The 57671-nt window shown below is 73.4% G+C and carries 41 protein-coding genes, 1 pseudogene and 2 riboswitches; of the genes and pseudogenes, 30 read left to right on the top strand and 12 right to left on the bottom strand.

Going from position 1 to position 57671, the window contains the following annotated elements; translation table 11 throughout:
• Window positions 1-530 precede the first annotated feature (530 nt).
• The 4 genes from B056_RS0133445 to B056_RS0133425 form a co-directional block, all read right to left on the bottom strand.
• Entirely contained in the window at window positions 531-1094 is a 564-nt protein-coding gene (locus B056_RS0133445) for a GNAT family N-acetyltransferase (protein ID WP_018506195.1), read from the bottom strand.
• Window positions 1087-2193 carry an NAD-dependent epimerase/dehydratase family protein gene (locus B056_RS0133440; RefSeq protein ID WP_026240453.1) on the bottom strand — a complete coding sequence of 369 codons (1107 nt, stop codon included), beginning with the start codon at window positions 2191-2193 and terminating at the stop codon, window positions 1087-1089. Before B056_RS0133440 ends, B056_RS0133445 begins: the two co-directional genes overlap by 8 nt.
• A 348-nt stretch (window positions 2194-2541) precedes the next feature.
• Window positions 2542-3771: a CAP domain-containing protein gene (locus B056_RS0133435; RefSeq protein WP_230203314.1), complete on the bottom strand. Its 1230-nt coding sequence runs from the start codon at window positions 3769-3771 to the stop codon at window positions 2542-2544.
• A gap of 452 nt (window positions 3772-4223) precedes the next feature.
• Window positions 4224-4841, bottom strand: coding sequence for a DedA family protein (locus B056_RS0133425; protein WP_018506191.1), 618 nt, complete (start codon window positions 4839-4841; stop codon window positions 4224-4226).
• A 266-nt stretch (window positions 4842-5107) separates the two neighbouring features.
• Here B056_RS0133425 and fbaA point away from each other — a divergent pair, with 266 nt between their 5' ends.
• The 9 genes from fbaA (at window position 5108) to purB (ending at window position 17652) form a co-directional block, all read left to right on the top strand.
• Complete coding sequence (gene fbaA, locus B056_RS0133420; protein ID WP_018506190.1) at window positions 5108-6142, top strand: class II fructose-bisphosphate aldolase; 1035 nt, start codon at window positions 5108-5110, stop codon at window positions 6140-6142.
• A gap of 1254 nt (window positions 6143-7396) precedes the next feature.
• A riboswitch (cyclic di-AMP (ydaO/yuaA leader) is annotated at window positions 7397-7616 on the top strand.
• A gap of 5 nt (window positions 7617-7621) precedes the next feature.
• Window positions 7622-8305 carry a transglycosylase family protein gene (locus tag B056_RS0133415; RefSeq protein WP_018506189.1) on the top strand — a complete coding sequence of 228 codons (684 nt, stop codon included), beginning with the start codon at window positions 7622-7624 and terminating at the stop codon, window positions 8303-8305.
• 1312 nt (window positions 8306-9617) lie between these two features.
• Complete coding sequence (locus tag B056_RS0133410; RefSeq protein ID WP_018506188.1) at window positions 9618-10361, top strand: transglycosylase family protein; 744 nt, start codon at window positions 9618-9620, stop codon at window positions 10359-10361.
• 717 nt (window positions 10362-11078) lie between these two features.
• Entirely contained in the window at window positions 11079-11507 is a 429-nt protein-coding gene (locus B056_RS0133405; protein WP_026240451.1) for a DUF3151 domain-containing protein, read from the top strand.
• Window positions 11508-11595: 88 nt separating this feature from the next.
• Complete coding sequence (locus B056_RS0133400) at window positions 11596-12879, top strand: adenylosuccinate synthase (RefSeq protein WP_018506186.1); 1284 nt, start codon at window positions 11596-11598, stop codon at window positions 12877-12879.
• A gap of 122 nt (window positions 12880-13001) precedes the next feature.
• Complete coding sequence (locus B056_RS0133395; RefSeq protein ID WP_026240450.1) at window positions 13002-13976, top strand: hypothetical protein; 975 nt, start codon at window positions 13002-13004, stop codon at window positions 13974-13976.
• A gap of 471 nt (window positions 13977-14447) precedes the next feature.
• Window positions 14448-15788, top strand: a complete 1341-nt coding sequence (gene purD / locus B056_RS0133385; RefSeq protein WP_018506183.1) for a phosphoribosylamine--glycine ligase — start codon at window positions 14448-14450, stop codon at window positions 15786-15788.
• Window positions 15785-16348 (top strand): 5-(carboxyamino)imidazole ribonucleotide mutase, encoded by a 564-nt coding sequence (gene purE, locus B056_RS0133380; RefSeq protein ID WP_026240449.1) that lies wholly within the window; start codon window positions 15785-15787, stop codon window positions 16346-16348. The genes purD and purE overlap by 4 nt, the downstream gene beginning before the upstream one ends.
• The gene (purB, locus tag B056_RS0133375) at window positions 16345-17652 is read left to right on the top strand and encodes an adenylosuccinate lyase (protein ID WP_018506181.1); all 1308 of its coding nucleotides are present in this window, start codon (window positions 16345-16347) and stop codon (window positions 17650-17652) included. The genes purE and purB overlap by 4 nt, the downstream gene beginning before the upstream one ends.
• Before the next feature lie 165 nt (window positions 17653-17817).
• Here purB and B056_RS38990 read toward each other — a convergent pair whose 3' ends face one another.
• The gene (locus B056_RS38990; protein WP_018506180.1) at window positions 17818-18294 is read right to left on the bottom strand and encodes a hypothetical protein; all 477 of its coding nucleotides are present in this window, start codon (window positions 18292-18294) and stop codon (window positions 17818-17820) included.
• Window positions 18295-19046: 752 nt separating this feature from the next.
• Window positions 19047-19772 (bottom strand): hypothetical protein, encoded by a 726-nt coding sequence (locus B056_RS43795; protein ID WP_018506179.1) that lies wholly within the window; start codon window positions 19770-19772, stop codon window positions 19047-19049.
• Between the two features lie 159 nt (window positions 19773-19931).
• Here B056_RS43795 and B056_RS0133360 point away from each other — a divergent pair, with 159 nt between their 5' ends.
• From B056_RS0133360 to B056_RS0133325, 8 genes are all read left to right on the top strand, one after another.
• Complete coding sequence (locus tag B056_RS0133360) at window positions 19932-20843, top strand: phosphoribosylaminoimidazolesuccinocarboxamide synthase (protein ID WP_018506178.1); 912 nt, start codon at window positions 19932-19934, stop codon at window positions 20841-20843.
• 144 nt (window positions 20844-20987) lie between these two features.
• Entirely contained in the window at window positions 20988-23546 is a 2559-nt protein-coding gene (locus B056_RS0133355; RefSeq protein ID WP_026240447.1) for an MMPL family transporter, read from the top strand.
• 280 nt (window positions 23547-23826) lie between these two features.
• The gene (panC, locus tag B056_RS0133350) at window positions 23827-24801 is read left to right on the top strand and encodes a pantoate--beta-alanine ligase (protein ID WP_018506176.1); all 975 of its coding nucleotides are present in this window, start codon (window positions 23827-23829) and stop codon (window positions 24799-24801) included.
• Window positions 24802-24804: 3 nt separating this feature from the next.
• The gene (panD, locus tag B056_RS0133345) at window positions 24805-25254 is read left to right on the top strand and encodes an aspartate 1-decarboxylase (protein WP_018506175.1); all 450 of its coding nucleotides are present in this window, start codon (window positions 24805-24807) and stop codon (window positions 25252-25254) included.
• A 4-nt stretch (window positions 25255-25258) separates the two neighbouring features.
• A complete protein-coding gene (locus B056_RS0133340) occupies window positions 25259-26995 on the top strand; it encodes an L-aspartate oxidase (protein ID WP_051105810.1) in 1737 nt (578 codons plus the stop codon).
• Window positions 26992-27999, top strand: coding sequence for a carboxylating nicotinate-nucleotide diphosphorylase (gene nadC / locus B056_RS0133335; RefSeq protein WP_018506173.1), 1008 nt, complete (start codon window positions 26992-26994; stop codon window positions 27997-27999). Before B056_RS0133340 ends, nadC begins: the two co-directional genes overlap by 4 nt.
• 96 nt (window positions 28000-28095) lie before the next feature.
• Window positions 28096-28857 carry a type III pantothenate kinase gene (locus B056_RS0133330; protein WP_018506172.1) on the top strand — a complete coding sequence of 254 codons (762 nt, stop codon included), beginning with the start codon at window positions 28096-28098 and terminating at the stop codon, window positions 28855-28857.
• A gap of 176 nt (window positions 28858-29033) precedes the next feature.
• Window positions 29034-29978, top strand: coding sequence for an SGNH/GDSL hydrolase family protein (locus tag B056_RS0133325; protein ID WP_018506171.1), 945 nt, complete (start codon window positions 29034-29036; stop codon window positions 29976-29978).
• Window positions 29979-30029: 51 nt separating this feature from the next.
• Here B056_RS0133325 and B056_RS0133320 read toward each other — a convergent pair whose 3' ends face one another.
• Window positions 30030-30566: a flavoprotein gene (locus B056_RS0133320; protein WP_026240446.1), complete on the bottom strand. Its 537-nt coding sequence runs from the start codon at window positions 30564-30566 to the stop codon at window positions 30030-30032.
• Window positions 30567-30783: 217 nt separating this feature from the next.
• Between B056_RS0133320 and B056_RS45180 the strand changes: the two genes are divergently transcribed.
• The 6 genes from B056_RS45180 to B056_RS0133290 all read left to right on the top strand — a co-directional run bounded on the left by B056_RS45180 (window position 30784) and on the right by B056_RS0133290 (window position 43554).
• Complete coding sequence (locus B056_RS45180; protein ID WP_051105819.1) at window positions 30784-32421, top strand: ParA family protein; 1638 nt, start codon at window positions 30784-30786, stop codon at window positions 32419-32421.
• A gap of 805 nt (window positions 32422-33226) precedes the next feature.
• Complete coding sequence (locus B056_RS39860; RefSeq protein WP_018506168.1) at window positions 33227-34309, top strand: hypothetical protein; 1083 nt, start codon at window positions 33227-33229, stop codon at window positions 34307-34309.
• A 589-nt stretch (window positions 34310-34898) separates the two neighbouring features.
• A complete protein-coding gene (locus B056_RS0133305; protein ID WP_018506167.1) occupies window positions 34899-37403 on the top strand; it encodes an ATP-dependent Clp protease ATP-binding subunit in 2505 nt (834 codons plus the stop codon).
• Between the two features lie 393 nt (window positions 37404-37796).
• On the top strand, window positions 37797-39332 hold the full coding sequence (locus B056_RS0133300; protein ID WP_018506166.1) for a purple acid phosphatase family protein: 1536 nt from the start codon (window positions 37797-37799) through the stop codon (window positions 39330-39332).
• Window positions 39333-39587: 255 nt separating this feature from the next.
• Complete coding sequence (locus B056_RS0133295) at window positions 39588-41423, top strand: PP2C family protein-serine/threonine phosphatase (RefSeq protein ID WP_154677371.1); 1836 nt, start codon at window positions 39588-39590, stop codon at window positions 41421-41423.
• An 88-nt stretch (window positions 41424-41511) separates the two neighbouring features.
• Window positions 41512-43554, top strand: a complete 2043-nt coding sequence (locus tag B056_RS0133290) for an NAD-binding protein (RefSeq protein ID WP_230203311.1) — start codon at window positions 41512-41514, stop codon at window positions 43552-43554.
• An 82-nt stretch (window positions 43555-43636) separates the two neighbouring features.
• On the opposite strand, the gene B056_RS0133285 is transcribed toward B056_RS0133290, so the two are convergent.
• The gene (locus tag B056_RS0133285; RefSeq protein ID WP_018506163.1) at window positions 43637-45376 is read right to left on the bottom strand and encodes a membrane protein; all 1740 of its coding nucleotides are present in this window, start codon (window positions 45374-45376) and stop codon (window positions 43637-43639) included.
• Between the two features lie 41 nt (window positions 45377-45417).
• On the opposite strand from B056_RS0133285, the gene mptB reads away from it, so the two are divergent.
• The gene (mptB, locus tag B056_RS43790; RefSeq protein ID WP_018506162.1) at window positions 45418-47241 is read left to right on the top strand and encodes a polyprenol phosphomannose-dependent alpha 1,6 mannosyltransferase MptB; all 1824 of its coding nucleotides are present in this window, start codon (window positions 45418-45420) and stop codon (window positions 47239-47241) included.
• Window positions 47242-47596: 355 nt separating this feature from the next.
• On the opposite strand, the pseudogene B056_RS41440 reads toward mptB, so the two are convergent.
• Window positions 47597-48613 (bottom strand): annotated as a pseudogene (locus B056_RS41440) (glycosyltransferase 87 family protein); the annotation flags it as partial.
• Window positions 48614-48783: 170 nt separating this feature from the next.
• Between B056_RS41440 and B056_RS0133270 the strand changes: the two are divergent.
• Window positions 48784-50040 carry a Glu/Leu/Phe/Val family dehydrogenase gene (locus B056_RS0133270; RefSeq protein WP_018506160.1) on the top strand — a complete coding sequence of 419 codons (1257 nt, stop codon included), beginning with the start codon at window positions 48784-48786 and terminating at the stop codon, window positions 50038-50040.
• On the opposite strand, the gene B056_RS39855 is transcribed toward B056_RS0133270, so the two are convergent.
• A complete protein-coding gene (locus B056_RS39855) occupies window positions 49985-50422 on the bottom strand; it encodes an RNHCP domain-containing protein (protein ID WP_018506159.1) in 438 nt (145 codons plus the stop codon). The two genes, B056_RS0133270 and B056_RS39855, sit on opposite strands and share 56 nt — an antisense overlap.
• A gap of 209 nt (window positions 50423-50631) precedes the next feature.
• On the opposite strand from B056_RS39855, the gene B056_RS46295 reads away from it, so the two are divergent.
• Genes B056_RS46295 through otsB form a run of 3 tightly spaced genes read left to right on the top strand, consistent with a single transcriptional unit; the run spans window position 50632 to window position 52843 of the window.
• Window positions 50632-51246 carry a DUF3263 domain-containing protein gene (locus tag B056_RS46295; RefSeq protein WP_018506158.1) on the top strand — a complete coding sequence of 205 codons (615 nt, stop codon included), beginning with the start codon at window positions 50632-50634 and terminating at the stop codon, window positions 51244-51246.
• Window positions 51247-51255: 9 nt separating this feature from the next.
• Entirely contained in the window at window positions 51256-51909 is a 654-nt protein-coding gene (locus tag B056_RS0133255) for a LytR C-terminal domain-containing protein (protein ID WP_020572848.1), read from the top strand.
• Window positions 51910-51955: 46 nt separating this feature from the next.
• Window positions 51956-52843, top strand: coding sequence for a trehalose-phosphatase (gene otsB / locus B056_RS0133250; RefSeq protein ID WP_018506156.1), 888 nt, complete (start codon window positions 51956-51958; stop codon window positions 52841-52843).
• A 30-nt stretch (window positions 52844-52873) separates the two neighbouring features.
• On the opposite strand, the gene B056_RS0133245 is transcribed toward otsB, so the two are convergent.
• Together B056_RS0133245 and B056_RS0133240 are read right to left on the bottom strand one after the other, a co-directional pair.
• Window positions 52874-54397, bottom strand: a complete 1524-nt coding sequence (locus tag B056_RS0133245) for an alpha,alpha-trehalose-phosphate synthase (UDP-forming) (protein WP_018506155.1) — start codon at window positions 54395-54397, stop codon at window positions 52874-52876.
• Window positions 54398-54456: 59 nt separating this feature from the next.
• Window positions 54457-55257, bottom strand: coding sequence for an HAD family hydrolase (locus B056_RS0133240; RefSeq protein ID WP_026240442.1), 801 nt, complete (start codon window positions 55255-55257; stop codon window positions 54457-54459).
• Window positions 55258-55459: 202 nt separating this feature from the next.
• Window positions 55460-55579: riboswitch (SAM riboswitch) on the top strand.
• Between the two features lie 7 nt (window positions 55580-55586).
• Between B056_RS0133240 and thrC the strand changes: the two genes are divergently transcribed.
• Together thrC and B056_RS38970 are read left to right on the top strand one after the other, a co-directional pair.
• Window positions 55587-56864, top strand: a complete 1278-nt coding sequence (thrC, locus tag B056_RS0133235) for a threonine synthase (RefSeq protein ID WP_018506153.1) — start codon at window positions 55587-55589, stop codon at window positions 56862-56864.
• Between the two features lie 517 nt (window positions 56865-57381).
• The coding region (locus tag B056_RS38970; protein WP_026240054.1) for a TCP-1/cpn60 chaperonin family protein at window positions 57382-57671 on the top strand (290 nt) is incomplete at its 3' end.

The raw sequence follows: 57671 nt of genomic DNA, 5'->3' as shown, positions 1-57671 counted from the left end.
CTATGGTGCCCCAGGACGTCACGATCTGAACAGGGGGCCGGAGTGTCGGCGTGTCCGGCCCGGCCGCGCCGTCTCACCGAACCATGAAAAACCCGTGTCGGATAGCCGACACCCCGGCCTCGGGGGGTCCTCAGGAATACCACCCTCAGGCGGTGAGGAGAAGAGGGTGACCTGGGCCGATGGCACATTCGGGCGATCGGCCGCTGGACAGCGGGCGCCTGGAGCGTCCGCGCCCGGGGCCGGGCCACCGGCTCGCGGCGCGGCACGGGCCGACGTTCGGGCCACCCGACACGCCGACGATGTTAACTCTAAGTAACAGTGTCTGCCGGGTCACCCGGCGATCGTCAGACCACTGCCAGGCCATCCAGGCCGCCCTGACCCCGGCTCGGCCATTCTTGACATACCCCCACCGCCAGGTCATCCACGGCATAAAGCCGCTTGACCTGCCATCCGCGACATCCGGGACGGCCGGTCGGCAGGGTCGCCGGCGGGGTCAGCAGGGCGGCGGGCGGATCCACAGCCGACGGCGTTCAGCAGGGCGGCGGGCGGATCCACAGCCGACGGCGTTCAGTGAGCAGCACACCCGTGGGCACGAACGCGGTCGACTGGGCGAGCCGCTTCGCGGCGGTGTCCCCGACGCGAACCCTCGTCCCGACCAGGACCCCGCGGTACTCCAGCCAGCTCGCGACGGCCCGGACGGCCTCCGCGGCGTAACCGTCACGTCGGTGGGCGGCGCTCACCCGGACGCCGACCGCGGCCTGGGCGCCGTGCGCGTCGGCGGCGAGCAGGCCGAGCGCCGTGCCGTCATCCGCGCGCAGCACCCAGGTCAGGATCCCCCGGCCGGCACCGACCCGGCGCCGCAGCTCCCGGCGCACACCCGTGGGATCCGTGGCGACGGCGCCACCGGCGACGGGGTCGGCCGGCGTGGAGTCGACCGCCCCGCCGAACAGCTCGCCGGCCGCCAGCCGGACCGGCGTGCCACGGTTGGCGGCGACCATCGCCTGCGCGAGTTCCTCGGCGACGAACCCGGCGTTCCAGACGGTCAGGGGGAGTGCGCGCAGCCGCGCGGTGGTGAGGGTTGGCCCCTCACCCACGGCGGGCCGGCTCCGGGACCCCCAGCAGGCCCCGGTCGCGCAGCCAGGAACCCGTCCGTCGCATGCCCTCGTCGAGGTCGACCTCGCCCCGCCAGCCGACGAGCGCGGCGATCCGGTCCCCGGAGACCGTGCCGCGCCTGGTGACGTCCTGGATCGTCAACGGGCCGAGGTCGACCCGGACCCGCGGGTCCACGTTGGCCATGAGGGCCGCGCCGATCCCACGCAGCAGGCCCGGACGGCCGCCCGTGGACGCCGGCTGCCGGCTCGGCAGCCGGTCGACGGCGTCGACGACCTCGCACAGCCGGGCCGGGACGGACCGGGGTGCCCGCACCTGCGCCAGCGTGGCGTAACGGCCGAAGAAGTCGGCCCCCGTGGCCGGGCCCGGCCCGGTCACGTGCAGCACCTGGCCGGTCACCGCCTCGGCGGGGGCGGCCGCGACGGCCAGCACCGCGCTCACCACGTCGTCGACGTGGACGGGGTTCAGCAGGCCGCGCCCGCCGTCGACGAGGACGAACCTGCCGGCCCGCATCAGCAGCACGGGCCACAGCGTCCAGCGGCCGGCGCGCGGCCCGTAGGCGTCGGCGATCCGCAGCACGGTGACGGGGGCGCCGTGGGCGGCGGCCGCGCTGACGGTCTGCTCGGCGGCGGCGATCGCGTCGGCTCGCGGCTCGCCGGTGAGACCCACCGGCGCGGACTCGTCGGCCGCGTCCGGCGCGTCGCCACCGAGCGCGCTCACGCAGGACAGGTGGACCACGCGGCGGACACCGGCGCGCTGCGCCGCGTCGAGCACCGTCGCGGTCCCGCCGAGCAGCACCTTGCGCATCTGCGCGGTGGTGATGCCGCTGGGCGGGGTCGCCCGGCCGGCCCGCACCGGCGCCAGCTCCCCGACGCCGCCCATGCCCACGGCGGCGGCGTGCACCAGCAGGTCGGCGCCCTCGAGCGCCTTCTCCCAGCTCCCGGACGTCGTGACGTCGGCCAGGGTGACACCCGGCGCGCGCCGCACATCGAGCGCGACGACCTCGTCACCGCGCCGGCGGAGCTCATGCGCCACGGCACCGCCGAGGAATCCGGCCGCGCCGGTGACCACCGACCGCACCACGCTCGCCCTCCCTCACCCGCTTCCCGGCCAGCCGGCCGGCGCCGACCTACGTGCGCCGGCGGCTGATTACCCGACACCGGCCCGTTCCGGACCAGAGGATACGTGATCTTTTGGTGTCCGCCCGGCCAGCGGAGTCGACCGGCCTGAGCATGATGGCGAGCGATAGTACCGGGCCAGGTCGCGACGCCCGGTTCCGGGCCCGGCCGGGCCGGGCCGGACCGCTCGCCGGCTCACCGTCCGGAACACCCTCCGGAGCGGTTTCGAGCCGGTTTCGAGCCGCCACTCGAAAGCCACGGGAAAGGGGAGACGAAAGACCACCGGCAGGAATGGGCCGCCCGGTTGACGCTGCTATGGCGAGCCGAAATCCTGGACCCAGTAGGTACCGTAGTCACCCCCGGTGGCGAAACCGACACCGATCTGGCTGAGCGAACAGTTCAGGATGTTCGCCCGGTGGCCGGGGCTCGCCATCCAGTCCGCGACCACGGCGGCCGGGGTCCGCTGGCCGGCCGCGATGTTCTCCGCGGCCACCGAGAAGACGTAGCCCGCCGCCGTGATCCGGTCGAAGGGCGACCGGCCGTCCCGGCCGGTGTGGTCGAAGTAGTTCCGGGCCGCCATGTCGGCGCCGTGCTCCGCGGCCGAAGCGGCCAGGCGGGCGTCGACCGTGAGGGCCGGGCAGCCCGCGGCCGCGCGCTGGGTGTTGGTCCGCGTGACGACCTCCGCGATCAGCGCGGCGGTCGCCGCCGATCCGGCACCGCCACCCGTGCCGGTCGGGGTCCCGGCGAGCCGGGCGCCGGAGGCGACGGGGGCCGGAGCCGCCCCGGCCGCCGTGGCGCTGCCCCCCGGCTCGGAGCCGGACGGCGAACCGGCGCCCGTCGGCGAGCTGGCGCCCGACGACGAACCCACGCCCGATGGCGAGCTCGCGCCCGATGGCGAGCTCGCGCCCGATGGCGAGCTCGCGCCCGACAGCGCGCCGGGAGCGCCCGCGGACGCCCCGGCGCGGCCGGCCGGCGCGCCCCCGGCCGCGGCGTCGCCCTGCGCCGCCTGGTCCGCCGCGGACGGGGGCGGGTTCGCGACAGTGATCCGGCCACTGCGTACCAGCGGGGCGTGCGTCGCCCGGAAGATCACTTCGGACAGGGTGTAGTCGCCGTTCGGCAGCGGCCGGGTGTCGACGCTCGCCTCGAACGGCTCGCCCATCGCCCACCGGGTCACGTTCACCGGGCCCGAGAGCAGGTAGAGCACCCAGGGCTCGGCCGGCCCCGAGTCCGCGCCCGCGCCCGCGCCCGGTTGTCCGTCAGCGGCCATGATCGCGAGGAGCGCGGGGTCGGCCCGCAGCACCAGCACACCGCTCACCGACCCCCGATCGGCCGGCCACACCGGGTCGGCGGGCGACCCGCCGTATCCGGCCAGGGTGCTCCGCCCACTGCGCGACGCGCTGCCCGGCGGCGCCTCGGCGGCAACCGTGCCCGTGGTGTGGTCTTCCGTACCGGCGACGGACCCGTCCGCGATGACCCTGGCGGACCCGGAGAGACCACGGCCCGCCGCGCCCGGCGTCGGCGGGACCTCTCCCGAGGCCGCCACGAGCCCAAGCGTGACCAGCGTCAGCGCCACCAGTCCCGCGGCACCGCGGAACCGCCCCCCGGGCCCGGGCGCGGGCCGCCTTCGGTGCCGCCGGCCGCGGACGACGTCCGGCGCCGGACCCGCGGCACCAGGATGATCCATCCCGCGCGATCTGTGGCGCGCCGGCGGAGCGGGACGCGTACGCGGACCCGGTCGGGCATGCCGGTTCGGTCGCGCAAGCAGGCCCGGTCGCGCACGCGAGCCCGGACCGGGCAGCGTGGCCCGGTCACGTTCAGGACGCTCTGAGTGCATTCGGACCCTCTGTGTGATCGGCTTACCGGCCGCTCGCTCACCCGAAGAGACTAGCGATCTGTAGCCGTAGGGGTCCGGCCGGGCCAGGACGAACCCACCGACCAGGCGGCTAAATGGTCAGTCCGAGGTGGTTCCGTCGCTCGGGACGTCCCGGCGATCTCTCAGCGCGGGCTGGCCCCACCGGAGCCGTCCAGGCCCCGCGGCCGCGCGACCCGCCGGCGGAGCAGCTCACCCACCGCCCCGGCCGCCACGGAAACGACGATGACCACCAGCGCGATCCACAGTGCCGCGTCCCGCAGGCCCGGGATCGAGGCGGCTGCGTAGCCCAGCAGGGTCAGGCCGGTCCCCCAGATGACGGCGCCGGTGACCACGGCCACGCCGAACCGGTGCCGCGGCATGGAGACCGCGCCCGCCAGCACCGGGGCGAACGTCCGGGCCCAGGGGACGAACCTGGCCGCGACCAGGGTCACGGCGCCGAACCGGCGGTAGAACTCCTCGGTTCGACCGAGGGCCCGCGCGTGCCGGCGTTCCAGGTAGGGCCGGCCCAGATAGCTACCGGTGGCATAGCCCACCACGGCGCCGGCGCTGGCCACCACCGCCACACCGACCGCGACCACGACGATCGACACGTCCGCGGCTGGATCCGCGGCGACCAGGCCGGCGGCGAACAGGATGGTGTCCCCTGGAAGCCAGAAGCCGACCAGGATCCCGCTCTCCGCAAATATCACCGCGAAGAGGATGACGTAGAGGGTCATCCCGGAGAGGCTCTCGATGTCCACTCGGCCAGTCTGCCGGGCCGAGCGGGCGGGGTGGAGACATCCAGCCGCCTTTCGGCGATGTCGCGTGGAACCACACCCGTCCGAGGCGCGCGACGACATACCCTTCGGCCTACACCTGCCGTCGGCACGCGTCGGGCGCGACCGGACTCATGGGGCTCCAGGGATCCGGTGGCGGGTTCGGCGGCGCGGCCGGCGCCAAGGCCCGCGGGCGGTGTCGTGCCGCCAGCCGGCCGCGGCGCCCCTACACCTTTCGAGGAGTTCCACCGATGCCCATCGCCAGCCCAGACGTCTACGCCGAGATGCTCAGCCGGGCGAAGTCGAACGCCTACGCCTACCCCGCCATCAACGTGACCTCGTCGCAGACCCTCAATGCCGCGCTCCGGGGTTTCGCGGAAGCCGGCAGCGACGGAATCGTCCAGGTGTCGACCGGCGGCGCGGAGTTCCTCTCCGGAACGACCATCAAGAACATGGTGCTGGGCGCGGAAGCACTCGCCGAATACGCGCACCACGTCGCCAAGGCCTACCCGGTGAACATCGCGCTGCACACGGATCACTGCCCCGCCGACAAGCTGGACACCTACATCCGACCGCTGATCGCGATTTCGAGGGACCGGGTGGCGCAGGGCCGCGACCCGCTTTTCCAGTCCCACATGTGGGACGGCTCGGCGGTGGAGCTCGAGGAGAATCTCAAGATTGCCGACGAGCTGCTCGCCGACTGTCGCGCGGCGCGCATCGTGCTGGAAGTCGAAATCGGTGTCGTCGGCGGTGAGGAGGACGGCGTCGTCGGTGCCATCGACGAGAAGCTCTACACCACCCCCGGTGACATGTTCCGCACCGCCGAGGTTCTCGGCACCGGAGAAAAGGGCAGCTACATGCTGGCCGCGACCTTCGGCAACGTGCACGGCGTGTACAAGCCGGGGAACGTGAAGCTCCGGCCCTCGATCCTGCGCGAGGGTCAGCAGCACGTGGCCGAGAAGCTCGGCCTGCCCGCCGACGCGAAGCCGTTCAACCTGGTCTTCCACGGCGGCAGCGGGTCGGACCTCGCCGAGATCCGCGAAACACTCGACTACGGCGTCATCAAGATGAACGTGGACACCGACACCCAGTACGCGTTCACCCGGCCGATCGTCGACCACATGCTCCGCAACTACGACGGTGTCCTCAAGGTGGACGGTGAGGTCGGGAACAAGAAGGCCTACGACCCGCGCACCTACGGCAAGGCCGCCGAAACCGCCATGGCCGCCCGGGTCGCCCAGGCCTGTGACGACCTGCGGTCCGCCGGCCGGTCGATCGGGGTCTGACCCGCTCCGCCCGGTTCGAGGCCCGGCGGTCACCTGATCGGCTCTTCTCCCTCCCGGGGACATCTGTCCCCGGGAGTACTCCCATGTCGTGACTCCCCCGGCCGCCGCGCGCCCGAATGAGATTCCTCCAGGACAGGACGAGATCGCTCCGGGACAAGCAGTACCCGCCGGGCCACACACCGCCGGTCGGGCGGGCCGGCCGTCCCGGCGGGCCGAACCACCCGGGACGGCCGGCGCCCTTCGGACCTCCGACACCACCAGGAACGCGGAGCGACCAGAGGGACACGAGAAGCTATCTGCGACGCAGAGTGCCCAAACAAGCACCTGACGCCGACATGAGGACGGGGTGTGCTTCCTCCCCTCTTCATCCGAGGCGGAACCGCACCCGTCGAGGTGAGGCGTCGCCCGCCCGGCGAGGCCTCCTGAAGATCGTGCGGGCGGTCGGCGCCGTCTCGGCGGCCATATCCGTCCCGGACACCACGAAGCCCACGGTCCCCCCGAGCCTCTCACCGGTGACGGATCAGGTGGCACCTGCTGAGACCACACGTACGGACCCAGCGGCTCTCACCTCTGACACGGCACCCATGTGGGCTCCGACGTGTCTTAACGCGCCGCTCCGCGCACCGATCCGCCCAGGGGCGCGCGCCGGCCCGGATTCCCACCCGAAGAGGGCTACTTCGGGGCACGCGCAGAGGCACCAGACAGCCCACGCGATCGTCCGATCACGGGTGAGAGACACGCACGGACCCGGCTCAAACAAGATCAACCTCGGGGGCGAACGGGACGTACCGACCCGACCCCGCGGGACACCGCGACCCGACAACCGGTCACAGAAGCATCCCTACAAGTTAACTCATAGTTACGGTTAGGTTTCTCACACATCACGGCATCCGAGTCGGGATCGGCACGAGGATATGAATTTTCTAGCCGCTTGATGGCACCCTGGCCGGACGCGGGTAGCCTTCCCGCATATTCGGCTCGATTGCCGACAGCACACCCAACGGTAACGATCTTTCACCAGTGTGATTTGTCGGCACGAACCACCCTCCGCGACACGGTCACCAAGTTAATGAGCGCGCGTGCGCGCGCGCTACCAGCACCGTGATCAAACCTCAAGCAGCCAACGGACGGTGTGCTCTTTTTCACCTGAGGCATTCAGTGCTTGTCGTTCGGCCCGACGGCGTGGTTATGGTCTTCGCCGTGCCCGGAGACAGGCCGGGCACCCGACGGGTGGCACGCCGAATCCCTGCCCCCATCCGTTGGAAACAGAAACCCGATGGCAGGAGCGGGGGAACCAATACCCGGTCGCCGATTCTGGGGACCTTGGGGTGAAGCCGCTAACGCCGACGACACGAGGAGGAAAATTGTCCTCCGTTGCCGAAGGCACAGGATTTCCGGAGTTCCTGACTTGGCGGCCGGGCTTTTCCCTGCCCGAACCCGACAGCTCACCTCGCAGGCGTGGGGAAGGAAAACTCACGCATGTCCGACGCACGTACCAGTGGCCGACAACGCCGCAGCAGTACCCGCAGCCGGGCCCGCACTCTCGTCTCCGTCCCCGTCATCGCCGCGGCGGTCGGCGGTACACTCGCCCTGAGCCAACCGGCCAACGCCGCCACGACCTGGGAAGGTCTGCGGCAATGCGAGTCCGGCGGGAACTACACGACGAACACCGGTAACGGCTACTATGGCGCTTACCAGTTCTCGTCAGGCACCTGGCGCAGCCTCGGCTACTCGGGGCTGCCACACACGGCTCCGCCCGCCGTGCAGGACGCAGCGGCACTGCAACTCGCACTCCGTTCCGGGTTCGGCCAGTGGCCGGTCTGCGGGAGCGGAATGGGCTCCGACCAGCTCCTACCCGGGGCGTCGTCATCAGGCGCCGGCATCCAGGCGTCCAGGGCGGCCGAGCGCACCTCGCTGGTCGCCCAGCCCGTCGCCGCGGGCATCCCGGGCCTTACCCGGGCGTACACCGCGTCCATGGTCAATCAGGTCAGCGCCGAGGTCCGCGCCTGGCAGACCAAGATGAACTCCCTCGGCTACCCCCTCACGGCCGACGGCAGCTACGGACCACTGTCCGCGGCCGCGGCGCGTGACTTCCAGGCCGCACGCGGCCTCCTGGTGGACGGCGTCCTGGGTCCACAGACCTGGGCAGCCACCTTCGGCTGACCGACGCCGACCGGCGCACTCGGTCACCAGCCGGGCCGGCTGACGGCTACCGCCGCACGCGGCGACCGCTCCCCCCGCTGGCTGAACCGAACCACCGCACCCTCCTGACGGCGCCGCCCCGCGCCGCCGTCCGGTCACGGTGGCCTCCACGCCCCGGTCGAGCCCCCTTCGCAGGGCGTCCTTCCCCCGGATGAGGCATCCCACCCGCGCCCGTCGCGGTGAGCCATCCCCTCCATGGACTCAGGCCCTCGAACCGACGCCCGCGAATCATCCGTTCTCCACCTTCGCCCGGCCGGTGTCCGCGGCGATCCCACTCGCGGCTGACCACGTGCTGTCGCATCCGCGAGACCCCCACCAGCACGAGGTCGACATCCCGCCGCGACGGGTCCCCTCCGCGGAGGTTTCCGTCACCCGGTTCGTCGGCAGCGAAGAGCCGCCGTGCCAGGACCGCAGGACCCGCCCGCCCGGCGCGGACCCCGCCGGGCGGGCGGGGCGGTGCGTGGATCGCCCCAACGATCCGCGCGGCACGCGACCCACCGCCGACCCGGCCACGTCGAGCCCGCCGCACGATCTCCTCCGGCCCCGGCCGGAGGAGGAGCCGTCCACGCCGGTGATCCCGGCGGGCGGGCGTGTCCCCGCACAGAGCGGGACACGCCCGCCACGGACGGCCAGCCCGACCCGTCGCCCGCGCAGGACCTCCCTCCGCCGCGCCCCGTGCCCCCGGGCCACAACCCCTCAGCCGCCACTCGGCCATCAATCTCTAACTGGTTACCTTAAATACACAGAATGTAATTCTCTATAGAAAAACTACAAAAAAACTACTAACGTACTTTTGCGGAGCCGGCGGGACCCGACGGCACGCGGCCCGACCCACCCCGGCGGACGGCCGTCCCCGGCCTGGCGGTAGCGTTGTCCGACTCAGTGCTTCTCGTCACGATCGGCTACGTCACTCGGCAAACAGCCCATTCGGGTAGCTCCGATGTGGTCCTTTCGCATCCCCCACCGGCCGCCCGAATTTGCGCCGTCTAGCTAGATCTCGCTACAGTTCCGCCCACTCGCCTCCCCGGGCGAGGTCATGCGGACGGACGCCGAGTCCTGCCCCCGTCCTCATGGCCGGAACGAGCACGGACAACATCGGGCAGGAGCGGGGGACCCACCATCCGGACGCCCCCGGCGTCCTAGGGGTTAAGCCGGCGAGACATCCGGCCGGGAGCACCGATCCGCGAGGACGGGCTCCGGGCCAGCGGCGCCGGCCGGGCAACTTCCAGCCCGAACCCGACAGCTCACCCCGTAGGCGACGGGAAGGATTCTGATGCGATCGCATGATCGTGTTCCCGCCCGTTCCAATGGCCGTGGCGGAAGGCACCGAGCGACCCAGGGACCGTCCACCGCGACTCGGGTCCTGCGCACCACCGGCGCCGTCACGGCGCTGGTCGGCACCGGGCTCGCGGTGACCGCGGCTCCCGCGGGAGCGGCGACCGCCGACGACTTCGCGAAGCTCCGCAAGTGCGAGTCGGGCGGCAACTACGCCATCAACACCGGCAACGGCTTCTACGGTGCCTACCAGTTCGACCAGCGCACCTGGACGGGCCTGGGCTACCCCGGCCGACCCGACCAGGCTCCGCCCGCGATGCAGGACGAGGCCGCGTACAAGCTGTACGACAGCCGCGGCTGGTCACCCTGGCCCGGCTGCACCGGCAAGCTCGGCCTCACCCGGAACGGCCCCGCGCCGGAGTCGTCCGGTGCCGGCGGCGACGTGATCGCCCAGGCCCTGACACCGGCCGAGCCGCCCATGACCCTCGAGCGCGCCCGTTCGGAGGTCGCCGGCCGGTTCGGCGGCGAGGCACTGAACGTCGGTATGAGCGACGACGTGCGCGCGGACGCCTTCGTCTGGCAGGCGGAGATGCGCGACCGCAGGTTCGTCCTGACCGTCGACGGCAAGTTCGGCCCGGAATCGCAGGGGATCGCCGCGCTCTACTCGTACCTCACCCGGGTGAGCGACGGTCAGCCGGGCGTGGTCGGCCAGAACCTGTGGAGCGCCACGGTCAGTGGCTGACAGCGGCCGCCGACGTCGGCGGCCCCGACGGGCGCTGCGGCAACTGCCAACGCCGGTGACTGACGCCGCCGGCGACTGACAACACCGACAGCTGTCGCGCGCCCTGAGACGGCCGCCAGCGTCCTCGCTCCGTCGACACCGCCCCAGCGCGGCTGACAGCGCCGTCAGCCGGCTGGCGGCACGGCCGACGGCGCCCGCGCCCCCGCATCCGCACCTCGCGCCCAGCGGCTGACAGCGCCGTCAGCGGCTGGCGGCCGGGCCGGGCGCCGGGCACGGCATGGCCATACCCGGCGCAGCCTCCTGACACCGCCGTCGCCACCCGCCGAGACCGCGGATGGCGCCGGGCCAGCGGCGGCCGGGCGTCCCCCGTAGGCCGGGCCCCGGATCCTCATGACCGTCTGGCAGGTCGGGCTATGCCTCGTTGGCACGAGGTTGCCCGAGGGCGCCGTGGTCCTGAACTGGTCCCGATCTCGCCTCCATGCCCGCGTCCTGGTCCGCCCGACCCTCGATTGCCAGCAAGCAGAAATCCGACGAACAACAGATCGACTACGGACGAAATCCGCCGACACAGAAGAAGTCGGATCGGTGCCGACGCGGCGCCGGTCGGATGCCGGTCGCGGGGGCGGTGCGGGGGCGGTGCGGGGGCGGTGCGGTATAGCGCCGGCGCGACGCCGACGGGCCGGCCGCCGTCAGGTGATGTTCAGGCAGGATGAGGTCATGACGACACCGCCCGCGAACCAGAACCTCCTGTCGGGCCCGCCGCCCACGCTGCTGCCCTCCGACGCGGTGGCCGCGGACGCGCTGCGCGCCGGCGACACGCCGGACTCGGTCGCCGCCCGGTTCCCGGCCATCAGCCTCGGCTGGGCGGCCCTCGCCGAGGGCGCGCTGAGCGCCGGGCGCCCGGTGGAGGCGTACGCCTACGCGCGGACCGGGTACCACCGGGGTCTGGACCAGCTCCGTCGGTCCGGTTGGAAGGGGCACGGGCCGGTCCCGTGGTCCCACGAGCCGAACCGCGGCTTCCTGCGCGCGCTGGCCGCGCTCTCCCGCGCCGCGGCCGCGATCAACGATGACGAGGAAGCGGCCCGGTGCCGGCAGTTCCTCACCGACAGCGACCCGGCCGCGGCCGCGGAACTCGGTCTCGCATAGCCCCCATCCGGCCACGCAACGCCGCCGCCGGCCCGCGAGGTCTGGCGGACGGACCACGACGGGCCCATATCCCTAGTAACCTCGCCCGGTGCCCGCACTAGTCCTCATCGGCGCCCAGTGGGGCGACGAGGGAAAAGGAAAGGCGACCGACCTCCTGGGCGGCGCCGTCGACTACGTCGTCCGCTACCAGGGTGGCAACAACGCGGGACACACGGTGGTGATCGGTGCGGAGAGTTACGCTCTGCACCTGATTCCGTCCGGTGTACTCCGCACCGACTGCGTTCCCGTGATCGGTAACGGCGTCGTGATCGACCCGGGTGTGCTGCTGGCCGAGATGGACGGCCTGCAGGCCCGCGGAGTCGACGTCTCCCGCCTGCTCATCAGCGCGGACGCCCATCTGATCATGCCGCACCACCGGGCCCTGGACCGGGTCACCGAGCGGTACCTGGGCAAGGCCCGGATCGGCACGACCGGCCGCGGCATCGGCCCCGCCTACGGGGACAAGGTCGCCCGCACCGGCATCCGGGTGCAGGACCTGCTCGACCCCGGCATCTTCCGGCAGAAGCTGGAGCTGGCCCTGCGGGAGAAGAACCAGGTCCTGACCAAGGTCTACAACCGGCGGCGCATCGAGGTCGACGAGGTCGTCGAGGAGTACGCCGCCTACGCCGAGCGGCTGACCCCGCACATCGCCGACACCGGCCTGCTCCTGGACACCGCCCTGCGCGAGGGCAAGGTGGTCCTCCTCGAGGGCTCGCAGGGCACCCTGCTCGACGTCGACCACGGCACGTATCCGTTCGTGACCTCCTCGAACCCGACCGCCGGCTACGCCGCGACCGGCGCCGGCATCGGCCCCACCCGCATCAACCGGGTGATCGGGATCATCAAGGCCTACACCACCCGGGTCGGCGCCGGCCCGTTCCCGACCGAGCTGGACGACAAGGTCGGCGAGGAACTGCGCCGCATCGGCGGAGAATTCGGGGTCACCACCGGTCGGGCCCGGCGCACCGGTTGGTTCGACGCGGTCATCGCGCGTTACGCGGTCCGGGTGAACGGCCTCACCGACCTTTTCCTCACCAAACTCGACGTGCTTTCCGGCTTCGACAAGGTGCCGGTCTGCGTGGGCTACGAGATCAACGGTCAGCGCACCGACGAGATGCCGATGACGCAGACGGAGTTCCACCACGCGAAGCCGGTCTACGTCGAGCTGCCCGGCTGGCACGAGGACATCTCGGGCATCACCCGGTTCGCCGATCTCCCCGAGGCCGCCCGGGCGTACGTGGCGACCATCGAGGAGATGGCGGGCGCCCCGGTGTCGGCGGTCGGGGTGGGCCCCGGCCGCGCCCAGACCCTGGTGATCAACGAACTGATCTGAACCCGGGAGCAGCCCCCTCCGGCACCGCCGCCCAGCGGGCCGGGGCGGGCCGGAGTTGCACTACGGAGCGTTACGGTTGACGCTTGACCGGTCACAGCAAGCGACGACCGGGGGTGGTGGCGATGGCGGGATACCCGTCGCAGGCCTCCTGGGACGACGAGCGCGCCGACGGCGCCGGCGCCGCGGACTCCGAGATCACGAACGAGACACTCGCCACCGCGCGACCCTCGACCGAGCTCGAGACGGCGACCGCGACGGCACCACGCCAGCCCGGCCCGGCGCACTGGTCACCCACCGTCCATCCGGACCATCCACTGCGCCACGGCATCGACCCCGCGACGTGGCCGGTCGGTTTCTCCCCGACCGGCGAGGCACTGCCGGAGACCCTGACCGACGTGCTCCTGCGCGGCAGTCACGCCATCCGCAGCTCGAAGCGCGCCGAGGCGCAGCGGCTCGAGCGGGCCGCGGCGATCGCCGACCACGTCCAGGCCCAGATCGAGGACTTCCTGGGCTTCTGCGCGGTCGAACAGCTCATCCCACCGGTCATCGTCCGCACGAACGGCCGCCGAGCCGAACGATCCCGGGACGACGTCCCCGCCTGGAACGGCACCCCACGGCTCAGGACGTCAACCACCGGACGCGCCGCCGGGCGGTCCGGCGAGGACGACTCCAGACGGGACCCCCACCAGGACGAGGACGACACGGACCCCGACACCACCGACCCGCTGGCCGCGGGCCGGCAGACCACCCACCCGCGGCCCGCCGGCCGGCACGCGCGTCGGTCGGGGACCGCGCCGGCGCGCCGCCGGCTCCTGCGCCGCGAGCGGCTGCACGCCTGGCCACTCCTCTACTGGCGCTGCGAGAGTTTTCCGGCGCCGGGCCGTTCCCTGCACCTGTTCGTCGAACCGGACGGACGCACCTTCGAGGGGCGCGACGACCCCGCCCCGCTGACGGTGCTCGGGCGCGAGGTGCAGGTGTGGCCTGTCGACGCACCGTCGATAGTCGAGGGCATGGCCGAGGTGGACGCCCGCCGCTGCGCCCTGCACCTGGTGCACGGAATGGCTCACATGCTCTGGCAGGCCGGCGTAGGCCTGTAACCACCGTCCCAAAGCCAAGCTCTTACACCCATCTGATCCCATCTCCGCCGCGCGGAGATGGGATCAGATGTGTGGCGATTCAGTGATCCCATCCGCTCAGTGAATCGCCACGCTTCATCGAAACGGAGCGACAGGGGCTTCCGGCGGCGGCCGGTCCGGCTTCCGGGTCCGGACCGCGCCGGCCCGGGGCCGAGGCCGACCGCCCCATGCCGACTCGGGCCGGCCGAAGTCCCGATCCTGCCTCCCGCCGGCGGGGCGACTCCGGGCAGGTGGAGGCGGCCGGGTGGAGGTGGCGGGGTCCCGCCGTGGTCTCTTCTTGCTGATGAGCAAGCGGACATTGCTGGCACCGGTCGATCCCCGGGACACTCGGGACGGCATCGCCGACAGGGCCACAAGGCAAAGGATGATCAACGTGCGCGCTAACCTGGACCCCGTGACTTCCGCGGCCGCCACCCCGGCCTCCCACGAACGGTGAAGGTCCTCGTCGTCGGATCCGGCGGGCGTGAGCACGCGCTGTGCCGCGCGCTGGCCCGGGATCCCAACGTCGGCTCACTCGTGTGCGCCCCGGGCAACGCGGGGACGGCGGAGCTGGCCGAGCCGCGGCCACTGCGCGTCGACGATCCGGACGCCGTGGCCGCCCTCGCCGAGTCGGTGGGCGCCGACCTGACGGTGATCGGCCCCGAGGTCCCGCTGGTCGCCGGGGCGGCCGACGAGATCAGGGCGCGCGGGCTGCGGGCGTTCGGCCCGTCCGCCGCGGCCGCGCGGCTGGAGGGCAGCAAGGCGTTCGCGAAGGAGATCATGCGGGCCGCGGGCGTCCCGACGGCCGATTCGCGGGATCACACCGAGATCTCCTCGGCGCTGGCCGATCTGGATGCCTTCGGCCCGCCGTACGTCGTGAAGTACGACGGTCTCGCCGCGGGCAAGGGCGTCACCGTGACCACCGACCGGGACACGGCCGTCGAGGCCGTCCGGGCGAGCCTGCGGGGCCCGGACGACCGGGTGGTGCTCGAGGAGTACCTCGACGGGCCGGAGGTCTCGCTGTTCGCGATCGTCACCGAGTCGGGCTCGGTGGTGCCGCTGCTGCCCGCCCAGGACCACAAGCGGGTCGGCGACGGCGACACCGGCCCGAACACCGGCGGGATGGGGGCCTACACCCCGCTGCCGTGGGCGCCGCGGAACCTGACCGCCGAGGTGGTCCGCACGGTGATCCAACCGACGGTGGACGAGATGGCCCGCCGGGGGACCCCGTTCTCCGGCCTGTTGTACGCCGGCCTGGCGCTGACGTCCCGTGGCCTTCGCGTGGTCGAGTTCAACGTTCGGTTCGGTGACCCCGAGGTGCAGGCGATCCTGGCCCTGCTGAACACGCCGCTGACCGACGTGCTTTCCGGCCGGCGGGCGCCGGTGTGGCGGTCGGGGGCCGCGATCACCGTGGTCGTCGCCGCCGCCGGCTACCCGACCAGCCCGCGGCTGGGTGATCCGATCCGTGGTCTGGCCGCGGCCGGCGCGCTGGCGGGTGTGGACGTGCTCCACGCCGGGACCCGCCGGGACGAGCAGGGGCAGGTCGTCGCGTCGGGTGGCAGGGTGCTGTCCGTCACGGCCATCGGCTCGAACCTCGAGTCCGCGCGAGGATCGGCGTACGAGGCCATCAGCCGCATCTCGCTGGACGGTGCCCACTACCGCACCGACATCGGGGACCCGTCCCGGATGCGCGGCGCGGTGGGCGTCCCCCTGGCCGGTTCGGGGACGGGTGACCTTCACGAGTCGCGGGACCAGCAGGACAGATCGCGTGACCAGCAGGACAAAAAGGAGTGAGCGTGTCGCAGGGCAAGTCGTCACAGGGCAATGGAGCAACGAGCGGCTCGGCGGATCCGCGGGTGGCGATCGTCTACGGATCCCCGTCGGACACCCAGACCATGAGCAAGGCCGGCGCCACCCTGGAGCGCTTCGGGGTCGCCTACGAGGAGGTCTCCCTCTCCGCGCACCGCGCCCCGCGCACCCTCGCGGAGTACGTCGGGAAGCTGCGCGCGCGGGAGATCCAGGTGGTGATCGCCGGCGCCGGGCTCGCCGCCGCGCTGCCGGGCGCCGTCGCGGCCCTGACGACCCTGCCGGTCATCGGCGTGCCGATCTCCGGCGGCGCGCTGGACGGCATGGACTCCATGCTCGCCATCGCGCAGATGCCGCCCGGGGTGCCGGTGGCGACCGTCGGGCTGAACAACTCGACGAACGCCGCGATCCTCGCGATCCAGATCCTGGCGCTGGCCGACCCGGATCTCGGCCTGAAGCTCGCCACGTTCAAGGACGAGTTCGAGCAGGCCGCGGCCGACTCCCTCGCCGACGTCGCGGCGGCGGCGACCGCGGCGGCACGCCCATGATCGGTCGCTACACGCTGCCCGACATGGGTCGAGTGTGGTCCGAGGCGAACAAGTACGAGCTGTGGTGCAAGGTCGAGGTCCTGGTCATGGAGGCGCACGCGGCGGCCGGGCGCGTCCCGGCCGACGCGGTGGGCCCGGTGCGCGCCGCGCCGGCCCCGACGCCGGAGGCCGTCGCCGAGATCGAGGCCGTCACCCAGCACGACGTGATCGCCTTCCTGAGTGCCTGGGCCGACCAGACCGAGCCGCGTTCGGCCGCCGCCTACGTGCACTTCGGCATGACCTCGTCGGACCTGCTCGACACCGCGCTCGCCTGCCAGCTCGTCGAGGCCACCGACCTGCTGCTCGCCCGTGCCGACCGGCTGGTCGCCGCGCTGCGCGACCTCGGGTTGGCGCACCGCGCGACCCTGCGGGTCGGTCGCACGCACGGCATCCACGGCGAGCCGACGGTCTTCGGCCACCGCGTCGCCGACCTGGCGTTCGGGATGGCCCGCTGCCGGGACCGGCTGCGCGCGGCACGGGCGGACGTCGGCGTCGCGAAGATCTCGGGCGCCGTCGGCACCTACTCGAACATCGACACCGACGTGGAGGGCTACGTCGCGGACAAGCTCGGCCTAATCCCCGCGCCGGTCGCGACACAGGTCGTCCTGCGGGACGGGATCGCCTCCTGGGTCGCGGCCCTCGCCGGCCTGGCGACGGTCTGCGAGGCGGTCGCCCTCGAGGTGCGGCACGGTCAGCGCACGGAGGTCCGGGAGCTCTCCGAGCCGTTCGGATCGGGCCAGAAGGGCTCGTCCGCGATGCCACACAAGAAGAACCCGATCATGTCGGAGCGCATCGCCGGGATCGCCCGGATCGTCCGGGCACAGTACGTGCCCGTCCTCGAGGGTGTCCCGCTGTGGCATGAGCGGGACATCTCGCACTCCTCCACCGAGCGGATCGCCCTGCCGGACGCCGCCTGCGGCGTGGACTACCTGCTGCACCTCACCACCCGGCTCGTCGACGGTCTCGTCGTCGACCGGGAACGGATGCGGGCGAACCTCGACGCCACCGGTGGGCTCGTCTACACCTCGGCGGTACTGCTGGAACTGGTGGAAACCGGGCTGTCACGCGAGGACGCCTACGCCGTCACCCAGGCCGCGGCCATGGAGACGTGGCAGACGGGCGTCCCCTTCCGCGAGACGCTGCGCAAGCACGCGGGCGACCGTGGCCTGCCGCTCGACGAGGCCCGCCTGGACGAGGTCAGCCGACCGGAACGCTACGTCGAGCGGCTCACCCCGGTCTTCGACCGGCTGGCCGCGCTGAGCTAGCTGTAGCTGGCTGAGCAAGACGAAGCAGCTGGACGGCCACCGGGCCGGACCGGGCGGAAGGGCCTGATCCGGCCTGGTCAGGTCCGGCCCTGGTCCGGTCCGGCCAGGTCCGGTCAGGTCCGGCCCTGGTCTGGTCCGGTCCGGAGCGACGGGTGAAAGCCGGGGTCAGGTGTCGGGCCGGACGGGGTCCGGGCCGGTCGCCTCGGGCTGGGTGTCAAGGGCGCCGCGCAGCTCGTCGAGCGCCTCGGGCGCGACGAGGCCGCCCTCGGTCGCATGGTCGAGCAGGCTGACCGCGGTGTCACGTGACCCCGACGCCAGCAGGTCGACGAGCGTGCGGGCCACGCTCGTCGCCCGCAGGCCGTGCACCTGCTCCTGCTGCTCGGCGGACATCGCGTCGTACCACAGCACGACCCCCTTGTTCCGCCGCCGCGAGGAGCCGGGTGGCAGGAGCAGGTGGATCGGCTCGTCGTCCGAGCACGGCGGCAGGGTCGGGAACTCGTGCAGGCGCGCCGCCGTCAGGCCGCAGAGGGTCGCGCACGGCAGGACGAGCAGCGCCGCCTGACAGCGCCCAAGATAAGTGTCGCAGGTCGGGACGACATATCCACCCTGGACGGGATTGAGCCAGTCCTCGTTCTGGACCAACTGGTGTAGGCGATGGTCGGTAAGGCCGGCACAACGCGCCTGTACGCGCGTGAGCGCACCCTTCTGGCGGCACGCGACCGCCAGGGCCCGAGCAAGCGCGGGGTCGTGGCGACTCATGCCTTCCACGGTGCCAGGAGCAAATCCAGTCGTGCGCCGATATCCAGCTCTCGATCGATGACCTGACCCAAAATTCTTCGACAGCCGACCGTCGGGCACGCCAAAGATATAAGCACGAATACGATTTCCCAATATTTTTGTCTTTTGAGTTCAGAGGTGGGGATCCCGGCCAGGCACCGGCGGGACGAAGCGCCGGGGGCGGCCCCCGGCGGTCTCGCCCCAGGAGTCGTAAGCCCTGGCGGCCTCTGGGCCCGGAAGCCGGGGCCTCTGGGCCCGGGGGCCCGGGGGCCCGGAGTCCGCACCTCTGAGATCGGACCTCGGCATCAGATCTCCGGGATCAGAGATCGGGGGCCGGAGATCATAGATCACGGGTCGACCCCGCACACCCGGGTATCCCGCTCGCCCTTTGACATCCTTCTCGCCCTTTCAGGCAGGGTTCCACCAAAAAATGCCCCCGAAACGGCGAGAAAGAAATGAAAAGGCGAGTAGCCGAGCGCCAGAACCGGTCCGGACCGCCGGGGTCGGGTCCGGCCACCTGCCCCACCCCGCCTCCGCCCCGGTCACCCCTTCGCGGAGGTCCGAACACCCGCCGCGTTTGGCGGTTTCCGGCTACTTCTGCGCAACGGTGGCAACGGTCAGTGGATGGCGACTTCCAGACCGATCAGGATGATGCCGAGCAGGGCGATTCCCGCGGTGTAGCCGGCGAGTCGCCAGCGGCGTAGGCCTCCCGCGTGCCCGGAGAACAGGCCCCACCCGCAGAGCAGCAGCAACGAGGTCCACAGTGCCGCCTCCTGCGCGTCGCTGACGCTCGCCCCGGCCGCCCGGGCGACCGCCAGCACGGCGAGCGGCAGGAACGAGGCCCGGACCATCGGCCAGTTCTCGGCCAGCGCGCGCCAGGCGCCGGGCCAGTCGGAGCCGGCCTCGCCCGACCGTCCGACGTCGACGTCGACGTCGGCGGCAGCGGCAGCGGCAGCGGCAGCGGTGCCAGGACCGGGGTGGACGCCGGAGACGGTGTCGGAGCCGGAGACGGTGTCAGCGACGGCGGCGGTGTCAGCGACGGCGGCCCGGTGATCGGCTACGCGCCCGCGGCCGTCGCCGGTGTCGCGCCGGACGCGGTGGCCGACGGCATGGGCGTAGCCGTGTGCCAGCCAGAAGACGACCATCGTCGTGGCGACCGCGGCGATGATCTCGGCGGCCGAGTCCTGATCAGGGTCCTGGGCGGCGATCAGGCCGGCGGCCAGCACCGTCCCGTAGACGGCGTGCCGGGGATGACCGGTTGGTGAGAGGAGGACAGCCCGGGCCGCGGCGCGGAAGACGCCGTCGGCCGTTGAACCGCCCGCGGTGTCCCCGGCGTTCGCCACAGGGCGACATGCTGCCGACGGCCGGCGGCATCCGCATCCCGACCAGGACCCGGCCAGTCGCCCCGGCCCGGGTCCGCCGCCGGGCGACCGAGCCGGGGCATCACGAAGAGGCACGTTGAGCGGGCGTCCCGGGCAGGGGGCTACCGGTACGGTCGGACCATGCCGCTGACACATGAGGAGTTTGCCGGGCTGACACATCTCGGCTCGGGGAAGGTGCGTGAGCTGTTCGCGGTCGGGGATGACGCGGTGCTGCTCGTGGCGAGCGACCGGATCTCGGCCTTCGACGTCGTGCTGCCCACGGAGATCCCCGACAAGGGCGCGGTGCTCACCGGGCTCAGCCTGTGGTGGTTCGACCAGCTCGGTGATCTCGTCCCGAGCCATGTGATCAGTTCGAGTGTGGACGAGTACCCGGCGGAGCTCGCGCCCTACGCCGAGCAGCTGCGCGGGCGTTCGATGCTGTGCCGCCGACTGGACATGGTGCAGATCGAGTGTGTCGCCCGCGGCTACCTGACCGGCAGCGGGCTGAAGGACTACCGGCGCTCCGGCACCGTCAGCGGCCATCCACTCCCCGCCGGTCTGGAGGACGGCAGCAGGCTGCCGAACCCGATCTACACGCCGTCGACGAAGGCGCCGATCGGGGAGCACGACGAGAACATCAGCCGGGACGACGCGGCCGGGCGGGTCGGTGCGGAGCTGGCGGCCGAGCTCGAGCGGCTCACCCTGCAGATCTTCGGGCGGGCCAGCGACCTGGCCGCCGAGCGCGGGATCCTGCTGGCCGACACCAAGTTCGAGTTCGGCCACGACACCGACGGCGTGCTGCGGCTCGCCGACGAGGTGCTCACCCCCGACTCGTCCCGGTTCTGGCCGGCGGACGCCTGGACGCCGGGCGGCACCCAGCCGTCCTACGACAAGCAGTTCATCCGCGACTACCTGGTCAGCACGGGATGGGATCGCAATCCGCCGGCGCCGGAGCTGCCCGACGACATCGTCGAGTCGACGCGCGCCCGCTATGTCGAGGCCTACGAGCGGCTGACCGGGATCTCGTTCAAGGATTACCTGTCGACCGCGTGAGCACCCCCGTGGCCGGAGGCTGACCGGGGGTTAGCCCCACCGGCGGCCGCGAGCGAACCCCACCGGGCGCCGGAGGGTTTCGGCACCTCGAATCTGGTAGCTCTCCGCAGTGACCAGGAACGGCTGGAACGAGATCGTCGTTCCATGCGCACGAGACCTCCGACAGCATCAACGCCGCGCCGCTCACCCGCCCCGTCGGGGTCCGGCGCCTCGGACGGGCCGGCCGACCGCGGCCCACGCCACACCCGCCGGGCCGCGCCGACCGGCCCGTCCCCCGATGACCCCCCGCACACCCGCACGCACGCCACCCACCTGGCCGCCCGCGCGGCCAGGTGGAGCGTGCGGCACCGCCGCCTCGCCATCGGCGGCTGGATCCTCGGCGTCGTGCTCGTCACGCTGCTGGGGAGCCTGATCGGAACCAGCACCCTCGATGACGACGACTACAGCGTCGGTGAGGACGGGCGGGCCCAGCGCACCCTGGACGCGCACGGGTTCACCTCCCCCGCCAACGAGAACGTGCTGATCCAGCGGCCGGCGGCGGCGGCGGGCCCCGAGGAGCTGCTGACCGATCCCGAGCTGCGGGCCACCCTCGCGGATGTCACCGCGCGGCTCGACGGCACCGGTGAGGTGACCAACCTGCGGGCGCCGATCGCGCTGCCCGGGGTGGAGGCGAACCCCGGCCTGGTGTCCACCGACCGTCGCTCGGTCATGGTGACCTTCGAGATGCGCGGTGACGAGGAGACCGCCACCGACCGGATCGACCCGGTGCTGGCCGCCGTCTCGGCCGCGGCCGACGCGCATCCGGGGCTGCTGGTCGAGGAGGTCGGCGAGGCGAGTGCCGACAAGGCGCTCGGCGACACGATCGGCAAGGACTTCCAGCGGGCCGAGCTGCTCGCCATCCCGCTCACCCTGGGCATCCTGCTCGCCGTCTTCGGCGCGGTCGTCGCCGCGCTGGTGCCGGTCGCGCTCGCGCTGACCGCGTTCGTCGGAGCGCTGGGCGTGGTCGCCTTCTCCAGCCGGCTGCTGCCCACGGACGAGACCGCGACCTCGGTCATGCTGCTCATCGGCCTGGCGGTCGGCGTCGACTACGCCCTGTTCTACATCCGTCGGGAGCGCGAGGAGCGGGCCGCCGGGCACAGCCCGCGCCGCGCGCTGGAGATCGCCGCGGACACCTCGGGCCACGCCGTCCTGGTGTCCGGGCTGACGGTCGCCGTCTCGATGGCCGGTCTGCTGCTGACCGGGCTGAGCGTGTTCAGCGGGATCGCCGGCGGCACGGTCATCGTGGTGCTGATCGCGGTCCTCGGCTCGCTCACGGTGCTGCCGGCGGTGCTGTCCTGGCTGGGTGACCGGGTCGAACTGCTGCGGCTGCCCTGGCACCGCCGTGCCGCCACCCGCGCCGACGCCGCGGCGGTGGCCGCGACCACCGCCTCGACCACGGCCGAAGCGAACACGACGGGCACCACGACCCCCGCGGGCGCCGATCTGACCCGGCCCGGCCTGATGGGACGGCTGCTGCGCCGCCCCGGCATCGTCGCGGTGGTCACCGGTGGGCTGCTGATCCTGCTGGCCGTGCCCGCCCTGGGGCTGCGGACCGTCGAACCGGGGATGGACGACATCCCCGACGATCTTCCGATCATGCAGACCTACGACCGGGTGCAGGCGGCCTTCCCCGGCGAGCAGACGGCCGCGGTCATCGTGGTCTCGGCCGCCGACGTGCGGGCGCCGCGGGCGGCGGGAGCCATCGACGCGCTGCGTGAGCGGGCGCTGGCCAGCGGGGTGATGTACGAGCCGATCACCACCGAGATCAGCCGGGACGGGCAGGTCGCCAAGATCTCGATCCCGATCGCCGGCAGCGGCACCGACGACGCGTCGCTGCGGGTGCTCGACGCGCTGCGCGACGAGATCATCCCCGGCACGATCGACCCGGTCGCCGGCATGTCGGCGGACGTCACCGGGTGGACTGCCGGTTCGGCGGACTTCAACGCCCAGCTCAACGGGCGCACCCCGCTGGTGATCGGGTTCGTCCTGGTCCTGGCCTTCCTCCTGCTGCTGGCCGCGTTCCGCAGCGCCGTCGTCGCCGCGGCGGCCGTCGCGCTGAACCTGCTGTCGGTGGCGGCGGCGTACGGCCTGCTCGTGGTGGTGTTCCAGCATCACTGGGCGGACGGCCTGCTCGGCTACACCTCGACCGGGGCCATCACCAACTGGCTGCCGCTGATGCTGTTCGTGATCCTGTTCGGCCTGTCGATGGACTACCAGGTGTTCGTGCTCAGCCGGGTCCGGGAGGCCTACGACTCGGGCCTGCCGATGCGCGACGCGGTGCTGGTCGGGGTCCGGCGCAGCGCCGGGGTGGTGACCAGCGCCGCTGTGATCATGGTGGCGGTGTTCAGCATCTTCGCCACCCTGTCGCAGGTGAGCATGAAGCAGCTCGGCGTGGGACTCGGCGCGGCGATCCTGCTGGACGCGACCGTGATCCGGGTGATCCTGATGCCCGCCGTCCTGACGCTGATCGGCGAGCGGGCGTGGCGCCGCCGGCCCGTCGCCGCCGTCACCGACGCCGCCGACGAGGACGACGAGGACGAGGGCGGCCGGGGGACGGCGGTCCCGGTACCGGTGCTGCCGGCGCAGGCCCCCGTGCCCTCGGCGCCGTCCGGGCGCGGCCCGTTCTCCGGAGCGGGGGACTACCCCCGCCACCGCCAGGACTGACCGCGCGGGACCGGTCACCGATCACCGGTTCCGTCCAGTCACCGCCCCCGGTCGCGCCGTCGCGGCCGGGGGCGGTGGTCTTTCCGGGCCGCTGGAGGCGGGGTGTCCTTTCGGGTCTCCGGCCGCGGCGCGGGGCGGTCCGGTGCCGTCCCGGCCAGGCTCGGACGGCGAAAGAAAGCCAGCTCACAGACCGGTCCGGAGAAGGTTGCAGGCGGGTTACAGTGTCCGGCGACGTCCGGTACCCCATCCGAGGACTGGAACGGACCAGATGCCTGTAGACATGCCTGCCCAGTCATTCGCCCGCTCGGTTCCCGGGCCGGCCGGCCCGGTTCCCAGCCCGCCCCGAGCGACCCGAGCGGGCCGACCCGCCGTCGCCCGCACCCGTGCCGAGCTCGCCGCGTCCCTGAACGAACCCGCCGCCTCCCCGGCCGGAGGCGACGGACCGCGGGGGGTGCGCGCCGTCGTGATGACGATGGGCGCCCTGCACCGCGGGCACGCCGAGCTGATCAGAACGGCCCGGCTCCGGGCCGACCAGGTGGTGGTCACGATCTTCGTGAACCCGCTGCAGTTCGGGCCGGGTGAGGACCTCGACCGCTACCCCCGTACCTTCGAGGCCGACCTCGACCTCTGCGCGCGCGAGGGCGTCGACGTCGTCTACGCGCCGACCCGGGTGCACGATCCCGCACCGCTGGTCACGCTGAGTGCCGGCCCGCTCGGCGACGTCCTCGAGGGGGCGTCCCGGCCGGGCCACTTCGACGGGATGCTCACCCTGGTCGGGACGATGCTGCACCTCGTCCGGCCGGAGGTGGCCTTCTTCGGCCGCAAGGACGCCCAGCAGCTCGTCTGCATCCGCCGGATGGTCGCCGACCTGGCCTTCCCGGTGGAGATCGTCGGGGTACCGACGGTGCGTGACCCCGACGGTCTGGCCCTGTCCAGCCGGAACGCCTACCTTGGGGCGGAGCAGCGGCGCAGCGCGCTGGCGCTCTCCCGGGCGCTGTCCGCCGGCGCCGCGCGGGCCGGCGCGGGCGCCGGCACGGCCGCGGTGCTGGCCGCGGCCCGGTCCGTACTGGCCGCCGAGCCCGGCGTGGACGTCGACTATCTGACGCTGGCCAGCCCGTCCGATCTCGGGCCGGTCGAGGACGGGCCCGCCCTGCTGCTGGTCGCCGCCCGGGTCGGGAGCACCCGGCTGATCGACAACGTCGAACTCGTCCTGACGGGGGCGGCCGGCCCGGCCCCCGCGGGCAAGGAGGTCTGACCGGTGTTCCGGACCATGCTCACCTCGAAGATCCACCGGGCGACGGTCACCCAGGCCGACCTGCACTACGTGGGCTCGGTGACGATCGACGCCGACCTGATGGCGGCCGCCGACCTGCTGCCCGGCGAGCAGGTGACGATCGTCGACATCAACAACGGCGCCCGCCTGGAGACCTACGCGATCAGCGGCCCGGCCGGCAGCGGCGTCATCGGGATCAACGGGGCTGCCGCCCGGCTGGTGCACCCCGGCGACCTCGTCATCATCATCTCCTACGGGATGATGGACGACGCCGAGGCGCGCACCCACGTCCCGAAGGTGCTGTTCGTCGACGCGGAGAACCGGATCATCGGGCAGGGCGGCGACCCGGCGGCGGCGCTGCCGGGCGATCCGGCCAGTCTGCGCGGCGACGTCCTGGACGCGGCCGGTGCCCGGGGCCTGGGCAGGGGGGCGTAGCGCGGTGCCTGTTCTCCCACACCGGCTCGGCGCGCCCCGTCCGGGCTGGACCCGGCACGCCGACATCGTGGTGATCGGATCCGGGGTCGCCGGGCTCACCACCGTGCTGCGCGCGCGGGCGGCGAGCCCCGGCAGCCGCGTCCTGCTGGTCACCAAGGCCCTGCTGGACGCCGGATCGACCCGCTGGGCCCAGGGTGGCATCGCCGCGGCCCTGGGCCTCGGGGACTCGCCGGCCGAACACCACCGCGACACGCTCGTGGCCGGGGTGGGCCTGTGCGACCCGGCGGCGGTCGAGATCCTGGTCAGCGAAGGTCCCGCCCGGGTGCGGGAGCTCGCGGCGCTCGGCGCCCGGTTCGACCGGGAGCCCGACGGGGCGTTCTCGCTGACCCGCGAGGGCGGCCACCTGCGCGACCGCGTCGCGCACGCCGGTGGCGACGCCACCGGGCTGGAGGTGGAGCGCGCCCTGATCGCCGCCGTGCGCGCCGACCCGGCCATCGAGGTGCTCGAACACGCCCTCGTCCTGGATCTGCTCACGGACCGTAACGGCCGGGCGGTCGGAGCGACGCTGCACGTCCTCGGCGAGGGCAGCCGGGACGGCGTCGGCGCCGTGACGGCCCGCGCGATCGTCCTGGCCACCGGCGGTATGGGGCAGATCTTCGCCTCGACCACCAACCCGGCCGTCTCCACCGGCGACGGGGTGGCGCTCGCCCTGCGGGCCGGGGCGGTCGTGACCGACCTGGAGTTCGTCCAGTTCCACCCGACGGCGCTGTGGCTGCCCGAGCACGAGTCGGGCCAGCAGCCCCTGGTCAGCGAGGCGATGCGCGGCGAGGGCGCGCTGCTGGTGGACGCGGCCGGCCGGCGGGTGATGGCCGGCGTCCACCCGCTGGCCGACCTGGCGCCCCGCGACGTCGTCGCGAAGCAGATGTCGCGGGTGATGGCCGAGCAGGGGGTGCGCCACCTGTTCCTGGACGCCCGCCACCTGGGCGCCGAGACGCTGCTGCGCCGGTTCCCGACCATCACCGCCCGGTGCCGGGCCGCGGGCATCGACCCGGTGACCATGCCGATCCCGGTGGCCCCGGCGGCGCACTACGCCAGCGGCGGGGTCCGCACCGACGTGTGGGGGCGCACGAGTGTCCCCGGGCTGTACGCGTGCGGGGAGGTCGCCTGCACGGGGGTGCACGGGGCGAACCGGCTGGCGTCCAACAGCCTGCTGGAGGGGCTGGTGTTCGCGGCCCGGATCGCCGACCACATCGCCGGGCTGCCCGGGGTCCGCTCGGTGGACGGCCCGGATGGCACGCCGTCCACCGCGGAGCCGACGGGGGCCCGGGGTTCGGGCCTGACCGATCCGACCGAGCGCGGTGACCTGGCTCGGGCGATGACCGACGGGGCGGGCGTCCTGCGCAGCGCCGAGAGCCTGCGAGCGACGTCCAAGATGCTCGCCGGCCTCGGTGACCTGCGGGTCAGCGGGGCGACGGTGCAGGCCGGACCGGCGGCCTGGGAGATGACGAACCTGCGCACGGTGGCGACCGCGCTGGTCGCGGCGGCGGCGCTGCGCACCGAGACCCGCGGCTGCCACTGGCGCGAGGATTTCGGTGCCCGCGACGACGAGCACTGGCGCGGGCACGTGCTGACCAGGCTGGACCAGGAGGGGAAGCTGATCGTGACCTACGAGGCACCGTCGGCCGAGGACCGGTCGAACGGCGCGCGGGCGGCCCAGGACCAGCCGGCGCGGTCGGCGTGAGTGGCGGGCGGCCCGGGGCGCCGCTGGGCCCCGACCAGCTGTCGGCCGCCGTCCTCGCGGGGCTGAAGTCCGCCGGGCTGGACGCGGCGGCGGTCCTCGACGTGATCGGCCGGGCCCTCGCCGAGGATCTTCCGCTGGGCACGTCTCCCCAGGTCGGTGGGGTGGCCGGCCCGGCGGGTGAGACGGCCGGGGCAGCGGGCGAGGCGGCCTGGGCGGTGGACGCGACCTCCGCGGCGACCGTGGACGCGGCGCTGACCAGTACCGGTTCCGTGGTCTCCCGGGCGGACGGCGTGGTGGCGGGCGTGCCGGTCGCCGCGGCCGTGTTCGAGGTGCTGCTCGGCGCGGCGGTGACCGTGACGCCGACCAGCGCCGACGGTGACCGGGTCGTCCCGGGCACGGAGGTGCTCCGGGTGCGTGGTCCCGTCCGCGGGCTGCTCACCGCCGAGCGGACCGCGCTCAACCTGCTCTGCCACCTGTCCGGGGTGGCCACCGTGACCCGGTTGTGGGCCGACGCGGTCGCCGGTACCGGCGCGGCCGTCCGCGACACCCGCAAGACCCTGCCCGGCCTGCGCGCGCTGGAGAAGTACGCGGTGCGCTGCGGCGGCGGGCGCAACCACCGGATGTCGCTGACCGACGCCGCGCTGGTCAAGGACAACCACGTGATCGCGGCCGGCGGCGTGGCGGCGGCGTTCACCGCGGTGCGCGCCCGCTACCCGGACCTGCCCGTCGAGGTCGAGTGCGACACCGTCGAGCAGGTCGTCGAGGCGGTCGGCGCCGGGGCCGACCTGATTCTCTGTGACAACATGTCCCTGGACGAGCTGCGCGCGTCGGTCGCCGTCGCCCGGCCGGCCGGGGTCCTGCTGGAGGCCAGTGGCGGGCTCACCCTCGACGTGGCCGCCGCGGTGGCCGCCACCGGGGTCGACTTCCTCGCCGTCGGCGGGCTCACCCACTCGGCGCCCGCGCTCGACCTCGGCTTCGACCTCGCGGTGCCGGCTCCGCGCTGACGCCGGCGCGCCCGACGCCCGCGCGGTCGACGCCAGCGCGCCCCCACCCCCCGAAGCCGACACGCCCCGAAGTCGACAACCCTGGACGGCCGAAAGATGCTGCTGACGATCGACGTAGGCAACACGAACACCGTGCTGGGTGTTTTCGACGGCGATCAGCTCGCCAACTCGTGGCGGGTCCGCACCGATTCGCGAGCGACCGCCGACGAGCTGGGCTGGCTCTACCGTGGTCTCCTCGGTGACCACCCGATCGACGGTGTCTCGGTGTGTTCCACCGTGCCGGCCGCCCTGCGGGAGATCCGCCGGATGGTCAGCCGGACGTTCCCGGCGATGCCGACCGTCGTCGTCGAGCCGGGCACCCGGACGGGGGTGCCGATCCTCATCGACAACCCGAAGGAGGCCGGCGCCGACCGGATCATGAACACGCTGGCCGCCCACCACCTCTACGGCGGCCCGGTGATCGTGGTCGACTTCGGCACCGCCACGAACATCGACGTGGTGTCCGCCCGGGGCGAGTTCCTCGGCGGGGCGTTCGCGCCGGGCATCGAGGTCGCGCTGGACGCACTGGCCTCCCGTGCCGCCCAGCTGCGCAACGTCGAGCTGACCACCCCCCGCTCGGTGATCGGCAAGAGCACCGTCGAGGCCCTGCAGTCCGGGATGATCTACGGCGTCGTCGGCCAGGTGGACGCGCTGGTCCGCCGCATCCGGGCCGAGCTGGGCACACCGGCCACCACGATCGCCACCGGCGGCCTCGCCCCACTGGTGATCAAGGAGAGCGAGACCCTCGACAATCACGAGCCGCACCTGACCCTGATCGGGCTGCGTCTTGTCTTCGAGAAGAACGTCGAACCGCGCTGAGGTGAAGTCCGGGAAGACCCGGCCCGCGCCGCCCTATCGGATGTCCGACAACCACCCGGCCGCCGCCGGTGAAACAGCCGGACGCCGCGGCAAATCCTTTGCCAGGTCGTCAGCTACATCCCCGTTCCGGGCAGGAAACCGTCCGGCATCGGCGCGCCCGGGTTAGCCTCTCCCTCATGCGGCACAGCACGGGGGCGACCTCACGATTCGGCGGCCCGCACGGCCGGACGGCCCCGTCCACACGAACAGCGACGTTCAACCGAACAGCGCCGTTCACCTGGACGGTGCTTTTCGTCTCGGCCGCCCTGTTCCTTCTCGTCTGCACACCGATGGGGCTGGCCGGCACGGCCACCGCGGCCCCGGGAACGCTGACGGTGGCCGCGCTGGGCGACTCGTACTCCTCCGGCGAGGGATCACCCCCGTTCGAAGCGGCCTTCGCGAGCTGCCGGCGCAGCGCCGGGGCGTGGCCACGGCTGCTGGCCACCCTCGACCCGCCGGCCGCCAACGTCCTGCACGCGGCGTGCGGGGGCGCGACGACGGAGGCCCTGACCGAGCCCCAGCGGGGCTCCCCGCCCCAGCTCGACCAGCTGCGGGCCCTGCCGACCCGGCCGGACGTGGTGACGCTGACCATCGGCGGCAACGACGCCGGGTTCAGCCAGGTCATGTTCAGCTGTGTCGCGTGGAAGTGCTTCTGGGACGGCGACGACCGCCGCCGGCGCGACTACGTCCAGGACGTGCTTCCCGACATCCTGGTCACCACCTACAAAGAGGTGAAGGCGGCGGCTCCGGGCTCCCGGATCGTGGTCGTCGGCTATCCCACCATCGTTCCGCGGTCCCAGCGGGACAACACCTGCCGCTGGCTCGACAGCACCGAGCGCCGCCAGCTCGCCAGCCTCAACAACGCGCTCAACCGGACTATCCGCAATGCGGCGTCCGACGCCGGTGTCGAGTACGTGTCGACCGATCGCTCCCTGCGCGGTCATGAAATGTGCACCAAGGACTCCTGGGTGAACCCGATCGGTCTTTTCGGCGCGAGCCGGAGCCTCAGCGCCCATCCGACCCGGGCCGGGCAGGAAGCCATGGCGAAAACCGTCCACAAGGCTCTCTTCGACGACCGCTGACACCGGCCGGCCGGCGGCCGGCAGACGGCGGCCGGCAGACGGGCGGCAGCCTCAGTTCGCGGCGCGGCGGAGCTCGGTGAGTACCCGGTGGGTGTCGGCGGCCTCCCACCCCCCGCCGGCCAGGCCGGGATCGCGGGCCGTCCAGCGGTCGAGCAGCCGCACGCCGGCGCCGCGCAGCGTGCGACACGACGCCGCGAAGGCCGGGTGCGCCGCCTGCGCCTCCGCCAGGCAGGGCGCCGCGACGACCGGGAGCCCGAGGCCGAGCGCCTCGGTGAGCAGCCCCAGCACGAGGGTGTCCGCGATGCCGGCCGCCCACTTGTTGATCGTGTTGAAGGTCGCCGGGACGACCGCGAAGGCGGCCGGCGGCGGAAGCACGTCCGGCTGGCCCGGGAGCTTGTAGTCGGTGCGCACCGGATGCCCCGTAACCGCGGCGAGGGCGGGCAGGTCCAGCCAGGCGGCGGCCCGCGGTGTCGTCACGACGCACACGTCCCAGCCGTCCTGGCGGGCCTCGGCGGCGAAGTCCGCGGCGGCCAGCGCGGGCAGCGCCGCGCACACGACGTGGTAGAGCACTCGTGGTGAGGTCGTCATGGCTGCCCAGTCTCGGTGGCCGGCAGGCCCCGGTGCGAGACCTCCGCCGCGCGGATCGTCCGCGATCGTCCGCGGATCAATCACGGATCGTCCGCGGAAAGGCCGCGGACTTGCCGAATCGGCACCGCAGGCGCGCCGACTGCGGGAAGAATGTCTCGTCCGTGCCACTATGGACGACCGGGGCCGCGGGATCCTCCGGTCGACGACGGGGAGGCGCATGTCCGCCGCAGTGGTCGCGTTCTTCAACAACAAGGGCGGCGTGGGCAAGACCTCCCTCGTCTACCACCTGGCGAGCATGTACGCCGACCTCGGCCGCCGCGTCCTCGCGGCGGATCTCGACCCACAGGCGAACCTGACCGCCTCCTTCCTGGACGAGGACGCGCTCGAGCGGCTGTGGCACCCCGAGGCCCGGCGGTCCACCGCGCCGGCCCGGACCATCCACGGGATGCTGCGCCCGCTGATCGAGGGCACCGGTGACATCGCGCCCGCCCCCGGCCAGCTGGTCAGCGACAACCTCGTCCTGCTCCCCGGCGACCTGGAGCTCTCCGGCTTCGAGGACGAGCTCTCGCAGGCCTGGCCGCGCTGCCTCGAGGGACCCGGCAACCCCCGGGCCTTCCGCGTGATGAGCGCGCTGGGCCGACTGGTGCGCGCGGTGGCCGACCTGCACGACGTCGAGATCGTGGTGATCGACGTCGGCCCGAACCTCGGCGTGATCAACCGGGCCGCCCTGGTGGCCAGCGACCATGTCGTCGTCCCACTCGCCCCGGACCTGTTCAGCATGCAGGGCCTGCGCAACCTCGGCCCGGCCCTGCGGACGTGGCGCGACGGCTGGGCCGACCGGCTGGCCCGGGCCCCACGCGACGTGGCCGGCCTGCCCGGTGGGGGTATGCGCCCCCTCGGTTACGTCATGCTGACACCGCATGGGCGCTCCGACCGGCCCTCGCGCGCGCACAGCCGCTGGATCGCCCGCATGCCGACGGTCTACGCGCAGGAGGTTCTCGGCGTCGCCCCCCGGGTGCCGGTCGACATCGCCGTCGACCAGCACTGTCTGGCGCAGGTGCAGCACTACCGCAGCCTCATGCCGCTCGCGCAGCTCTCCCGGCGGCCGGTCTTCGCGTTGCGCCCGTCGGACGGCATCGTCGGAAGCCACCTACAGACCACACAGCGCGCCTACCGTGACTTCTCCACGCTGGCCGTCCGGATCGCACGCCGGATGGCCGAGGCCGAACGGCAGCCCACCCCCCGGGCACTCGAGCCCGCCCCGCGGCCGCTCGAGCCCGCCCCGCGGGCAGCGCACCGCCCCCTGGACGGCCGGCCGCCGGTCGCGACCCCGGTGGCCGGGTCCGTGACAGGTTCCGCCGCAGGCTCTATGGCCGGTTCCGCGGCAGGTCCGGCGGCAGGTTCGGCGGTCGGCCCCGTGGCGGGTCCCGCCACGGGGGGCGGTCCGCGCCCGGTCCTCGGCCCCGGCACCGAGGTGGCCCTGAGCAGAGTCCCGGTCACCCGGGCCGAGCCTTCCCCGCACGTGCCGACGGCCGGCTCCCCAGCCACCCGCGTCCCCACGGGCCCGCCCGCAGGCACCCCGACCGGCCCAGGCCCGGGACTGCCAGCCGGACCTTTCGCGGACGTACCCGCCCGGCCCATCGCCGGCATGCCCCGCGGACTCGGTGGGGGGATGGCCGGCGGGCCCGGTCTGGCCGTCGGTGCCCCGGTGACCCCCGAGGCAGGCATCGCCCCCAGCCCGGACTCCGTCAGCCCGGTCTCGATGGCCGCTCCGCTGCCCCCGGGGCTGCCGCCCACCGTCGCCATACCCCGGGCGCGCCCCGACCGCCGCCCCCGCCCCGGCCACCCCGGCTGACCCCACCCCACCCGCCCCGGGCTGCTCGCCGCCGGCCAACCCGCACCCGGCCCACCCGGGCCACCCGCCCCGGCCCGGCCCGGCCCGGCGGAGCCTCGCCGGTGCCGGTGACGGCCCGGGTCGGCGCCACCGGGCCTCTCCTCTTGTGATGAGCCGGGTCGAGGCGGACTCGGGGTATAAGGTCAGGCTCACCTGCTGATCTCGTCGGCGCGGCCCCAGGTCGGGTCAACCCCGAATCGGGCGCGTCACGGTCAGGAGTGTCACAGGTTCGCCGAGTCACCGGCCAGTTGGGTCACCGGCCAGATCGGTCATCGACCCCCGAGTCGCCCAGTCACGCAGATCGTCCGCGACGAACCCGTCCGTGGTCGGTTCAGTGCGCTCGTACGCGGGGCAGGCAGCGAGGAAGAAGGCGGCGCCCGGCGGGCTTGTCCGACGAGCCCACCGAGTCGAGCCTGGTCCACCAGGGCAGATGCGGCGGCACACCGACCATTTCCGGGCGAACCCGGACGTCGCGCACTCAAACCTTCCGTGGACTGTGACGAATCCGTCTTACCGGCCAAGCGGGCCCGCGACCAGCCGCGACGCCCTCGACGCACCGGCGGGTGCGCGACGCCGAGTTGACGGAGAGGGTCAAGTTAGGCTTACCTAACAACATGTCTTCCGCAACGCCTCTCCGGTTGCAGTCCGGGCCGGCGGCGGCCTCCCCGGTGGCAGTCCTCCCGACGAGGACCCTGACCGCGACGCCGCGCTCGGCCCGCCCGCCCGGCGCGACGGTAGCCGCGCGATCGACCGCCGGACCACGCAGATGATTCCGGCCCAGAACTGTGCGAACCGGCCCGCCGGCCTGGCGGGTTTCGGCTCCACGTTCCAAGCGGTGGCCCCGGCCCTCGACCACCGCCACGCGATCGCCGGGTCGCCCGAGCCGGTCGACGGCTGGATCGACGCCACCGACCTGCGCAGCCCCGCGGGGCTGGACGCGGCGCTCAGCGTCATCCGTGACGATCACCAGGCCAGCGCCGAGGTCGCCGTCAGCTACCTCACCGCCTGGTACTCGGCGACCATCGTCGGGCCGGCCGTCACCGCGTTCGTTCTCACCGGCCGGGTCCCTGACCTCGACCCGGCGGGAATCTCGGTGCACTGCCGCGAAGGCGGTTGGTTCGACGCCACCGCGTTCCGAACGCGGCGGATCACGATCATGGATTCGGATCCGGTCCTGACGGCCCCGCCGACGCCGCCCCACGCACGGGAGCGGCCGGTACCGGGGCTAACGGCCCAGGCCGGCGGCTCCGCGGTCACCGAGCGGGTGCTCCCGGCCAGTACGGTCGCCGCGGACACCGCCATCACCGGCACCGCCATCACCGGCACAGCCGTCGCCGACACAGCCGTCGCCGACACGGCGGCGACACTCGTCGGCTACCCGGGCAGTCCCACGGTGGACGACCCGATCGAGGTCGTGGAGGTCGTGGCCGACGTCGAGACGCTGCGCTCGCGGCTCGTGAGCCAGATCGTCGGCCATCTGGAGCCCGTGCTCGCCGATCTACGCCCACGGGCCCGTCTCGGGCAGGCGGCGCTGTGGGGCGCCGTCGCCGCGCAGTGCGGCCGCGCCTTTCTTCTCACCGAACGGGTGAGTGGTGATCCCCACGCCGGCCGGTTGGAGGCGGACGCCTTCTTCGCGAGCGCCTCACCCCCGCTGCGGGCGAGGCCGACCTGGCAGCAGTTCGTCCATCACGGCCGACCGTACACGGGCATGCGGCGCGGCTCGTGCTGTCTGGCACACCGGCTGACCGCCGAGTTCTGCACCGCGTGTCCGTTCGTGGCCGCCGATGAGCGCGAGAGCCGGCTCCGGGAGTGGATCGACAGCCAGGGTCCGGGTGGTCTCGCCGTGTGACCCGACGTCCACGGGGCGAGGACGGGCGGGGCCGGCTCCGGTCCGGTCGGCCGGGCTCGGGTGGAGCTCGGACAAGCTCGGGTGGTACCCGGCCTGGAGGGCCGCGTGCTGGACGGCCTTCCTCCGGAGGAACCTGGTCCAAACGCACGCCACCAGGCCAGACGTGGTCTCAACGTGGCCTGAATCACACTGAAGGGCTACCCGAGCATCAGTTACCGTCGGTAGTGCTGGATTCGGATCCAGCCGGTGGCCAGGGCCCTCAGTACGCCCGTTCCCGCCACCGTCCCGGAGCATCGCGGCTCCGGCCACAAGTTCTGATCATCTGCCCGTCGAGCCCCGTCCCAGGACTGTCGGGGTCACCGTGTCGTTCCGCTCTTGGCGGAACCACGTGACGGAATCATGCCTGGTCGGCCACGGTTGCGATGAACGTCTCCGCTGGTCGGCCGGCAATCCGGCCGCGACGCCGTCCCCCACGAGGAGGACGGTTCCGGCGGGTAGGTTTCTGTTCGATGCGTGAGGACATGCCTCGGCGGAGCTAGCATGCGGATACCGGCTGTCGTGTGGTCGGTCGCAGCTCGAAGGAGCGCACATGTTCGAGAGGTTCACCGACCGGGCACGTCGGGTCGTCGTCCTGGCCCAAGAAGAGGCCAGGATGCTCAACCACAACTACATCGGGACCGAGCACATCCTGCTCGGCCTGATCCACGAGGGCGAGGGCGTAGCTGCTAAGGCCCTCGAGTCGCTCGGGATCTCGCTCGAGGGTGTGCGGTCACAGGTCGAAGAGATCATCGGGCAGGGTCAGCAGGCGCCGAGCGGGCACATCCCGTTCACGCCCCGGGCCAAGAAGGTCCTCGAGCTGTCCCTGCGTGAGGCTCTCCAACTCGGCCACAACTACATCGGCACCGAGCACATCCTGCTCGGCCTGATCCGCGAGGGCGAGGGCGTCGCCGCCCAGGTGCTGGTCAAGCTCGGCGCGGACCTCAACCGGGTCCGCCAGCAGGTCATCCAGCTCCTGTCCGGCTACCAGGGCAAGGGCGACCCGGCGACCGCCGGCGCCCCGGCCGAGGGAACGCCGTCGACCTCGCTGGTCCTCGACCAGTTCGGCCGCAACCTCACCGCGGCCGCTCGTGAGTCCAAGCTCGACCCGGTCATCGGGCGCGAGAAGGAGATCGAGCGTGTCATGCAGGTGCTGTCGCGCCGGACGAAGAACAACCCCGTCCTGATCGGCGAGCCCGGCGTCGGCAAGACCGCCGTCGTCGAGGGGCTCGCGCAGGCGATCGTCAAGGGCGAGGTCCCCGAGACCCTGAAGGACAAGCAGCTCTACACCCTCGACCTCGGCGCGCTCGTCGCCGGGTCCCGCTACCGCGGTGACTTCGAGGAGCGGCTGAAGAAGGTCCTCAAGGAGATCCGCACCCGCGGCGACATCATCCTGTTCATCGACGAGCTGCACACGCTCGTCGGCGCGGGTGCCGCCGAGGGCGCGATCGACGCCGCCTCCATCCTCAAGCCGATGCTGGCGCGCGGCGAGCTGCAGACGATCGGCGCGACCACCCTGGACGAGTACCGCAAGCACCTGGAGAAGGACGCCGCTCTCGAGCGGCGGTTCCAGCCGATCCAGGTAGCGGAGCCGTCGGTGGCGCACACCATCGAGATCCTCAAGGGCCTGCGCGACCGGTACGAGGCGCACCACCGCGTCTCGATCACCGACGCCGCCCTGGTGGCCGCGGCCTCGCTGGCCGACCGCTACATCTCCGACCGGTTCCTGCCGGACAAGGCCATCGACCTGATCGACGAGGCCGGCTCCCGGATGCGCATCCGCCGGATGACCGCTCCGCCGGACCTGCGGGAGTTCGACGAGCGCATCGCGAACGTCCGCCGGGACAAGGAGTCCGCGATCGACGCGCAGGACTTCGAGAAGGCCGCGTCGCTGCGCGACAAGGAGAAGACCCTGCTGGCCGAGAAGGCCAAGCGGGAGAAGGAGTGGAAGGCCGGCGACATGGACGTCGTCGCCGAGGTCGGCGACGAGGAGATCGCGGAGGTCCTCGCGATCTGGACCGGCATCCCGGTCTTCAAGCTCACCGAGGAGGAGACCGCGCGTCTGCTCCGCATGGAGGACGAGCTGCACCGCCGGGTCATCGGCCAGGAGCAGGCCATCAAGGCCGTCTCCCAGGCGATCCGGCGCACCCGCGCCGGTCTGAAGGACCCGAAGCGCCCCGGCGGCTCGTTCATCTTCGCCGGCCCGTCCGGTGTCGGTAAGACGGAGCTGTCGAAGACGCTGGCGGAGTTCCTCTTCGGCGACGAGGACTCGCTCATCCAGCTCGACATGTCCGAGTACATGGAGAAGCACACCGTCTCACGGCTGGTGGGCTCCCCGCCCGGCTACGTCGGGTACGAGGAGGGCGGCCAGCTCACCGAGCGGGTGCGGCGCAAGCCGTTCTCCGTGGTCCTCTTCGACGAGGTCGAGAAGGCCCACCCGGACGTCTTCAACACGCTCCTGCAGATCCTGGAGGACGGTCGCCTGACCGACTCCCAGGGCCGGCTGGTCGACTTCAAGAACACCGTCCTGATCATGACGTCGAACCTGGGCACCCGGGACATCTCCAAGGGCCCCGGCATCGGCTTCGCCACCGGTCAGGGCGCGGTCGACTACGAGCGGATGAAGGCGAAGGTCCAGGACGAGCTCAAGCAGCACTTCCGGCCTGAGTTCCTGAACCGGATCGACGACATCATCGTCTTCCACCAGCTCTCCGAGAACGAGATCATCCAGATCGTGGATCTCATGCTCGCCCGCGTCGACGGCCAGCTGAAGAACAAGGACATGGCGCTGGAGCTCACGCCCGCCGCCAAGGTCCTGCTCGCCAAGCGCGGCTACGACCCGGTGCTCGGCGCCCGGCCGCTGCGCCGGACGATCCAGCGGGAGATCGAGGACGTCCTGTCCGAGAAGATCCTTTACGGGACGCTGCGTCCGGGCGAGATCGTGGTCGGCGACGTCGAGGGCGAGGGCGAGGAGGCGAAGTTCGTCTTCCGCGGTGAGCCGAAGCCGAACTCGGTGCCGGACTCCCCGCCGATCGACCTCGCCAAGTCCAGCGAGTGAGATCGGCCCGCAGGACGCCCCGCGCGTGAGGTGACGGCCGGTTCCGCCATGAAGCGGGCCGTCATCCACTCCGGGCCGGAGACCCATCCGAAGGGCGGTTGCGCGCCAGCGCAGCCGCCCTTCGGCGTCCGCGGCCACGGCGGCGCCCCCGCTTGCCACCGCGGCCACCAGTCGTAGCCACACGTAGCCAGTAGCCAGCCCCGTAGCCGGCCGTAGCCACCGGAAGTCATGCCTCACAGCCTTCGCGGTCCACGACGTTCCCGGGCACGATCCTCCAAGTCGCCGACCTCCGCACCACGAGACGCCGCACCGCTTACCCCCGCGCCACGAGACCCGACATCACGGGACGTCCCGTCGCGGCCCGACGGCCCGTCGTCGCTGGCCGAGCACGGGGTGCACCTCGCCTTCGGTCCGGATCCGGCGACGTCGATGGTGGTCTCCTGGATCACCCCGGCACCAGTGGCCCGGCCACTGGTCCAGGTGATCACGGGTGCCGCCGGGGCCGTCCGCGAGGTCGAGGCCGGCTCCAGGTCGTACACGGACGCGGTCACCGGATGGCGGATCCACGCGCACCACGCGCTGTTGGACGACCTGGAACCGGACACCCGGTACACCTACGAGATCACCTACGAGACCGCACCCGAGACCACTGACGGGACCCCGGACGGGACTCCGGCTGTCGGCACCGTCCGCGCGGTGGGCGGGGCCTCGTTCCGCACGGCCCCCCGCGGCCGGGCCGCCTTCACCTTCACCTGCTTCGGCGATCACGGCACCGATGCGTCCGACGACCCGTTCGGCACACCGGCCTCCGGCGCGCTCGTCGCCGGCGTCGAGCGGGTGGACCCGCTGTTCACCCTGGTCGACGGCGATCTGGCCTATTCGAACGTCAGCGACGCCCCGCCGCGGGCGTGGGCGGACTGGTTCGCGATGATCAGCACCTCGGCCGCGCGCCGCCCGTGGATGCCGAGTGTCGGCAACCACGAGACCGAGCGGGGCAACGGCGCGCTGGGGCTCGCCGCGTACCAGACCTACTTCCAGCTGCCGGACAACGACGAGGAGCCGTACCTGACCGGCCTCTGGTACGCCTTCACCGTCGGCGGCGTGCGGTTCGTCGTGCTCAGCGGCGACGACGTCTGCTACCAGGACGCCGGCCGTGTGTATCTGCGCGGCTACAGCTCGGGCCGGCAGACCGCCTGGCTCGAGCGGCAGCTGGCCGAGGCCCGGGCGGACCGGACGGTCGACTGGATCGTCGTCGCCCTGCACCAGGCCGCCGTCTCCACGGCTGAGTACCACAACGGCGCGGATCTCGGCCTGCGCGAGGCCTGGCTGCCGCTGTTCGACCGCTACGGCGTCGACCTGGTGATCTCCGGGCACGAACACCACTACGAGCGCACCTATCCGCTCCGGGGAGTCGTGGACGGCACCCCGACGCTGACCCCGCGACCGGTTCCGGGCTCGGTGTCCGTCGCCGGCGACGCGAGTGCGATCGGCGCGGGCGGGAGCGCCGGCGGCGAGACCGAGGGCGAGGCCGGGACCGGGGCTGGGGCTGGGGCTGGGGCTGGGATTGGGGCCGGCGCGGCCACACTGGACACGTCCGCCGGGACGGTGCACATGTTGATCGGCACCGGTGGCTCGTCCACGCCGTCGGCCGGCCAGCTGTACGACCCGCCGGCGTGCCGGGTGGTCGTCGGCGTGCGGGAGCGTGCCCCCGGGCAGCGCCAGCGCGCCTCGATCCGCGTGGTCGAGGCGGCGCCGTGGCTGGCGGCCCGTTTCCCCGAGCATCCGTACGCGTTCGCCGCGCTCACCGTCGATCCGGGCCAGCCGGGCGGGACGACCCGCCTCCAGGTCACCGTCTACGACTCGGCGAACGCCGTGCCCGTGCCGTTCGACGGCTTCACCCTCGCCCGCCCACGCGCCGACGCCATCTGAGCGACCGGGCGTCAGGGCCTTCCGGTGACGCCACACTTCCGGCGATACTGACCTTTGGGTGATACGGACGGGAACCCGACACCCGCTGCCGGTGACCGGCAGGCCCCTGACACGGCATCGGCGGAATCAGCTGCTTTCTGTCGCAGTCCTGACACAGGCCCGGTCTTCGCCGAGTTGTTGCCTTTGGTTATGTATGGAGACGGCTGCCGACACGTCCTATAGCGTGATCGGGTTGTCGTGGCGGGGACGGAGGCCATGGGTAGCTCACTGGTACCAATCATGCTCATCGTGGTGCTTCTGGTGGGCGCGGTGGTTTTCGTCGTCCTGTCCAGTCGCGCACCACGCACCGGGTACGAGTCCGGGCGCAGGCGCTCACTGGAGACGAGACGCTCGCGGCCCGGCAGCATCCCGCTGCGCGACACCCCGGAGCCCCCGGCTCCGGACGCGCCGGACCCCGGCGGGGCGGACCCACAGTCACCGGACGACGTCGTACCCGGCTTCACGGCGCCCGCGGGTGCTCCCGCCGCGGTGCGGGTGGCGCCTGCCGCGGACGGCACGAGCCGCGGCGACGGCACGGACCCCGGCGACGGCGGGGTGGGCGGGCCGGGTCCGGACGACGGTTCCGCCTGGGGCGACGCCGGATGGGGCGACGCCGGATGGGGCGACGCCGACGCCACCCGGGTCGAGAGTCCGCTCGATCCCGGTCACGGCGCCACCGGCCACGGGGCCGCCGGCGCGCCGGGGAGTACAGCGAATGACACCGACACGGTCGTGTCCGCTACGGAAAGCGGCCGGACCGGCGGTCACAATATCGGTGGCGCGTACACGTCACGCGCCGATACCGGCGCGGTCCCGGCGGATCCGTCCCCTCCGGGCGCGTACCTCACCGGAGCCGCACAGCCCGGCGGCCCCCACACCGGCGCCCACGGCACGGGGGGTATCGACATGAGCGGACTCGACTCAGGCGGCAGGGACACCTACATGAACGACAGCCGAGACCCGGATGCCACCGGGTGGACCCCGCCCCCCAGCGGGCGCCCCCACCATGGCGAGGCGGACGACTCCGCCTACCGACTCGCGGTCGACGACCGCGACCCGCTCGCCGGCGGCTTCCCGCACCAGACGCCGTCGGGGTACTCCGGACCGGCCTCCTACCCCGACCCGACGGCCGGCGAGACGGCGCGGATCGGCTCGACCGCGCCGTCCGGGCCCGGCGCGGCCGGCGGTTACGGCGCCGGCGGTTACGGGACGGACGCTTACGGGACGGACGCGGCCGGTGGTGAGGCGGCCTGGGGCGCCGCGGCCTCGCCGACGACGACCGCGCCGACCATTCCCACCCCCGAAGCCTCCGCGCCCGGTCTGGTCGCGGCCGAGCCGGTCCACACCACGGCTCCCGCGCTGCGGCTGGCCGCGGCCGGCCGCACCCGGCGTGGCAAGCGCGGCGGCCCCAACGAGGACGCCTACGTCGTGTCGGACGGTCTGCTCGCCGTCTCCGACGGTGTCGGCGGGGAGGCCGCCGGCCAGATCGCCTCGACGCTGACGGTCACCACGGTGGCCGGGTTCCGTCCCCAGTACGCCGAGGACCCGGCTGACGGGCTACGCCAGGCGGTCGCCCGGGCGAACCAGGTCGTGCGGGAGAAGCCCCGGCAGGAGCCGTCCTGGCGGGGCATGGCCTGCACCCTCGACGTGGTCATCCTCGGCCGCCAGCAGTCGACGGGCGAGACGCTGTTCATCGCCCACGTCGGCGACAGCTCCGTCTGGCTGCAGCCGCAGAAGGGCCGCCCGCGCCAGGTCACGACACCGCACGCCATCAAGAACGGCCCGCTGCTCAACGCCATCGGCCTGGCCGACCGGATCGAGGCCGACATCCTGCGCGAGGCGGTGCGGGCCGGTGACCGGGTGATCCTGGGCAGTGACGGCATCACGAAGGTGATGACCCCCGAGCAGCTGCTGGGGCTGATGACCGAGCTCGGCCCGGAGCCCCCGGAGCGGGCGGCGGACGCCCTGGTGGAGGCGGCGCTGCTGGCCGGCGCCCGCGACGACACGACCATCGTCGTCGCCGACCTGGTCTCGGAGCCGTCGGCGCGATGACGGCCCACCGCCCGGAGTGACCGCCGGCGGTTCCCGAGGTCCGTCGGGCGGTCCGGGTCCACCCGGTCCGCCCGGCCGGCCGGGCCGGTTGGGCCGGCTCGCCCGGGAACTGGACCCGCGCCACCTGCTCGGCGGGGTGGTGGCGCGGGCGGCGCGGCTCTACGCGACGCTGCTGTTCGGCCGGATGGGACGGATCGGCCGCTGGCTGCGCCGCCACCTGCTCGGCACGTTCCTCGTGCTCGGGCTGATCGCCTTCGTGCTGAGCCTCATCGGCGCGTATCAGCACTTCTCCGCGGACCCCGCGGCGTTCACCTGGGCGAACGTGATCTTCTTCGCCTCGACGCTGTTCCTCGCCGACGGCACGATGTTCGAGAACGGCGGGCAGTTCCCCCCGGCGCTGGAGGTCGCCCGCTTCCTCGCCCCGCTGGCGACGGCCGTCGGTGTCGCCGACGCCGCCAGCACCCTGTTCGCACACCGGTTCGAGCGGTTCCGCGCCCGGCACGCGCACCGGCACGTCATCGTCTGCGGCACCGGGCCGACCGCCTCCGCGCTCGTGGACAAGCTCGTCGGCAGCAGCCGGGTGGTGCTGGTCGCCGAGGACGCCGAACGGGAGTACCCGGACGCCGAGCGGCCCCCGAACCTGCTGCGGGTCATCGGTGACCCGGTGGAGCGGCTCGTCCTGGCCAGCGCGGGCATCACGCGGGCCGACGTCGTCTACAGCTGCCTGGACGACACCGCGTCCAACCTCGCCGTCGCGCTCACCGCCCGTGGCGTCGTGCGGTCCAGCCGGGCCGGCAGCCGTCGGCTCTCCACCACCCGGCTGGACCATCCGCTGCGCTGCCTGGCCCAGGTAGGCGATCTCTCGCTGCTGCCGCACCTGCGGGCGCGCCGCATCGGCCTGGAGAACGACCCGGGCTTCCGCCTCGACTTCTTCGCGGTGGAGGTGCTCGGCGCGCACGCCATGCTGAACGGCAACGCGCCCGCCTGGGCCCGGCCGGACGGCTTCCCCGACCCGCGGGCGCGCCCGGCGCCCGTCGTCGTTCTCGGGCTGTCCGACCTGGGCCAGGCCGTGGTGATGGAGCTGGCGCGGCGCTGGCGGGACAACAGCGCGCCCGGCGCGCCGCCGCTGCGGATCGTCCTGTCGGGGCGGAACGCGACCCTCGAGGCGGCGGCGATGCGCTCACGGGAGCCGGCGCTGGCCCGGGTGGAGCTGATGGCCCACGACAGTCCGTCCGGGGAACTGCCCGGGGCGGTCCTCGAACTGGACGACCCGGTCGAGGGGACCCGGACCGTCCCGCCGGAGTTCGTCTACGTGTGCCACGGCGACGAGGAGGAGGCGCTGCTGCGTGGGCTGGAGGTGGCGCGCGCGCTGGGCGCCACCAGCCTCGGCGAGCACGGCACCCGGGTGGTCGTGCGCACCGGCCGGCAGCGCAGCTTCGAGGACGTCTTCGGCTCGCGCGAGGCGCCCGGCGACCCGGACGGCCCCGACGACGACCCGGACGACGCGGGCGGCCCGGATGACCCGGACCCGCCGGTCCCGCCGCCGCCCGGCCCGCGGCGACGCGGCGGCGGTGCGCTGCTGGACGACGTCCAGGGCGGGTTGCGGTTCTTCGCGGTGAACGACGAGGCGCTGCCGCTCGACCCGGGGGCGAACGACCTCATCGAGCGCTTCGCGCGGATCATCCACGAGAAGTACCTGTTCAAGGAGCTGACCGGCGGGGCGGTGCTGCGCACGCGGCGCAGCCTGCGCCCCTGGGACGAACTGGACGACGATCTGCGGGCCGCCAACCTGGCGCAGGCGATCGGGTACAGCGACGTCCTGCGCCGGCGGAACTGGATGCTCATGCCGGCCGGGGAGCACGACCCGGAGTTCGTCTTCACCCCGGAGGAGCTGGCGGAGCTCGCCCGGGAGGAGCACGCCCGCTGGCGGCGTGAGCGGGAGAGCCGCGGGGTGCGGTACGGGCCGGTCGAGCGGGGCGGCTCCGATCCACGCCATCCCTCGCTCGTCGACTGGGAGCAGCTCTCCCCGGCGGACCAGGACCGCGACCGCGACGTGGTGCGCAACATGCCCGAGGTGCTGGCCATGGCCGGCCTGCGCATCGTCCGGATGACCCCCCGCCCACCCGGCTGACCCGACCGCCGCGGACCCGCGGCGGTGGCGGTGGCGATCGCCGGCGCCGGCGCCGGCAGCGGCAGCGGCAGCGGCAGCGGCGTCAGTGCAGGCGGTGGTCGGCCGGGCAGTCCAGGGCGCTGGCCCGGGTCAGGCCGTCCACGGAGAGCCGGGCGGACAGGCGCACCGCGCCGGCCGACTGGGTGAGGATGCCCGTCCAGCCGCCGGCGGCCCGGAACACGCAGGCGTCACCCTCGGTAAGCTGCCAGTACGGCGTGTAGTGCACCAGGACCGTGGCGACCCCCGGGCTGGCGAACGACACCGCGACGGAGCTGACGCCCAGCTCGGTGAGGGTCGCCGGGCCCCGCACGAGGCCGGACGAATCCCGGACCAGCCAGACCTTCCAGTCGGCGTTCTGCCAGGCCAGCTCCAGGTAGGGCAGGCCGGAACGGAGCAGCTTCGCCTCGGCGACCGCGGACGGGTCGAGATCGACGTTGGGCAGCGCGACATACGTGACGCCGCGGGCCAGCAGCCACTCGTGGTAGGTCTCCGCGGTGAGCGTCCCGTCGTAGAACAGGGCGTTGTACTTGCTGTCGAGCTGGCGGAGCCAGCCGCGGGCCATGGGCAGCCGCGGGGCGACGTACCGGGCCTCCCAGTGCGCCTGGGTGAAGGGGATCTCGACCCGCCCCGCCGGCACGGGGCCGTCGTTGTCCAGATAGCCCAGCAGGTCGGTGTAGTACCCGGGCGCCGCGGACGGATCACCATGGGTCACGAACGCGCCGTGGATGGGCCCGATCTGCCAGCCGATCAACGGGATGGCGACCACCGCGAGCGCCCGCGGCCGGGTGGCCAGGAACACCGCGGCGGCGGGGCCGGCGAGCAGCGTCGCCGGCCGGGTGATGTTCCCCCCGACCTGGGTGGGCACGAAGAAGAACACGATCGCCGCGCCCGCCCACAGCAACAGCCCGTTGCGGACCGCCCGGTGCTCCTTCGGGACGAGCAGCAGCCCACCACCGATCAGGGCCAGCAGCGACAGGAAGGTCACCGCCGGGAAGGGCTGGTAGCCCTCCTCCGGGAAGGCGAGGGCGACGATGATCCCGGCTCCGGCCCCACCGAAGGCGAGGATCACCCGGCGCGGCAGCGACCCGGTCAGCGCCAGCGCCAGGCCCACCATGAGCACGAAGCCGGCGGCCAGCGGCGAGGCCAGCGAGGACAGCACCGCCCCGGCCCAGACCAGCCACACCCGGCGCTCGCGCGCCCCGACCAGCGCGACGGCACCGAAGGCCATGCCGAGCGCGAAGGGCATCCGGCCGACCACCAGATTGGCCACGGTGGCCACCGCGAACCACAGCAGCGGCAGGTCCTGCCCGCGGCGCACCCCCGGCCCGCGCAGCAGCCTGGTGACGGCGACGGTCGACGCGACGCAGGCGAGCGCGCCCACCGCCTGCACGCCCAGCAGGGCGCCCAGTGGGGGGAACAGGACGCTGTAGCCCGGTATCGTATGGCCGCCGTACCAGCCGTCGTCCCACAGCACCGCGCCGCCGTGCTCGAACAGCCACACCCGATACTCCTGGGCGGGGGTGTCGGGGCCGGTCACGTCGAGGCACACGCAGACCAGGCACAGGACGGCGGTCAGCAGCCAGGGGCGCCGCCGCACCGCCGTCCCCAGCGTCGCGGCCCCCTCGGCCAGCCGGCTGCGGCGACGGGATTCCACGGCGAGGCAGGAGGCTGGTGCGAGTGAGTCGTGGCGACGCCCGGTTCCGCCCGGCCGGAGGATCCCCGACCCGGCCGGCGCGTCAGCGGTGGTTCCGACCGGTGGTTCGGGCGTCGCGAGCAGACCCACCCGCCACCTCCCCACCTTCCGCCGCCGGTCCGTCCGGCGCCGTGACCGCCCAGGGCGACCCGCGGGCCGCCCGTCGGGGCGTGCCCGGCCGGGCGGACGGCCCCGCCGAGCCCGTTGGACCATCCCATCCCGAGCTGCACGGCCGCGTCGACCGAGGGGCCGGTGGCCGGCCCGCGTGGCGACTGGTCGTGGCCGGCACGATCGCCGCCGCGCTCGCCATGATCTGCGAGGCCCGGCTCGGGCCGCGAGATCCCGAAGTTGTCGACCCGTCGTCCTGGTGGGGAATTCTCCCATCCGGACAGCCCACGGACACGGCCAGGGGCGTGCTTGCCGCCACAGCCGGGCTGGCCGTGATCGGGCTCTGTCTGAGCTGGCTGCTTCTGCTGGCCCGTGCGCGCCGCGGGACGATCTCGCCGCGGGCGGCCGGCGCCGCCGCGCTCGCGTGGGCCGTCCCGTTCGCGGTGGGGCCGCCGCTGTTCAGCCGGGATGTCTACGCCTACGCCGCCCAGGGCGAGCTCGCCCACCACGGTCTCGACCCGGCGACGCACGGCGTCAACAGTCTGCTGTCCCGGGACTCGGGCGCCGATCTGTTCGTCGCCGCGGTCGATCCGCGGTGGCGCGACACACACGCCCCCTACGGGGGGTTGGGGGTGGGTGCCGAACGGGCGTGCGCCGCGCTCGCCGACCTGCTCGGGACCGGCGCGGCCGGGACGGTCGCCGCGCTGCGGGTGGTCGCCCTGATCTCGACCGTCGCCCTGGTCGCCCTGGCGCTGCGGCTGCCCGGCCGGTCGGACCAGGACGACCGTTCCGGCCAGGCGGACCAGGACGGCCGGCGCGGCCGGGCGGCGGCGATCACACTCGCTCTGCTGGCGGCGAACCCGTTCGTGATCATTCATCTGGTCGGGGGCGCGCACCTGGACGCCCTCGCCGCCGCGCTGCTCACCGCGGCGCTGGTGACGGACCGGGCTCGGACGTCCGACCGCGGTGCCGGCTGGGCTCTCGGCGCCGCCGCCGTGGCCCTCGCGTGTCTCGCCGGCAGCGTGAAGGCCACCGCGTTCCTCGGTGCCGGCTGGCTGGTCTTCGTCCACGTCCGGGACGCCTGGCACCGCGAGCCGGCTCTCGGCACCGGGCGGCCCGGCTCGGATGAGCGGCCCGGCGCCGGTGGGCGGGCGGCGGCGGTCGGGCGGGCGCTCGCCGCGGACACCGCGGCGGCGGCCGGGGCGCTGCTGGTCGGGATGGCCGCGGGCGGGTTCGGGCCGACCTGGATCGGCGCGCTGGCCACCTCGGGCAAGCTCGAGACCGGCATCGCGCCCGCCTCGATCCTCGCGAGCCTCGTCGGCCTCGCACCGCGGATCTTCGGGCTGGAGTGGCCCGGCGGCTCCGACGCCGTGCTCGGCGCCACCCGCACCGTCGTGCTGGCCGGCGTCGGCCTGACCGTCGCCTGGCTCGCGCTGCGGACCTGGCCGGGCCGGTCGGCCGACCGACCGGAGTCCGGCCGCCGGGACGACCTGATCGTCGTGGGGTTCGGGGGGATGGCCGTGGCGCTCGGGTCGCCGGTGGTCTACCCGTGGTATCTCGCCCTGAGCGTGCCGTTCCTGGCCGTGCTGGTCGCGCTCGCCCCGCCCCCGGTCGGACGGCAGACCCGCGCGGCCGTCGGGCTGATCGCCGTCACGTCGGTGTGGTTGTGCCTCGCGACGCTGTCGCCGCTCGCCGCCACCTGGCGACTGCTCGGCCGGACCTACCCGCTGCTCGGCGTCGCGCTGGCGGTGGTGCTGGTGGCAGCGTTGTCAGCGGCGACGGTGGCGGCTGTCCGGCGCCGGGCGATTCCCGGGCCGCGGCCCGGAGCGCGTACCACGCCGCGGTGACGAGCACGGCGTTGCGCGCGACCAGCAGCAACCCGCCGACGACCCGCCCCTGCACGACGTCGTTGTAACGCCACGGGTAGACGACCTGCGAGAGCACGGCGCAGACGGCGAGCAGCCCCGCCGCGTCGACCTTCCGGCCACGTGGCCCGGCGGTGGACGGACGGCTGGCGGCGGCGGCGAGGACGAGCAGCCAGACCAGGTACTGCGGGCTGAGCACCCGTGAGGTGACCACAACCATCAGGACCAGCACGAGACCACGTTCCGCGACGGATGATGTGCCCTCCGCGTCCGCTGTCGGGCCGGCGGTCCGGCGCGCCCACCACCACAGGACCGCGGCGGCGATCACGATCACCTCGGCGAGCGAGCAGGCCGTCGCCACCGCCCTGGCGAGCCCGCCGTCGAACTGGAGCGACCCGTAGGAGTACTCCGGGGCGGAGCCGATCCCGAACATCCGGGCCACGACGAACGGGGTGGCCGGCACCGCCTCGATCTGCAGGCCGCGCGCGCTCTGCGCGTCCAGGAACCCCAGCGCGCCCCGCCACCAGCCGGCGAGCGCCAGGACGGCGGCCAGGACGGCGGCCGTCCCGCCCGCGCCCGCCACGATCCGCGCCACCCGGCCCGGTACCGAGGAGCCCGGGCGGGTCAGCCCGCGTCGTCCCAGCGCCACCAGGAGCAACCCGGGCCACACCTTCACCGCCACACCCAGCGCCACCCAGCCACCGAACCGGCCGAACCGGCCGTCGCCGGGGCCGGGGCCGGAACCGGAGCCGGGGCCGGGGGGCCCACCGGGCGCGGAGCCGCCCAGAGCGAGGAGCGCGGCCAGCACCGCCGCCGCCGGCACCAGGTCGAACCGGGTCAGCAGCACCGGGCCGAGGGCGAGCGTGGCCAGCAGCCAGTAGCGGGCCGCCGTGGGTGAGCGGCGGGCCAGCGCCCGGGTGACCAGCGCGTCCACGACGAGCATCAGCAGGTAGAAGGACACCTCGTACGGGACGCCGGCCAGCTCGCGCGGCACCGCGGGCAGGGCCAGGACGACCGCCGCGCCCGGCGGGTACTGCCATTTCTCGTCCCCGGGCACCGTCCCGTCACCGACGAGCGTGTGGCCCCACTCCCGGTAGAGATCGACGTCGCCGAGCACGCTCTGCTGGGCACCGAAAACCTGGCCGGCCAGCGCCAGGGTGAGCAGCAGAGCCCGACTGAGGACCCAGGTGACGGCCAGCGGCCGTCGGCGCAGGGCCGCGCGCCAGCGCGCCAGGCCACGTACCGGGCCGCGGGTCCGTCCTGTCGGCCCTGCCTCTCCCGAGCTCCTCACGATCCCCGGAAGGTACCGGTCGCGGCGGCGAGCGCGGTACCGGCGTGGGACAGTCGTAGCCATGCGAGTACGCTGCGCTACCTAGCGTCACACCAGCGGTTACGTGACTCGAGCCCACGTACCTGCTACCGACAGCAGGAGTCACTCCACGGTGCGCGTTGCGCACGTGAGCGCGGAGCCCGACGGCGCGTTCCGCGCGTTACGGGTGGCCGGACGCGCCGCGGAGGTGTTCTGTGATCCTCGGGACCGGCTCCGCCTGGGACACGGCGTGCGTACAGCTCGCCGACGCGGCCCAGCATCTGGGTCTCGACGACGGCATGCACGACCTGCTGCGCACGCCGCGGCGGTCGATCACCGTCTCCGTCCCGCTGCTGCGGGACGACGGGCAGCTGCTCGTCCTGTCCGGCTACCGCGTCCAGCACAACCTCGCCCGCGGGCCGGCCAAGGGTGGGCTGCGCTACCACCCGGCCTGCGACCTGGACGAGGTCAAGGCGCTGGCCATGTGGATGACGTGGAAGTGCGCGCTGATGGGGATCCCCTACGGCGGTGCCAAGGGCGGCATCGCGGTCGAGCCGGGGCTGCTCTCCCGGCAGGAACGGGAGCGGATGACCCGCCGGTACGCCGCCGAGCTCGTCCCCCTGATCGGGCCGGACAAGGACATCCCGGCCCCGGACGTCGGCACCGACGAGCAGACCATGGCCTGGATCATGGACACCTACTCGACGCACACCGGCCACACCGCCCCGGGCGTCGTCACGGGCAAGCCGCTGTCCATCGGGGGGTCCGCCGGACGGGCCGGGGCCACCAGCCGCGGGGTCCAGCTCGCCGCGTTCGCCGCGCTGCGCGAACTCGGCCGGGACCCGCGGGAGACCACGGTCGCCGTCCAGGGGTTCGGCAAGGTGGGCGCCCTGGCCGCCCAGTACCTGCACGACGCCGGCTGCCGGCTGGTCGCGGTGTCGGACGTGAAGGGCGGCATCCACAACCGGGCGGGGCTGAACCCGTCCGCGCTGATCCGCCATCTGGCCCGCGGGGCCGACACCGTCGTCGGCTACCCGGGCACCGACACGATCACCAACACCGAGCTGCTCGAACTGGACGTCGACATGCTCGTCCCCGCCGCGATGGAAGGGGTGATCAACACCGGCAACGCGGACCGGGTGAAGGCGCCGCTGATCGTCGAGGGCGCGAACGGGCCGGTCACCGCCGAGGCGGACCGTGTGCTGGCGGGCAACGGGACGGTGATCGTCCCCGACATCCTCGCCAACGGCGGCGGGGTCGCCGTCTCCTACTTCGAGTGGGTGCAGGACATCCAGGCGTACTTCTGGACCGAGGACCAGGTCAACGACCGGCTGCGTGCCCTCATGCAGCGCTCCTACCAGGAGGTGTCGGCGCTGGCCCGCGAACGGCGGGTCAGCCTGCGGACGGCCGCGCACATCATCGGGGTCGCCCGCGTCGCCGAGGCGCACCGGACCCGCGGTCTGTATCCCTGAGACCGGCGCCGCCCGGGCCGCGCAGGGACACCTCGTCCGCGACCCGGGCGGCCAGCGCGAACAGCGCCGACTCGGCGTCGGCGGGCGAGGTCCGGTTGCGCCGCAGGTGCCCGCAGCTCTCGCAGCGGTGGGTCAGGACGGTGTCGCGGGCGCGCATCTCGACCCCGATGGGACGCATCAGCCCGCGGCACGGCGCCGCCCGGTCGCCGGGGTTGACGTCGACGTGCCGCGACCAGAGGCAGGCGGGACAGTGGTTCGTGTACCCGTCGCCGCGCACGGTGGCGCCGCACACCAGGCACGCGAAGTCCTCCGGCGTCCGGGCGAACCGGCGGCCGTCGTCGGCGCCCCGGGTGGCGCCGGGCCCGTCCTCAGGCGGTTGCACCGTTCAACGGTAGGGCAGGGCACGCCCGGTCCGGACGGCCCCGCGCCCCCGGGCGGCTCCACACGGGGGCGGCGTGACCGACGCGCCAGGGGAACGAACGGGGATGTCGGACCCACAGGGTGAAATAGTGGGCGGCGACCACGCGACCGTGGTGCGTGTCGCCCGCTCGAGCGCCTCCGTAGCGAGGCGGCCCACAAGGAGGTCCCAGCGTGGACGCCGCCCCTGCCGAGGCCCGGCGCCGAAGTGTCCCGGCCCCGGCCTCGCCGCCACGCCCGGGGCGGAGCGCCTCCGCGCCCACCGGCACCAGGCCCACCGGCTCCAGGCCCACCGGTTCCGGGCCCACCGGCTCCAGGCCCACCGGCCGTGGGCCCGCGGGTTCCGGGCCGGGCGGGTCCGGTCCCAACCGGGCGGCGGGCGGGAGCGCGACCGGCGGCGGGGCGGGCGGCTCCGGCGGGAACGGGCGCGCGGAGAACGGGCGTGGCGGCGGCGAGCACGGTGGCGGCGAGCACGGTGGCCACGAACATGGTGGCAACGGTCGCGGTGGCAACGGGCTGACCGAACGGGAGGCCCGGGTTCTCGCCTTCGAGAGTCAGTGGTGGCGCTACCCCGGTGCCAAGGAGGCCGCCATCCGGGCGGAGTTCGGCCTGTCGTCAACCCGCTACTACCAGATCCTGAACGTTCTGATCGACTCGCCGGCCGCGCTGGCCGCCGACCCGATGCTCGTCCGCCGGCTGCGCCGGCTGCGCGAGCAACGCCGGCGCGCCCGCTCCGGTCAGGTGGACGACGCCGGCGAGCCCGGCGACGACGGTTCCGACGACGCCTGAGGAGAGCCCGTGCCCAGAGGCTCCCACGACTTCTCCCGGCACCCCGGTGGTGACCGCCTGCGCATGGCGGGCGCCGCCGGAGTGGCCGTGCTGGCCGTACTGGCCGGAATTCTGCTGGTGAACCTGCTCAACGGTTCCGGCGACTCCGACGGCGCCGCCCCGGCGGTGGCCGGTGGGCCCGCCGCCCCCTCGGGCGGGCCCACCCCGGGTGCCGACCGCCCCGAGGACTCCGCCAGCCCGACGCCCTCGGAGCGGGCGACCCCGAGCCGGTCGCCCAGCCCGACGCCCGCCCCGCGGCCGTCGCCGACGCCGCAGTCCGCCCCGGCGCAGCCGCCCGCGCCCCCGGGCACCGGGGCGCCGAAGGTCTTCGCGCCCGTGGTCGTGCTGAACAACTCCCGGATCGCGGGCCTCGCGGACAGCGCCGCCGACCGGGTGGAGGCGGCCGGCTTCCGGGTCGAACGGGTCGGCAACTACCTGAGCCAGTACAACGTGCCGGTTTCCACCGTCTTCTACGATCCCGAGGACGCCGACGCCGCGCGCACCCTGCTCGAGACGGTTCCCGGCGTCGGGCGGATGGTGCCCCGGGCGGAAACGAGGATCATCGAGACCGACACCCTGATCCTGGTCGTCACCCGGGACTTCCCGACCGACGACCAACCGTGACAACGGCCCACCAGCCACCAGCCCTCACACGTGACGGGAAGGGACCGTGACCGACTCCTCCGCGCCCTCGCCGCCCGCTCCCGCGGGTGCCCGCGCCACCGCCGAGCCCGCCCCCGCCCCGCGCACCCTGGCCGGCGGCGCCGGCCTGGCCGCCCTGCTGACGACGCCGGGCAAGGCGCTCGTCGCCCTCGACTACGACGGCACCCTCGCCCCGATCGTCTCCCGGCCCTCCGACGCGGTACCCGCGCCCGGCGCGATGGCCGCGCTGGGGCGGATCTCCCGGTGTGTCGGCACCGTCGCGATCATCACCGGCCGGCCGGTGGACGCCGTCCTCGAGCTCACCGGGGCGGAGCGGTTCGCCGATCTCGGGCGCCTGCTCGTCCTCGGCCAGTACGGGTTGCAGCGATGGGACGCCGAGACCCGGCAGACCACCGCCCCGGAACCGCTGCCCGGGGTGGAGGCGCTGCGCTCGGCCCTGCCGGACGCGCTGCGCGACGCCCCGGCCGGGACGTCCGTCGAGGACAAACGGCACGCGCTGGTCGTCCACGTACGGCGGACCGCGGACCCCGACGCCGCGCTGGCGGCGCTCACCCCGGCGCTGACCAGGCTCGCCGAGGAGTACGGGCTGGAGGCGGCGCCGGGCAAGCGGGTCCTGGAGCTGCGTCCGCCCGGTCACGACAAGGGCCGGGCCCTGCGCGGGCTCGTCGCCGAGCGGGCGGCCCGGTCCGTCCTGGTCGCCGGCGACGACTACGGGGATCTCCCCGCCTTCGAGGCGGTCGACGAGCTGCGGGCCGGCGGGCTGGGCGCGATCACCGTGTGCAGCGACAGCCCGGAGGTGCCCGACGTGCTGCGCGCGCGGGCGGACCTGGTCGTCGGCGGCCCGACCGGCATGGTCACCCTGCTGGAGGTGCTGGCCGACCGCCTCGGCGCCTGACTGGGAACCGCCCCGGCGCGAGGAACCGGATCAGCCGGCGTGCTCCGGTTCCGCCGGCGCGTGGCCGCGGATCTCGTCCAGCTGCGCCTGGAACCAGGCCCGCGGCGGCAGCTCACCGGCGACGGCGGCCAGCCGCCGGGCCCGGGCGCGCCGCTCGGCCGCCGGCATGACCAGTGCGGTGTGCATCGCCTCCGCGGTGGCCGTCACGTCGAACGGGTTCACCACGACCGCGTCGGCGGCCATCTGCGAGCACGCCCCGGCCTCCCGGGACAGCACGAGGACCCCGCCGTCGGCCGAGACCACCATCCCCTCCTTGGCGACCAGGTTCATCCCGTCCCGGATCGGGTTCACCACCAGGACGTCGGCGAGCGTCATGGCGGCCAGCGAGCGCGGGAAGTCGTCGTTGATCTCCAGGTGTACCGGCAGCCAGGTGTCCGTCCCGAACTCGTCCTCGATCTCGGCGGCGAGACGCTGGACGGCCGCCGTGTACTCGCGGTACTCGGGCAGGTCATGGCGGGACGGGTAGGCACAGACCAGGTGCATGACCCGGCCGTGCCACTCCGGGTGCGAGCGGAGCAGCTCGCGGTAGGCGTCCAGGCCACGGACGATGTTCTTGGACAGCTCGGTGCGGTCCACCCGGACCACCAGGCGGCAGCCCCCGGCCAGCTCGCGCAGCTCGGCCGCGCGGGCGCGCACGTCGGGGCGGGCCGCGCGGTCCCGCAGCTCGGGGGCGTCCACCCCGAGGGGGTACAGGCTGGTGCGCACGGTGCGCCCGCCGGCGGTGACGGAGTCGCCCACCACCTCGGCGTCGAGGATCTCGGCGCAGCAGTCCCGGAAGGCCGCCGACCAGGCCGGGGCGAGGAAGCCGAGCCGGTCCGCCCCGAGCATGCCGTGCAGGATCGCCGCGGACACGTCGTCGGGCAGCATCCGGAAGTACTCCGGCGGGCACCACGGCGTGTGGCTGAAATGGGCTATCCGCAGGTCCGGTCGCATCTGGCGCAGCCGGGCGGGGACCAGCGTCAGGTGGTAGTCCTGCACGAGCACGCACGCCCCCGGCGCGGCCAGCTCGGCCAGCGCGTCCGCGAACGCCGCGTTGTAGGCCTCGTAGGCGGCCCAGTCCTCGCGGAAGGACGCCCCGAAACTCGGTTCCGTCGCCGGGGCGTGCAGCAGGTGCAGGACGAACCAGAGCGTCCGGTTGGCGACGGCGTTGTAGGCACGGTCGAACAGCACCCGGTCGAGGTCGAGCATCCGCACCGAGGCGCCGCCGGTGTCGTAGCCGCTGCGGTCGATGCGGCCGCCCGGCGCGGAGCGGGCGGCCCGCCGGTCGGCGTCGCTCAGGGCCGCGCAGACCCAGACGATCTCCCGACCGTCCTCGGGCGCGTCCTGCACGACCTGGGCCAGGCCGCTGACCAGACCGCCGCCGCCACGCCGGGGATGCAGACGACCGTCGTCGCCGGCGACGAACGACACCGGCCCCCGGTTCGACGCGATCAGCAGATCGGCCTGGGCCGGGTACTCGCTCCCGGGCGCCGTGAACTCCGCGATGCCCGGCATGTGACGCACACAGCGGAGCGTAGGCCATCGGGTGCCCTGTCGGGGCGCCACCCGCGCGGTCAGTCGGTGGCGAGTGCGCTGCGTACCGCGGTGGCCCAGCCCGCGCCGAGCGGGCCGTCCTCGACCACCACGTTGTCGTAGGCCGGGAGCAGCGCGGCGATGTCCGGGTGGCGTACCGCGTTGGCCACCAGGTGCATCCGCCCCACCGAGGGGGCCATCGCGAGGTCGCTCGCGGAGTCGCCGATGGCGATCGCCTCGGCCGGGTCCACCCCGCGCCGCCGCAGGTCGTGCGCGACGGCGTCGCCCTTGCTGACGCCGTCCGGCACCAGGTGGTACACGTGCGGGTGCACCCCGAGACCGGGCATGTGCGCCGGTGAGATGAGCCCGTTGTCGCGCATGCTCAGCCAGCCGAAACCGGACTCGGCCAGCCAGCCGTCCACCTCGGCGACGTCGATCCGGCCACGCAGCATGACGTCCACCTCGCGGCCGGTGTGCCAGGGGGTGTGCAGCTCCAGGCGACCGGGGTGCAGCTTGACCAGTTCGTCGAGCAGGCTCTCCGGCACCCGCTCGAACGAGTCGGGCATCGCCCCGCGCAGGATCTCGCTGTCGAGCCCGGTGTTCCAGCCGACGATCGCGCCCAGCTCGCCGATGAACCCGTCGGCGCCGAAGATCCCGGCGGCCTCCACGAGCTGCGGCCTCGTCCGCCCGGAGACCAGCACCAGCGCGATGCCCGCGTCGTGCAGGTCGACGAGGGCGCGGGCGGGGTCAAGGGTGGTGTCGCCGCCCTCGGCCCGGAAGAAGCAGCCCCGCGGGCCCACCATCGTTCCGTCGAGATCGGTGTAGACCACGCGAACGCTCACGCTTCGGGCTCCCTGGTGTCGGTCCGGCGAGATCGCGGCCGGCGGCCAGCGGCCCAGGTGGCGGGGGCACACGGCCCCGCTGCCCGGCCGCGACCCACCTCAGGACGTGTCATCGAAGCACCTGTGGCACACGGCAAACCACTGGAACTCCGGTGCACGCCTGTCCGCACGCGGTCTACAGTACGGACAGACAACTTCATCTGGCTCATCCAGAGGGGCAGAGGGAACGGCCCAGCGAAGCCCCGGCAACCACCGACGCATCCATGCGCGGCAGGTGCTAATTCCGTCCCGGGACGCAGCCGGCTCCCGGGGAAGATGAGGAGTTTCGCATGACTCTCGCGCCCGAGCGCGCCACTCTCCCGAGCCCGGACGCCGCCAACCCCGCCGTGTCGCTGTCCTGTCGCCACTGCGGTGCGTCGTACCCACTGTCGCCCACCCACGTCTGTATCGAGTGTTTCGCCCCACTCGAGATCTCCTACGACGAGGACCGGCTGCGCAAGGTCACCAGGGCGTCGATCGAGGCCGGTCCGTCCAACCTGTGGCGGTACGTCGGCCTGCTGCCCGCCGGGCACGTCGCCGAGCGGCGGGTCTCGCTGGACGCCGGCTGGACCCCGCTGCGACCCGCCCCGCGCCTGGCCGCCGAGCTCGGCCTGCGCACCCTGTGGGTCAAGGACGACAGCGCGAACCCGACCCACTCCTTCAAGGACCGGGTCGTCTCGGTGGCCCTCACCGCCGCCCGCGAGCTCGGCTTCCACACCGTCGCCTGCGCGTCCACCGGGAACCTCGCCCAGTCCGTCGCCGCGCACGCCGCGTCCGCCGGCCTGCGCTCGGTCGTGCTCGTCCCGCACGACCTGGAGGCCGGCAAGACCGTGTCGACGGCCGTGTACGGCGGCACCCTGGTCGCGATCAAGGGCAACTACGACGACGTCAACCGGCTGTGCAGCGAACTGGCCGGCGAGTACGAATGGGCGTTCGTCAACGTCAACGTCCGGCCGTTCTACGCGGAGGGCTCGAAGACCCTGGGCTACGAGGTCGCCGAGCAGCTCGGCTGGCGCATCCCGGGCCAGGTCGTGGTGCCGATCGCCTCCGGCTCCCTGCTCACCAAGATCGACAAGGCGTTCGGTGAGCTCGGCCGCCTCGGGCTCGTCGAGCCCACCCCGTACAAGGTCTTCGGTGCCCAGGCCGCCGGCTGCAACCCGGTGGCGGCGGCCTACGCCCGCGGCGCCGACACGGTCGCCCCGGTGAAGCCGTCGACGATCGCCAAGTCGCTGTCGATCGGCAACCCGGCGGACGGCCCCTACGCCCTCGACGTCGCCCGCCGCACCGGCGGTGCCATCACCGACGTCACCGACGACGAGATCGTGGACGGCATCCGCCTGCTGGCCCGCACCGAGGGGATCTTCGGGGAGACCGCCGGCGGCGTCACCGTCGCCTGCCTGCGCCGCCTGCTGAACGAGGGCCTGCTCGACCCGGATGTCGAGACGGTCATCTACAACACCGGCGACGGGCTGAAGACCCTCGACCCCCTGGTCGCCACGGGTGGCCCCACCGCCACGATCCCGCCCTCGCTGTCCGCGTTCGAGGCCGCCGGCCTCGGCGACGACTGACCTCCCTCGCCGTACCTTCTCTTCCCTTCCCTTGAGCCGCCCTCCTCAGTTGAGCCGTCCTCCCCAGTAGGACCGGTGGCGGACACAACGTGTGCGGACCCGGGTCCAGCGCCAGCCCGGCCCATCACCGAGCCCGGTGGTGGGCCGGTTCGGTGTCGGTCCGCGGGAGCTGGTCGGGGTTGTGCGCGGCTGGTCCGGATGGCGTTGTTCGGCACCGGTTCCGCCTGCGGCCACACGGATTTTTCGGGACTGTCGCCGCAGGCGGGGAGGCCTCGCCGGCCTGCCGCCACGCCGGCGGGACACGGGAGGCGAGCTTGCACTCACCCAGGTCGAGTGCTAAACAAGACTTGGCACTCTCCCCATGGGAGTGCCAAGGGCTGAAACGACGAGGCTTCCTGGTCATCCTTCCGTTCGCACGGGTCTCCGTTCGCACGGGGGCCGGGTCGGGGCCGTCCGTCGCGGGCGTCGTTGTGGCCAGGCCATCGAACTGCCATCCCCCTGGGAGGACCCAGACACCATGCCGAAGATCATTGCCTTCGACGAGGAGGCACGGCGCGGCCTGGAGCGCGGCATGAACCAGCTCGCCGACGCGGTCAAGGTCACGCTCGGCCCCAAGGGTCGCAACGTCGTGCTGGAGAAGAAGTGGGGCGTCCCCACGATCACCAACGACGGTGTCTCCATCGCCAAGGAGATCGAGCTCGAGGACCCGTACGAGAAGATCGGCGCGGAGCTCGTCAAGGAAGTCGCGAAGAAGACCAACGACGTCGCGGGTGACGGCACCACCACCGCCACGATCCTCGCCCAGGC

This window comes from Parafrankia discariae (assembly GCF_000373365.1).
In the GTDB taxonomy this organism is placed as follows: Bacteria; Actinomycetota; Actinomycetes; order Frankiales; family Frankiaceae; genus Parafrankia; species Parafrankia discariae.
Note: the sequence above shows the minus strand (reverse complement) of the source record. Positions and strands in the feature narration are given on the sequence as shown.

Bases quoted from the DNA above. Each gene is read 5' to 3' on its own strand.
- B056_RS0133330 (WP_018506172.1), top strand. From the start codon at position 28,096: ATGCTGCTGACGATCGACGTAGGCAACACGAACACCGTGCTGGGTGTT.
- thrC (WP_018506153.1), top strand. From the start codon at position 55,587: ATGACTCTCGCGCCCGAGCGCGCCACTCTCCCGAGCCCGGACGCCGCC.
- B056_RS0133405 (WP_026240451.1), top strand. From the start codon at position 11,079: ATGACGACACCGCCCGCGAACCAGAACCTCCTGTCGGGCCCGCCGCCC.
- B056_RS0133355 (WP_026240447.1), top strand. From the start codon at position 20,988: ATGCGCACGAGACCTCCGACAGCATCAACGCCGCGCCGCTCACCCGCC.
- B056_RS45180 (WP_051105819.1), top strand. From the start codon at position 30,784: ATGTCCGCCGCAGTGGTCGCGTTCTTCAACAACAAGGGCGGCGTGGGC.
- B056_RS0133305 (WP_018506167.1), top strand. From the start codon at position 34,899: ATGTTCGAGAGGTTCACCGACCGGGCACGTCGGGTCGTCGTCCTGGCC.
- B056_RS0133415 (WP_018506189.1), top strand. From the start codon at position 7,622: ATGTCCGACGCACGTACCAGTGGCCGACAACGCCGCAGCAGTACCCGC.
- purB (WP_018506181.1), top strand. From the start codon at position 16,345: ATGATCGGTCGCTACACGCTGCCCGACATGGGTCGAGTGTGGTCCGAG.
- B056_RS0133320 (WP_026240446.1), bottom strand. From the start codon at position 30,566: ATGACGACCTCACCACGAGTGCTCTACCACGTCGTGTGCGCGGCGCTG.
- B056_RS0133395 (WP_026240450.1), top strand. From the start codon at position 13,002: ATGGCGGGATACCCGTCGCAGGCCTCCTGGGACGACGAGCGCGCCGAC.
- fbaA (WP_018506190.1), top strand. From the start codon at position 5,108: ATGCCCATCGCCAGCCCAGACGTCTACGCCGAGATGCTCAGCCGGGCG.
- B056_RS0133325 (WP_018506171.1), top strand. From the start codon at position 29,034: ATGCGGCACAGCACGGGGGCGACCTCACGATTCGGCGGCCCGCACGGC.
- B056_RS39860 (WP_018506168.1), top strand. From the start codon at position 33,227: ATGATTCCGGCCCAGAACTGTGCGAACCGGCCCGCCGGCCTGGCGGGT.
- B056_RS0133360 (WP_018506178.1), top strand. From the start codon at position 19,932: ATGCCGCTGACACATGAGGAGTTTGCCGGGCTGACACATCTCGGCTCG.
- panC (WP_018506176.1), top strand. From the start codon at position 23,827: ATGCCTGCCCAGTCATTCGCCCGCTCGGTTCCCGGGCCGGCCGGCCCG.
- B056_RS0133295 (WP_154677371.1), top strand. From the start codon at position 39,588: ATGGGTAGCTCACTGGTACCAATCATGCTCATCGTGGTGCTTCTGGTG.
- B056_RS0133245 (WP_018506155.1), bottom strand. From the start codon at position 54,397: ATGCCGGGCATCGCGGAGTTCACGGCGCCCGGGAGCGAGTACCCGGCC.
- B056_RS0133410 (WP_018506188.1), top strand. From the start codon at position 9,618: ATGCGATCGCATGATCGTGTTCCCGCCCGTTCCAATGGCCGTGGCGGA.